Genomic DNA, 54,625 nt, shown 5'->3' on the forward strand with positions numbered 1-54,625 from the left:
ACCAAGACTGGATCCATAGCTACAATCACCACAGACCCCATACCGGCATCGGCGGCAAATCACCCATCAACCGTGCTCACAACGTCAGTGGGAACAACAACTAGCGGTATGCAGCCTGTGTGCGCGGCGCAGCAGACACGCGCCAGACGGAACATGTGATCTCCCACCGGTCCGCGGCTGTCCTGTAGGGACTCCCCACTCTCGCCGGCTGGCCGCCCGAGGTCCACTTCCTCACCGAACGCACCCGCGGCGGCCGCTCAACGCCGGGTATCCGCAAGCATGCATTGGGACTCGACACGCGGGATATCGCCGTGGTGAACGGACTCCTGGTCACCAGCGTCGAACGCACGGTCGTCGACCTCGCCGCCACTCTGGATCTGAAGTCCGCGGTCGCCATGGCCGACCGGGCCATTGCGGTGGATCGCAGGGGGTGCATTCTGCCTCTGACCACCAGAGCCAGGCTGCGTGAGACCTGGGAAGGGTTGCTTCCCTTCCGCGGGCCCGTGCGGGCGCGGGCAGTGATCGACTTCTCTTCGACGCTGTCCGGTTCCCCCAACGAGTCCGGAAGCCGCGTCAACGTGGCGCTGAACGGATTTCCGGAGCCGGTGCTGCAGCATCCGTTCGTCGTCGAAGGCAAGACCGTCTTCACGGACTTCTATTGGATCGACGAGGACTCGGTGGGGGAGGCCGACGGCAAGGGCAAATACTTCGACCCCGTGATGCGAGGCGGTCGCACCACCGCCGAGGTGGTCTACGACGAGAAACGCCGTGAGGATGGCGTGCGGCGCCAGGTGCACGCGTTCACCCGGTGGGACTTCCCGGTCGGGATGAGTCAGAGCCGGCTGCGCACTAGGCTGCTGCAGTTGGGGCTGCCGATCGGGCGCCCGCGACTCCAGTTTCGGTGAGGTGCCGGTGGTGCGCGGGTGTTGCGCCGCTGCGCTGGTGGCGTGCCCCGCGCGGAGCGGCGCAGCACCCGCGCGAGGCGTGAATGGTGGCGGCGACGCGCCCGGGGCGAGAGCCGGCCGAGCCGCGGAACGACGCGGATGTGGCGACACGCCGCCCGCGACACGCCCGGGTTGCACAATGACCCAACCCTGTGGCAGACTCTTCTAGTTCAACACTTTCGACTGCCGCGCTGCACGCGGTGTCGGGATCACTGCCAGGCAGTGCATAGCTTGTGCCGTTCGCCGTAAAAGGCGCCAGGTGCACAGTTAGGCCGCGGGTAGCAGAACATAGCTCAAACCAACAGCCGGGAAAGCTGGGTAAATCCATGCCTTCCCCCACGCGCGAGTGTGGAGAAGCGGGTTGGCTCGGCATGACCGCTCCGCGGCCCTGCCGAAATTGACAGATGAACAGTGGTGCGACAGCAGCAGTGCTACTACGGCGTCCAATGCAGCCCCTCGGGATGTACGAAGCCTTGACAAGAAAGCGAGTTCGACATGGCGGGACAGAAAATCCGCATTCGACTTAAGTCGTATGACCACGAGGTCATCGACATCTCGGCGCGCAAGATCGTCGACACAGTGACCCGCGCGGGTGCGACTGTCGTCGGCCCCGTGCCGCTTCCGACCGAGAAGAACGTGGTGTGTGTCATCCGTTCCCCTCACAAGTACAAGGACAGCCGGGAGCACTTTGAAATGCGCACCCACAAGCGTCTGATCGACATCATTGACCCGACCCCGAAGGCTGTCGACTCGCTCATGCGTCTCGACCTGCCGGCCGACGTCAACATCGAGATCAAGCTCTAGGGCCCGCGATGTCTTACTCAGATACCAAGACCACCAAGGGTCTCCTCGGCAAGAAGCTCGGCATGACGCAGGTGTGGGACGAGAACAACAAGCTCGTTCCCGTCACCGTCATCGAAATCTCGCCCAACGTTGTCACCCAGATCCGCAGCAAGGACATCGACGGTTACGCTGGCGTCCAGATCGCTGCAGGGGCCATCGATCCGCGCAAGGTCAACAAGCCTTCCGCCGGACACTTCGAAAAGGCAGGCGTCACGCCTCGCCGTCACCTCACCGAGCTCCGCACTGCGGATGCCGCTGACTACACCCTGGGCCAGGAACTCACCGTTGACGGTGTGTTCGCTGCCGGTACCAAGGTTGACGTCATGGGCACCAGCAAGGGCAAGGGTTTCGCCGGTGTTATGAAGCGTCACAACTTCAAGGGTGTTTCCTCCTCTCACGGTTCGCACCGCAACCACCGCAAGCCCGGTTCCATCGGTGCTTCCTCGACCCCGAGCCGTGTCTTCAAGGGCATGCGCATGGCCGGTCGTATGGGTGGCGAGCGCGTCACCGTGCTGAACCTCAAGGTTCACGCCGTGGATGCCGAGAAGGGCCTCCTGCTGGTCAAGGGTGCCGTTCCCGGCGCCAAGGGCCGCCTCGTATTCGTCCGCAATGCAGTGAAGGGAGCCTAGTCGTATGACTACCTCACTCGATCTCATCGACGCCAAGGGTAAGAAGGCCGGCTCCGTTGAGTTGCCCGCCGAAATCTTTGACGTTCAGACCAACGTCCCGTTGATCCACCAGGTCGTCGTCGCGCAGCTCGCTGCCGCACGTCAGGGAACTCACAAGACCAAGCGTCGTGGCGAGGTTTCCGGTTCCGGCCGCAAGCCGTTCAAGCAGAAGGGAACCGGTCGCGCTCGTCAGGGCTCGATCCGCGCCCCTCAGATGACCGGTGGTGGAATCGTCCACGGACCGACCCCGCGTAACTACGAACAGCGCACCCCCAAGAAGATGATCGCGGCAGCACTGCGTGGATCCCTTTCCGACCGCGCCCGTGGTGACCGCCTGCACGTCGTGACCGCACTCTTCAGCGCCGAGACGCCCAGCACCAAGGGCGCCATCGAGCTGCTCAGCCAGATCGCCAGCAGCAAGCACGTGCTGGTCGTCCTGGAGCGCACCGACGAACTGACACTGCGCAGCATCCGCAACCTGCCGACGGTGCACGTTCTGCCGTGGGACCAGCTGAATGCCTATGACGTTCTCGTCAGCGACGACATCGTCTTCACCAAGGGCGCGTTCGACGCGTTCGTGGCGAGCAAGACCAAGAAGGAAGAGGTGTCCGCATAATGGCTACCCCGATCAACAAGGATCCCCGCGACGTCATCCTCGCTCCGGTCGTCTCTGAGAAGAGCTATGGCCTGATCGACGAAGGCAAGTACACCTTCATCGTGGACCCGCGCTCGAACAAGACCGAAATCAAGCTCGCGATCGAAAAGATCTTCAAGGTGGAGGTCGCTTCGATCAACACCATGAACCGCATCGGCAAGACGCGTCGCACGAAGTTCGGTCAGGGCAAGCGCAAGGACACCAAGCGTGCCATCGTCACGCTCAAGTCCGGTTCCATTGACATCTTCACGGCCGTCGGCTAAGCGGCGCGGACTAGAGGAATAAGAAATGGCTATTCGTAAGTTCAAGCCCACGACTCCCGGTCGTCGCGGTTCATCTGTTGCAGACTTCGCAGAGATCACCCGCTCCACGCCGGAGAAGTCCCTGCTTCGCCCCCTGTCCAAGACCGGTGGCCGTAACAACCAGGGTCGCATCACCACCCGTCACATCGGTGGTGGACACAAGCGCCAGTACCGTCTGATCGACTTCCGTCGTAACGACAAGGACGGCGTCAACGCCAAGGTTGCTCACATCGAGTACGACCCCAACCGCACGGCGCGCATCGCGCTCCTGCACTTCATGGACGGCTCCAAGCGCTACATCATCGCCCCGAACAAGCTGAACCAGGGCGACATCGTAGAGTCGGGCGCCGGTGCTGACATCAAGCCCGGCAACAACCTGCCGCTGAAGAACATCCCGACCGGTACCATCATCCACGCGGTCGAACTGCGTCCGGGCGGTGGCGCCAAGATGGCCCGCTCCGCCGGATCATCCGTTCGCCTCGTTGCGAAGGATGGCATCTACGCCCAGCTGCGCCTGCCGTCCGGAGAAATCCGCAACGTCGACGCCCGCTGCCGCGCCACGATCGGCGAGGTCGGCAACGCCGAGCAGTCGAACATCAACTGGGGCAAGGCCGGCCGGATGCGCTGGAAAGGCGTTCGCCCGACCGTTCGTGGTGTCGCCATGAACCCGGTCGACCACCCGCACGGTGGTGGTGAGGGTAAGACGTCCGGTGGACGTCACCCCGTCAGCCCTTGGGGCCAGAAAGAAGGGCGTACCCGCCACCCGAACAAGGAAAGCGACAAGCTCATCGTTCGTCGCCGTACCGTCGGCAAGAAGCGTAAGTAGGAGTAGACGATGCCACGCAGTCTCAAGAAAGGCCCGTTCGTTGACGACCACCTGCTTCGCAAGGTTGTCAAGGCGAACGAAGCCAGCAGCAAGAACGTAATCAAGACCTGGTCGCGCCGTTCGATGATCATCCCCGGCATGCTCGGGCACACCATCGCCGTGCACGACGGACGCAAGCACATCCCGGTGTTCGTCACCGAGAGCATGGTCGGGCATAAGCTCGGCGAGTTTGCGCCCACCCGCACCTTCCGTGGACACGTGAAGGACGACAAGAAGGGCCGTCGCCGCTAACGCGGGGACGTGAAGGAGGATAAGAAATGGTGGAGTCGATCGCACGCGTGCGTCACATCCGCGTTACCCCCCAGAAGGCTCGTCGCGTTGTCAACCTGATCCGCGGCAAGCAGGCCTTCGAGGCCCTGGGAATTCTGAAGTTTGCGCCGCAGGGCGCGAGCGACCCGGTGTACAAGCTGGTTGCCTCGGCAATCGCCAACGCGCGAGTCAAGGCTGATGCAGCCAACACCTTCCTCGACGAGCAGGACCTGTTCGTCAGCCAGGCGTTCGTTGACGAGGGTACGACCCTCAAGCGTTTCCAGGCCCGTGCACAGGGTCGCGCATTCCAGATCAAGAAGCGCACGAGCCACATCACGGTTGTGCTCGCCACTCCTGAGGAGGGTACGAAGTAATGGGTCAGAAAGTAAACCCCTATGGCTTCCGTCTGGGAATCACGACCGACCACGTGTCGCGTTGGTTCTCTGACAGCACGAAGCCGGGCCAGCGTTACAGCGACTTCGTCGCTGAAGACGTCAAGATCCGCCGCTTGTTGAGCACCAGTCTCGACCGCGCCGGCGTGTCCCGCATCGAGATCGAGCGCACTCGTGACCGCGTTCGCGTCGACATCCACACCGCCCGTCCGGGCATTGTGATCGGTCGCCGCGGCGCGGAGGCCGAGCGCATTCGCTCCGACCTCGAGAAGCTCACCGCCAAGCAGATCCAGCTGAACATCCTCGAGGTGAAGAACCCCGAGGTCGACGCTCAGCTGGTCGCTCAGGGCATCGCCGAGCAGCTCTCCGCTCGCGTGGCATTCCGCCGCGCGATGCGTAAGGGCCTGCAGGGTGCCCAGCGCGCCGGTGCCAAGGGTGTTCGCATCCAGGTCTCCGGTCGCCTGGGTGGCGCCGAGATGAGCCGTTCGGAGTTCTACCGCGAAGGCCGTGTGCCCCTGCACACTCTGCGCGCGAACATCGACTACGGGTTCTATGAAGCCAAGACCACCTTCGGCCGCATCGGCGTGAAGGTCTGGATCTACAAGGGCGACATCACCAACAAGGAACTCGCTCGCGAGCAGGCCAACGCTAAGTCGACCCGCCCCGAGCGTCGTGACGACCGACCGCGTCGTGCGCCCCGCGCAGAGGCAGCGGCACCGGTTGCAGCAGGAGTTGAGGCATAACCATGTTGATTCCACGCAGAGTCAAGCACCGCAAGCAGCACCACCCGGGCCGTACCGGCCACGCAACCGGTGGTACCGAGCTGTCGTTCGGTGAGTACGGCATCCAGGCCCTCACGCCCGCCTATGTGACCAACCGTCAGATCGAGTCCGCTCGTATCGCGATCACCCGTCACATGAAACGCGGCGGCAAGGTCTGGATCAACATCTACCCGGACCGCCCGCTCACCAAGAAGCCGGCCGAAACCCGCATGGGTTCCGGTAAGGGTTCCGTCGAGTGGTGGGTTGCCAACGTCAAGCCCGGTCGCGTGCTTTTCGAACTCAGCGGTGTCACTGACATCGTCGCAAAGGAAGCGCTGACCCGCGCTATCCACAAACTGCCCTTGAAGGCACGCATCATCAAGCGCGAGGAGGGCGACGCATAATGGCGATCGGATCCAAGGAGCTCGCCTCAGTCGAGCTCGACACTTTTGAAAACGAGCGGTTGTTCGATGAGCTGAAGAAAGCGAAGGAAGAACTCTTCAACCTTCGCTTCCAGTCGGCCACCGGCCAGCTCGAGAGCCACGGCCGCCTCCGCGCGGTCAAGCGCGACATCGCTCGCATCTACACGATTCTCCGTGAGCGCGAGTTGGGCATTCGTCCGACTCCCGCACCAGTCGAGGCTCCGGCCAAGGCTGAGAAGAAGACCAAGAAGGCAAAGCCTGCAGTGGAGTCCGTTGACGACTCCGCTGCGGCCGACGCCGCCCAGACGAAGGAGGCCTAGTCATGGCGAAGACTGACGAAAAGGTCGTCGCTGCCGAGGCTGAGGCTCTCGTTCGCGGCTACCGCAAGACGCTGCGTGGTTACGTGACCAGCGACAAGATGGACAAGACCATCGTTGTCGAGGTCGAAGACCGCGTGAAGCACCCCCTGTACGGCAAGGTCATCCGCCGTACGTCCAAGCTGAAGGCTCACGACGAGGCGAACATCGCCGGCGTCGGCGACCTGGTCCTGATCAGTGAGACCCGTCCGCTCAGCGCCTCCAAGCGCTGGCGCCTGGTCGAGATCCTCGAGAAGGCCAAGTAAGCCTCGCGCTTACTTGATAGAAGGGTATAAAAAGTGCTTCAGCAAGAATCACGACTCAAGGTTGCCGACAACACGGGTGCCAAGGAGCTGTTGACCATTCGCGTGCTCGGCGGCTCCGGCCGTCGCTACGCAGGCCTCGGCGACACCATCGTCGCCACGGTCAAGGACGCGATCCCGGGCGGCAACGTCAAGAAGGGCGACGTCGTCAAGGCCGTCGTCGTTCGCGTCAAAAAGCAGACCCGTCGTTCAGACGGTTCGTACATCAAGTTCGATGAGAACGCCGCAGTGATTTTGAAGAACGAAGGTGACCCCCGCGGCACCCGAATCTTCGGACCGGTCGGTCGCGAGCTTCGCGACAAGAAGTTCATGAAGATCATCTCGCTGGCACCGGAGGTTATCTAAATCATGGCCAGACTCAAAAAGGGTGACCTCGTAGAGGTCATCACCGGCCGCACCCAGGCCCGCGGCGGAGACCGTGGCAAGCAGGGCAAGGTCATTGCCATCCTGGTGGAGAAGAACAGGGTCCTCGTTGAGGGCATCAACTTCGTCACCAAGCACGTTCGCGTGGGCCAGACCCAGCGCGGCACCAAGACCGGCGGCATCGAGACCATGGAGGCGCCGATTCACGTGTCCAACGTGGCCCTCGTCGACCCGGAGACCAAGAAGCCGACTCGCGTCGGATTCCGCCTCGAAGAAGTAACGAAGGACGGCGTCACCAAGACGGTCCGCATCCGTTACGCCAAGAAGTCAGGGAAGGACCTCTGATGACCGACACTTCAGTTGCAGCAGCAGACGCGCCCGTTGAGGCCGTCCTGCCGCGTCTCAAGCAGAAGTACCGCGATGAGATCATGGCCCAGCTCAGCAAGGACCTCGGCTTCACCAACGTTCACCAGATTCCGAACCTGGTCAAGATCGTCGTGAACATGGGTGTTGGCGAGGCAGCACGCGACGGCAAGATCATGGATGGCGCCGTCTCCGACCTCACCAAGATCACCGGTCAGAAGCCGCAGGTCACCAAGGCCCGTAAGTCGATCGCGCAGTTCAAACTGCGTGAAGGACAGCCCATCGGCACGCACGTCACACTTCGTGGCGACCGCATGTGGGAGTTCCTCGACCGGCTCCTGAGCCTGGCGCTTCCGCGCATCCGCGACTTCCGTGGTCTGAGCGACAAGCAGTTCGATGGCAGCGGTAACTACACCTTCGGTCTCACCGAGCAGGTCATGTTCCACGAGATCGACCAGGACCGGATCGACCGTATCCGCGGTATGGATATCACGGTTGTGACGACGGCCAAGAACAACGAAGAAGGCCGCGCGCTGCTCAAGGCGCTGGGCTTCCCGTTCAAGACGGCCGAAAACACAAAGTAAACTAACCCTTTGGCTCTTGTAGTACAAATCCGGGGCTGGACAACCGTCCAGCCCCACCACGACCAAGGTCGTCACCCGTGTAACGGATGAACGAAACCAGGCGAGAAAGGCACCACAAATGACAATGACAGATCCGGTCGCAGACATGCTGACCAGACTGCGCAACGCTAACTCGGCGTTCCACGACACCGTGTCCATGCCGCACAGCAAGCTCAAAGCGAACATCGCAGACATTCTCAAGGCCCAGGGTTACATCTCGGCGTGGGATGTCAAGGATGCAGTGGTCGGCAAGACCCTCACGCTCAACCTCAAGTTCGGTCCGAACCGCGAGCGTTCCATCGTCGGCATCAAGCGGGTTTCCAAGCCCGGCCTGCGCGTGTACGCAAAGTCGACCGAAATCCCCACCGTTCTCGGTGGTCTCGGCGTTGCCATCCTGTCCACCTCCAGCGGTCTGCTCACCGACCGCCAGGCTGAGAAGAAGGGCGTAGGCGGAGAAGTTCTCGCCTACGTGTGGTAGCCGACAATGTCACGTATTGGAAGACTTCCCATCCCGATTCCCGCGGATGTCACGGTCGCCACTGAAGGCCAGCGCGTCAACGTCAAGGGTCCGAAGGGCGAGCTCGCGCTCACCGTCGCGAACCCCATCGAGGTCAAGATCGAGGACGGCCACGTCGTCGTCACACGCCCGAACGACGAGCGCAACTCGCGTTCGCTGCACGGTCTGACTCGCACGCTGATCGCAAACCAGATCATCGGGGTGACGGTGGGTTACACCAAGTCTCTCGAGATCGTCGGTACCGGTTACCGCGTCGCCCAGAAGGGCAGCTCGATCGAGTTCGCCCTCGGCTTCTCGCACCCGGTCCTCGTCGAGGCACCTGCCGGCATCACCCTCACCGTGGAGAGCGTCAACCGCCTCACGGTCGGTGGCATCGACAAGCAGGCTGTCGGCGAGGTCGCCGCCAACATCCGTAAGATTCGCAAGCCGGAGCCCTACAAGGGCAAGGGTGTGCGTTACGCCGGCGAGATTGTTCGCCGCAAGGCCGGAAAGAGTGGTAAATAACCATGGGTCTCGGAACTAGAGGTAAGAGCAAGGCCGCTGCCCGCGGACGCAGGCATACACGTCTTCGCAAAAAGATCGAGGGGACTGCGCTTCGTCCGCGTCTCGTCGTGACCCGTTCGGCTCGCCACGTGTTCGTGCAGGTCGTCGATGACAGCAAGGGTTTCACCCTTGCTTCGGCGTCCACGCTCGAAGACGGTCTGCGCACCTTCGATGGTGACAAGACCGCCAAGGCCCGCAAGGTCGGCGAACTCGTCGCCGAGCGTGCGAAGGCCGCCGGCATCGACGCCGTCGTATTTGACCGTGGCGGAAGCAAGTACGCAGGACGCGTTGCTGCGATCGCCGATGGAGCTCGAGAGGGTGGATTGAACCTGTGAGCACTGAAACCGCTAGCACAGCAACCAAGGGGACCGTGGTGGCCGCAGAGGCACCCGTCGAAACCGCTGCCTCAACGGCACCTGCCCAGAACGAGCCTCGTGAGGCTCGTCGTGGCGGTCGTGAGCGCAACCCGAACAAGGACCGCGGAAGCCGCGATGCCGACAAGAGCCAGTTCCTGGAGCGCGTCGTCACCATCAACCGCGTTTCCAAGGTGGTGAAGGGTGGTCGTCGCTTCAGCTTCACCGCTCTCGTCGTCGTCGGTGACGGAAACGGCCTCGTCGGCGTTGGATACGGCAAGGCCCGCGAGGTGCCGACCGCCATTTCCAAGGGCGTCGAAGAAGCGAAGAAGAACTTCTTCCGCGTTCCCCGCGTCGGTTTGACGATCCCGCACCCCGTGCAGGGTGAAGCCGCAGCCGGCGTCGTCCTGCTGCGTCCCGCCGCCGCCGGTACCGGCGTTATCGCCGGTGGCCCGGTGCGCGCCGTTCTCGAGTGCGCGGGCATCCACGATGTCCTCAGCAAGTCGCTCGGTTCGTCGAACACCATCAACATCGTTCACGCCACGGTCGAGGCCCTGCACCAGCTCGAAGAGCCGCGTGCAGTTGCGGCTCGTCGTGGCCTCGCGTACGAAGACGTCGCTCCGGCGCGCTTCCTGCGTGCCGACGCCGCCGCAGCAGCAGCTGCAGCGGCAGCAAAGGCAGGTGCCTGATGGCTCGCCTCAAAGTGACACAGATCAAGTCCAAAATTAGTGAGAAGCAGAACCAGCGCGACACGCTTCGCAGCCTGGGTCTCAAGCGCATTGGCGCAGTCACGATTCGCGAGGACAACTCGCAGAACCGTGGTTACGTCAACACCGTTGCTCACCTCGTAAAGGTCGAGGAGATTGACTAATGGCTGACGAGAAGGAAGCTGCCACGGCAGCCGCCAAGCCCGCCACTGCACAGAAGGCAGCCCCCAAGAAGGCTGCCTCCGCCAAGGTCGCAGTGAAGGCTGCTCCGACCGAGAAGCGCGAGCAGGTTCTGAAGGTTCACCACCTTCGCCCCGCCCCAGGAGCCAAGAAGTCGCGCATGCGTGTCGGTCGTGGTGAAGGATCCAAGGGTAAGACCGCCGGCCGTGGAACCAAGGGTACGAAGGCGCGCTACAACGTGCGCATCGGGTTCGAGGGTGGCCAGATGCCGCTGCACATGCGTACTCCGAAGCTGCGCGGGTTCAAGAACCCGTTCCGCGTCGAGTACCAGGTCGTCAACCTCGAGAAGCTCGCCGAGCTTTACCCGAACGGCGGCGATGTGACCATCGCCGACCTGGTCGCCAAGGGTGCCGTTCGCGACAACGAGAAGGTCAAGGTTCTCGGCAATGGTGACATTGCGGTTAAGCTGAACATTGCAGTGGATAAGGTCTCCGGCTCAGCAGAGCAGAAGATCGTCGCTGCGGGTGGCTCAATCAAGTAAGTCCGTAGACGCTGAGCGAGCTTGTCGAGGCCACCAATCGAAATCTTTCGATGCTGGTCTCGACAAGCTCGTTTTTCACGTTATTAACTGGAGGCATTGTGTTCAGCGCCATCGCGCGGATATTCCGCACACCCGACCTGCGCAGGAAAATCGGGTTCAGCCTGGGTATCGTTGCCCTGTTCCGACTGGGCTCGTTCATCCCTGCCCCCTTCGTCGACTTCGGAAACGTTCAATCGTGTCTGGCGGCGAACCAGGACGCCAGCGGCCTCTATGAGCTCGTCAACCTCTTCAGCGGCGGCGCCCTGCTGCAACTGTCGGTCTTCGCGCTCGGCATCATGCCGTACATCACGGCCTCGATCATCGTGCAGCTCCTGCGCGTGGTCATCCCACATTTTGAGACACTGCACAAGGAAGGCGCGTCCGGACAGGGCACGCTCACCCAGTACACTCGGTACCTCACCATCGCCCTCGCGATCCTTCAGTCGACGACGCTGATCACGGTGGCCCGCAGCGGAGCGCTCTACGGCACTTCCGCCAGCGCCGAGTGCTCGCAGCTGCTCACCAACGACGCCTGGTACGCCATCATGCTCATGGTCATCACCATGACCGCCGGCACCGGCCTGATCATGTGGATGGGTGAGCTCATCACCGAGCGCGGCATCGGCAACGGCATGTCACTGTTGATCTTCACCTCGATCGCAGCCCTCTTTCCGGGATCGCTCGCCTCCATCGGGCAGCAGAAGGGCCTCGACATCCTGATGATCGTGATCGCGGTCGGTCTGGTCGTGGTCGCCGCCGTGGTCTTCGTCGAGCAGTCCCAGCGTCGCATCCCGGTGCAGTACGCCAAACGGATGGTCGGACGCCGCACCTACGGCGGGAACAACACGTATATCCCGATCAAGGTGAACATGGCCGGCGTCGTGCCCGTCATTTTCGCGTCGTCACTGCTGTACCTTCCGGCCCTGATCGCGCAGTTCAACCAGCCGGCGGCCGGACAGGCGCCGGCAGCGTGGGTCACCTGGGTCACCAACAACCTCACGCAGGGCAACGATCCGCTCTACATGGCGCTGTACTTCCTCCTCATCGTCGGATTCACCTACTTCTATGTCGCGATCACCTTCAACCCCGAAGAGGTCGCCGACAACATGAAGAAGTACGGCGGATTCATCCCGGGCATACGTGCCGGTCGTCCGACCGCCGAGTACCTGGACTTCGTTCTCACCCGGGTGACGCTGCCCGGTGCCCTGTACCTGGGCCTGATCGCCCTGCTGCCGCTGATCGCGTTCTCCGCGATCGGAGCCGACCAGAACTTCCCGTTCGGTGGCGCCAGCATCCTGATCGTGGTCGGTGTCGGACTCGAGACGGTCAAACAGATCGACGCACAACTCCAGCAGCGCCACTACGAAGGGCTTCTCCGATGACCCGTTTGCTGCTGATCGGCCCGCCCGGCGCGGGCAAGGGAACTCAGGCCGAGCGCCTGTCCGAGGCCTTCGACGTTCCGGCCATCTCCACCGGTGACATCTTCCGCTTCAACGTGAAGAACGACACCGAGCTGGGTCTTCAAGTCAAGGCGTTCATGGATGCCGGTGCGTACGTGCCTGATTCCCTCACCAACGCGATCGTGTCCGATAGGTTGCAGCAGCCCGACGCCACCAAGGGATTCCTGCTGGACGGCTACCCGCGCACGCAGGAGCAGGTTCTGGAACTGGACCGGTTGCTGGAGGCCGACGGTGACGCACTCGACGCCGTCGTGCTGATCGTGGCCGACACCGAAGAGGTCGTCGCCCGACTCCTCAAGCGTGCCGCCGAGCAGGGGCGTGCGGACGACACCGCTGACGTCATCCGGCACCGCCTCTCCGTCTACGAGGAGCAGACATCTCCTCTGATCGACGTTTACTCCTCCCGCGGTCTCGTGGTCACGGTCGACGGCCTCGGCGCCGTCGACGAGGTGACCGGGCGCATCCTTGCGGCACTGACCGGGCGCGGACTCTCCGTGCCCGTCACCAGCGTGCCCGTCACCAGCGTGCCCGTCACCAGCGTGCCCGTCACCAGCGGAGACGCAGCCAGCGCCTCCTAACCCGGTCGTGCACGCCCAGCGTGCGCGTCCTCAGCAGTTTGCAGAGATCTTCACCATGAGCCTTCGACGATCCATCTACAAGTCGCCGGCGCAGATGCGGTTGATGATCGTGCCCGGACTGGCCACGGCCGCATCCCTGGATGCGGCCCGGGCGGCCATCCGGGTCGGTGCGACCACCCTCGAGCTCGACGCGGCCGCCGAGGCGGCCATCGTGGCTCGGGGCGGCCTGCCGAACTTCAAGCTGGAGCAGGGCTACCACCACACGGTCTGCGCGTCCGTCAACGAGGATGTCGTGCACGGCATCCCGGGGGCTCGCGTGCTCGCCGCCGGCGACATCGTGTCGATCGACAGCGGTGCCATCATCGACGGCTGGAACGGCGACGCGGCCTTCTCCTTCGTGATTCCGGACCCGGCCCGGCCCGAGGTCGTCGCCGAGCGCGAGAAACTGTCGCACGTCACGGAGCAGTCGCTGTGGCACGGGATCGCCCGGCTCGCGGTGGCGCGTCACCTCAACGAGGTCGGCGATGCCATCGAGGACTACGTCGAGTCTCAGGGGGACTACGGAATCCTCACCGACTATGTCGGTCACGGCATCGGCCGGTCCATGCACGAGGCCCCGCCCGTGTTCAACTATCGCGTGCGCCAGAAGGGTCCGGACGTGAAGCCCGGTCTCGTGATCGCGATCGAGCCCATGGTCGTCATGGGATCCATCGAGACGTTCGTGCGCGACGACGACTGGACCGTCGCCACCAGAGACGGCCTGGCCGCCGCGCACTGGGAGCACAGCGTGGCCGTGCACAAGGACGGCATCTGGGTGCTCACCGCCGCCGACGGCGGCGCTGCGGGGCTGGCCCCGCTCGGCATCACGCCCGTTCCGCTCCCGTAGCCGCACACGGCCCGAACCAGCCGCACTCGGAACGTCGGATCTCACCGCACTGCGTGGACGCCGTTCCGCACGCGAAACGTCGTGCCCGATGCCAAACCAATTCGACGGAGATTTTGGGTCAAACACCCGTTTTCGTGCCCGAAAGCGGTGTTTTGGGCAGAATCTCCGTCGAATTCGTTCGGGGCGAGTTGATCCCGGGCCCCGGACTTGAACGAGACGGCGGTTGCAGCGCGCATCCACCCCGCGCCGCGGTCAACTTCTCGCCTGTCCGAGAAATGGACCTATCGCCACTCACCCGCCACCCGCGATCGCTCCTCACCCGCGGTAATCGGGACCCGCTCGCGGAGCCGCACACGGCCCGAACCAGCCGCGCTCGGGGGAGGGGATCTGGTCTCTCCGGGACTCCGGAGGCGGGAGGATGGAGGAGAGGGCAAACCGTCCGTCGCGGCTCAGGGAAAGAGCGATTCCATGAAGATTCTCATCGTCTGCGGTGCTGGCGCCTCCAGTGCCTTTGTTGCGCATAGGGTTCGGCACACCGCCGCGGCCCGCGGTCTGGATGTCCACGTCTTCGCGGGGAGCGAATCGGATCTGCCGGCCTCCCTCGGCGCGGTCGACGTGCTTCTGGTGGGTCCCCACCTGGCACCCCGGTTTGAGAAGATCCGCCTTCAGGCCGTGCACGCCGGGGTCGGCATCGCCCTGCTGGAGGAGACCGTCTTCGCCTCGCAGAACGGCGACGAAGCGCTCGATGCCGCGATCTATGCGTACAAGACGCGTGACTGGGCTGAAACGAAGAAGTAGCCCGACCGGTGGCCTACTGGTCCATCAGGTGCACGAGCTCGTCGATGAAGGATGCGAAGTCCACCGACCGCTTGACCAGCCGCTGCACGTCGGCCCGGTCTGAGAAGACCTCCACGAACTGGTCGAAGACGGTTTGGAAGCTCTTGCGCCCGGCGGCGCTGAAAGCGACCATCGCCACCACGTTGACGCGGTTCTCGCCCCACGCCATGGGCGTGTCGTTGATCACGACGGCGATCGAGGTACGGATTGCCGTCATCGACATCGAGTGCGGCACCGCCACGTTGTCCGTGAACGCCGTCGACGACATGAGCTCGCGCTCGATCGCGCCGTCGATGTAGCTCTCGTCGATATCGCCGTGTGCGATCATCCGTTCGCCGAGAGCGCGGATCATCGCGGTCTCGTCAGCGGCGTGGAAGTTGTGCGCGAACAGAGACTCGTCGAAGAACTGCAGCAGCTCGTCCTTGAGATCGGCGCGACGGCGAAGACGACGGATGCGGCTGGCGGCCTTCCGCACGCGGTCGATGTCGGCCTCGGTCAGGAACGGCTGGATCACGATGACGGCCTCGGCCGGCGACTGCGGTTCGATGGTGGAGAGCACGAGTTTCGCGTCCAGGGCCTTCCAGTCGACGTCGCTGCGGGTGACCACCGACACAACTTCGAGCTCGTCACCGAGGACCCGCTCGATCCGTTCGCGCAGCAGCACGTGCATGTCGTAATAGTTCGGGCAGATCAGAGCGCACGTGACCAGGTCCTCGCGCCGGGACTGCTGCTGAAGGTGGGCACCGACGTGCATCGCGATGTACGCGATCTCATCGTCGTTGATCACGATCTGCTCCTGCCGCTGCAACTGGCTGGCGATGTAGACGGCGACCTCATAGATCATCGGGTAGGACGTCTTGATCGACCGGGTGAGCGGGTTGTGCGAGTACGAGCGGTCTGTCGCCCGGTTGATCAGGTTGCGCACGTGCAGCGTGAGCCTCACGATGAAGTTCTCCTCCGCGAGGTCCAGCAGGAACTCGTCCCCGGCCTGGCCGACGATCCGGCGCACGGCGTCGAGATCTTCGGGGCGGACGAAGCTCTCGATCAGAACCTGCGCCGGCTGGTCCTGCCCGGGTGTGATCACCCGGGTCTTGAGCAGGAGTGCGATGTAGCCGAGGTCACCGGCACCCAGTTCGACGTGGAAGTGGCGCACGATCAGCCCGGAGAGGGCAAGGGTCATCGCGTCGGGGGAGCCGACGGATGCCGCGGTCTCGGCCACCACGGGGGAGGTGCGCCTCGTGACCCGGTCGATGGCGATGGCGACATGGAGTAGAACGTCGTTGGTGCCGTACTCGTTGACGAAATACCCCTGCGAGTCGAGCATCGCGATCAGATCCGTCTTGAACTCTCCGAGGCTCTCGGAGGCGAACTCGCGCTGGATCGCCTCGAGTTCGAGCAGACCGCGCGAACTCTCCTCGCGGAACAGCCGGCTGAGCAGCCTCCGCCGGTCGGTCTCGGAGCCGGCGAGCGTGACCACGCTGCCGTGGCGGGTGAGCGTGAGCCCGGTGGCGGGCAGTAGCTGCCGCACCTTGGTCAGGTCGGAGTCGATCGTGGAGTCACTGACGAACAGCTCGGCGGACAGAGCGTAGACGTCGAGCCCCTCGTGGGACTCCGTGAGCCGGCGCACCAAAGTGTAAAGGCGATCCGTCGGGGTCTCGGCTTCGTCCGAGTGAATGCGCCCCCTGGCGCGGAACATGGCGAACGCCTCGAGGTCCAGCCGGTACCCGGCCGGCCCCGACTCGATGATCTCGAGCGGCCCGGCGGCCAGTTTCAGGTTCGTGACGTAGCTGCGCACGGTCCGGGGCGTGACGCCCAGGAGGTCGGCAAGCTCGCCGGCGGTAACCCAGGCCGGTGTCTGCGACAGAAAATCCAGCATCCGTGTCTGTTTGTCGCTCATCGCATGAAACTCCCAAGTAAAAAGCAAGTCTCCCACGCCGCTCCCGGCCGGATCTCTGCCACGAGATTTCCGGGGGTGCGGAAAAGTCTCTGGTGGCCCCGCACGACCACCTTGGTCAGACTTGAATAAGTCGCAACGTGACGGGGCAACTCCTCATCGCATCCCTACGAAAGGCAGAGAAATGACGACGACGTCAGCTACCAAGACCAAGAGCGGAGGAACCCGTGTGCACGTTCAGCGCTTCGGAACCTTCCTCAGCGGAATGGTCATGCCCAACATCCCTGCATTCATCGCGTGGGGATTGATCACCGCATTTTTCATTCCGACCGGTTGGACCCCGAACGCGACCTTGGAAACGCTCGTCGGACCGATGATCGTGTACTTGCTGCCGCTCCTGATCGCCAACACCGGTGGCCGGATGGTCTACGGAACGCGTGGTGCGGTCATCGCCTCGATCGCGACCATGGGTGTCATCGTGGGCAGCGAGATCCCGATGTTCATCGGCGCCATGATCGTCGGCCCGGGATCCGCGTACCTCCTGAAGAAGCTTGACAGCCTCTGGGCCGGCAAGATCAAGCCCGGGTTCGAGATGCTGGTCGACAACTTCGCGTCCGGCATCCTCGGCATGATCCTCGCGCTGGGTGCGTTCTTCGGAATCGCCCCGCTCGTGACCGGGATCAGCAATTTCCTCGAGATGATCGTCGACTGGCTCGTCTCCAACAGCCTGCTGCCCATCGCCAGCATCTTCATCGAGCCCGGCAAGATCCTGTTCCTCAACAACGCCATCAACCATGGCGTGCTCACGCCGATCGGTGTGCAGCAGGTTGCTGAAAACGGCCAGTCGGTGCTGTTCCTGCTCGAGGCGAACCCCGGCCCCGGCTTGGGCATCCTGCTCGCCTTCTCCTTCTTCGGAGTCGGCATCGCACGGGCCAGCGCACCGGGCGCCATCATCATCCACTTCTTCGGCGGCATCCACGAGATCTACTTCCCGTACGTGCTGATGAAGCCGGCACTGCTCCTCGCCGCAGTCGGCGGCGGCATGACCGGTGTCGCCATCAACGTGGCCTTCGCAACCGGCCTGCGCGCCCCAGCCTCACCCGGCAGCATCATCGCTATCCTGATCCAGACCGCCCCGGGCAGCTACGTCGGCGTCATCCTCTCCGTCATCGGCGCCGCCACGGTGTCATTCCTGATCGCAGCCGTCATCCTCCGTGCCAGCCGCAAGCGCGACCTGACCGCCGGCGATACCGGTGACATGGCCGAGGCCATCGCCAAGACCGAAGCAAACAAGGGCAAGGCCAGCACCATCCTCGGCGGCCTCGGAGCCTCCGGAACTTCGGCCACCACCGCTCGCCGTGTGAAGAACATCATCTTCGCGTGCGACGCCGGAATGGGCTCCAGCGCCATGGGCGCTTCGGTGCTGCGCAACAAGATCAAGAAGGCCGGTCTCGACGGCATCACCGTGACCAACCAGGCGATCGCGAACCTCGACGGCACGGCCGACCTGGTCATCACGCACCAGGACCTGACCGCCCGGGCCCAGTCGAAGTCTCCTGACTCGACGCATGTCTCGGTCGAGAATTTCATGAACAGCCCGAAATACGATGACGTCGTCGCCCTGATTCAGGGCCAGGCGGCCGAGGAGGTAGCGCGATGACCGACCGCATTCTGGAACTGGGCAACGTCGTGGCCGCGGGGTCGGCCACCACGAAGTTCGACGCAATCCGTGAGGCCGGCGCCCTGCTCGTCACCGCAGGCGCCGTGCGCGAAGACTACGTCGACTCGATGTTCGACCGCGAAGCCAGCGTGTCGACCTACATGGGAAATTTCCTGGCGATCCCGCACGGGACCAACGACGCCAAGGAGTCGATCGTCCGGTCGGCCCTGTCGCTCGTGCGTTACGCCGAACCGATCGATTGGAACGGCCAGCAGGTGCGTTTCGCCGTCGGGATCGCGGGGCTCAACAATGAGCACCTCGAAATCCTGCAGAAGATCGCGATCGTCTTCTCGGACGAGGACGAAGTGCAGAAATTGATTGACGCCGTCACAGCAGAGGACATCTTCATGCTCCTCGAGGAGGTAAACGCAGAATGAAGGCCATTCACTTCGGTGCAGGGAACATCGGCCGCGGATTTGTCGGCCTCCTGCTTCACGATGCCGGATACGAGGTTGTCTTCGCCGATGTGAATGTCTCCCTGATCGACGCTTTGCAGGCTGCCGGCAGCTACGCCGTGCACGAGGCAGGGGAAGTGTCGACCCCCCGCGTGGTCGACACTTTCCGGGCCATCAACAGCGCCACGGATGAGGCCGCACTGATCGACGAGATCGCGACGGCCGATATCGTCACCACCGCGGTCGGCCCCACCGTCCTCCGCTTCGTGGCACCGGTCATCGCGGCCGGACTGGGGCGGCGGTCGGCCGAGTTGCCGCCCCTGGCCGTGATGGCGTGCGAGAACGCCATCAACGCCACGGATGTCCTCGCCGAACAGATCTGGGCCAACGTGCCGGAGCCGGAGCGAGCGGCTGTGGCCGAGCGCGTCGTCTTCGCCAACACGGCAGTCGACCGCATCGTGCCCGGCCAGGCCGAGGACGACGGCATCGACGTAACCGTCGAGGCCTTCTACGAGTGGGTCATCGAGCAGGGCGCCTTCAACGGCGCCGTGCCGGTCATCCCGGGTGCGACTTTCGTCGACAATCTCGCGCCCTACATCGAGCGCAAGCTGTTCACGGTGAATACCGGACACGCGACCGTCGCCTACCTCGGCGGTGTCGCCGGGGCTTCCAAGATCTCCGACGCGCTCCTGGTGCCGGCGGTGCTGGACGGCGTCCGAGCGGTGCTCGAGGAAACCTCGACCCTGCTCGTGGCCAAGCACGGCCTCGACGTGGACGCCCAGCGCGCCTACCGGGAGAAGATCCTGGTGCGCTTCGCCAACCCGTCCCTGCCCGACACGGTAGAGCGCGTCGGCCGCCAGCCGCTGCGCAAGCTCAGCCGCCACGAACGGTTCATCGGCCCTGCCGCCGAGATCGCCGAACACGGCACCCGCCCGGTCGCGCTGCTCGCAGCCGTCGAAGCCGCACTCCGGTTCGACGTCGCCGACGATGAGCAGAGCGCCCTGCTGCAACGGATGCTGCGCGCCGAGACGGCCGAATCGTTCACCGCGTCGGTGTGCGGCCTGGACGCCGCGCATCCGCTGTTCGCCGACGTGGTCCTGGTCGTGGCCGCGGTGCAGAAGGCCCTCTGAGCGGAGAATCCCGCGAGGGATTATAGGGAAGAATTGCCAAAAGGCAACTCCGTACCATAGAGTTAATCCTTGGTGTCTTGTGCGCACGTATGCGGCGTATCAGTGCACCACAATCCACGCACGACCAGCAATCAATACCCTAGCGATAGTGAGTTATGGCCAAAAAAGACGGTGTCATCGAAATCGAGGGCGCGGTAGTCGAAGCTCTTCCCAACGCGATGTTTCGCGTCGAGTTGAGCAACGGCCACAAAGTTCTTGCCCACATTTCAGGCAAGATGCGTCAGCACTACATCCGTATCCTCCCGGAGGATCGTGTGATCGTGGAGCTGAGCCCGTACGACCTGACTCGCGGCCGGATCGTTTACCGCTACAAGTAGAGAGTGCTGTAAGTAACGGCCCGAGGCGTTCCTGGGGTACGAAGACAGCGAATACAAGGACACACCATGAAGGTCAAGCCCAGCGTCAAGAAGATCTGCGACAAGTGCAAGGTCATCCGCCGTAATGGCAACGTGATGGTCATCTGCGAGAACCCTCGTCACAAGCAGCGTCAGGGCTGATCTCGACAGGCTCGATCACGGTCGAGTCGGTCGAGATGCAACTGAATACAGAAAATAGCAGTGCCGGGAACCCTTCGGGGGGACACCATCGGTTGGAGGCCGATGAACAGGCACTGTCACAGACCTCCACTCATATACAGGAGAAGCCACAATGGCACGTCTAGCCGGCGTTGATATTCCCCGCGATAAGCGCGTGGAAGTTGCACTGACTTACATCTTTGGTGTTGGCCGCACGAGGGCACTCAAGACCCTCGCCGACACTGAAATCGATGGAAACATCCGAGTCAAGGACCTGAGTGACGAGCAGCTCGTCGCACTCCGTGACTACATCGAAGGAACCTTCAAGGTTGAGGGTGACCTCCGCCGTGAGGTTGCCGCTGACATCCGCCGCAAGGTCGAGATCGGCAGCTACGAGGGCATCCGCCACCGCAAGGGCCTGCCCGTTCGTGGCCAGCGCACCAAGACCAACGCTCGCACCCGCAAGGGCCCGAAGCGCACCGTAGCCGGCAAGAAGAAGGCGCGCTAGGCCTCGGCCTGGCCCGTCTCGCCTTTAGGATTCAGGAGAAATTCATGGCAGCACCAAAGTCGGCCGTTCGGAAGCCGCGCAAGAAAGAAAAGAAGAACGTCGCTGTGGGCCAGGCCCACATCAAGAGCACCTTCAACAACACCATCGTCTCGATCACTGACACCACCGGTGCGGTCATCAGCTGGGCGTCCTCGGGTGGAGTCGGCTTCAAGGGTTCGCGCAAGTCGACCCCGTTCGCCGCGCAGCTGGCTGCCGAGTCGGCTGCCCGCCAGGCGCAGGAGCACGGCATGAAGAAGGTTGACGTCTTCGTCAAAGGTCCGGGATCGGGCCGCGAGACCGCGATCCGTTCGCTCCAGGCCGCCGGCCTCGAGGTCGGTTCGATCAACGACGTCACCCCCCAGGCGCACAACGGATGCCGTCCGCCCAAGCGTCGTCGCGTCTAACCAACCGGCATCTCGCCATCGGCCGGGCCCGTCACAAGACGGGCCCGGCTGTGGCGGGTCGTGGGGCATCACCCCTCCCTCGTTCGACGATGTGCTCGATTGTCGGGCTTGTCGAGAGACACACAACTCAAAACCTCGCCACGCAAGTGTCATATAGCGGACACTTAGCCGAAAGGAATCAACAGTGCTTATTGCACAGCGCCCCACGCTCACCGAAGAGAACATCTCGGAGTTCCGATCCAGGTTCGTCATCGAACCTCTTGAGCCTGGTTTCGGTTACACCCTCGGCAACTCGATGCGCCGCACCCTCCTGTCATCGATCCCCGGAGCCGCTGTCACCAGCATCCGGATCGACGGTGTGCTGCACGAGTTCAGCACCGTTCCCGGTGTCAAGGAAGACGTCACCGAGATCATCCTCAACATCAAGGGCCTCGTCATCTCCAGCGAGCACGACGAGCCCATCACCGCGTACCTGCGCAAGCAGGGTGCCGGCCAGGTCACGGCCGCCGACATCTCGGCTCCGGCCGGTGTCGAGGTGCACAACCCCGAGCTGGTCATCGCCACGCTGAACGACAAGGCCAAGTTCGAACTCGAACTGACCATCGAACGCGGCCGCGGCTACGTGTCGGCCACCCAGAACCGCAACGAGTACTCTGAGGCCGGCCAGATTCCGGTCGACTCGATCTACTCGCCCGTGCTCAAGGTGACCTACCGCGTCGAGGCAACTCGTGCCGGTGAGCGCACCGACTTCGACCGCCTCGTCGTTGACGTGGAGACCAAGTCGGCGATTTCGCCTCGCGACGCCATCGCATCCGCCGGTCGTACGCTGACCGAGTTGTTCGGTCTGGCCCGTGAGCTGAACACCGCCGCCGAGGGCATCGAAATCGGCCCCGCGCCGGTCGATGCCGTGCTGTCGACCGAGCTGTCGATTCCGATCGAAGACCTCGATCTGTCGGTTCGCTCGTACAACTGCCTCAAGCGCGAGGGCATCAACAACATCAGCGAACTGGTCGCCCTCTCGGAGACCCAGCTGATGAACATCCGCAACTTCGGACAGAAGTCGGTGGATGAGGTCAAGGACAAGCTCGTTGAGCTCGGCCTGTCCCTGAAGGACTCGGTGCCCGGATTCGACGGCGCCCACTTCTACAGCGGCTACGACGAAGAAACCATCTAAAGCAGTCGTTCAGACTGACTTTCGACTTTGATACTGGAGATAACCAATGCCTACGCCCACTAAGGGAGCCCGCCTCGGAGGCGGACCGGCCCACGAGCGCCTCATGCTCGCCAACCTGGCCGCATCCCTATTCACCCACAAGTCCATCAAGACGACCGAGACGCGCGCCAAGCGCCTGCGTCCGGTCGCCGAGCGACTGATCACCTTCGCAAAGAAGGGTGACCTGCACGCCCGTCGTCGCGTGCTCGCCACCATCGGCGACAAGACCGTCGTGCACGAGCTCTTCACCGAGATCGCACCTCAGGTTGCCCTTCGTGAGGGCGGTTACACCCGCATTACGAAGCTCGGCTTCCGCAAGGGCGACAACGCTTCGATGGTGCAGATGGAGCTCGTTCTCGAGCCCGTCACCCCGAAGGTCAAGCGCTCCTCCGCCAAGGCTGCTTCCAAGCCCGCCGCGGCAGCGCCCGTTGCCGAGGCTCCGGCCGAGGTCGTCGTCCAGGATGCTGACGTCGTCGAAGATGATGTCGCTGCCGCTGAGGAATCCAAGTAAGCACCCTGCGCTGTATCGGCTCAACTGAATCGCTGTGTTGAATTGAGAGGGGCCCGACTTCGGTCGGGCCCCTCTCTTTGTGCCCCGGCGACGGGCTAGCGCCCTCGCGGGGCCCCGGCTACGATATTGGCCATGGAACGCCTGACCGGAACCCAGAATCAGGACCCGCGTCGGCGTGCAGCCCTGCCGCCCGACGCGCCGGGGCCCGCCCACCCTGAGATCGCCCGGTGGCGTCCGGCAACGGTGTCGGACGCCGACGACCTGTGGCAGTTCACCCGAGCGGTCGGCAAGGCGGACCATCCGTACCACCTGACGACGCGGGAGGGAATCGAGCGGGACTTCGGTCTGTCGTACTTCCATCCGGAGCGGGATTCCCTGATCGGGTTCGCCGCCGACGGCACCCTCGTGGCGATGGGGATGGTGATGGGGCCGCCGCGCGAGACGCTGGCCCGCGCGATCCTGGTCGGTGGGGTGCACCCCGACTACCGCGGACGCGGAATCGGCCGCGAGCTGCTCGCGTGGCAGCTGGGCCGGGCCGAGCAGCAGCTCGCCACCGACGATCCCTCGGTTCCACGCTGGATCCTCGCCTACACCGACGAGACCGCGTACCGCAGCACCCGTCTGTTCCGGCGCCTCGGCATGGAATGCGCCCGGTACTTCCAGTCCCTCGAGCGGCGCCTCGACGAGCCGATCCCCGAGATCGACCTTCCGGTTGACATCCGCGTCATCCGGTTTACCTCGGAGCTCTCTGCGGCCGTTCACGAAGCGCGCGACTCGTCGTTCCGGGATCACTGGGCCAGCCAACCGATGAGCGACGATGCTTGGGACTCCTTCGTGACGAGTCGCAAATTCCGCCCCGACCTCTCATACCTGGCCCTCGCGGCCGGCCCCGACGGCACCCCGAAGGTCGTGGGCTTCACCCTGGCCACGGTCAACGAGGACGACTGGCTGAACCAGGGCTACACCGGCAGCCACGTCGACCTCGTCGGCGTCATCGACGGATGGCGGGGCAAACACATCGCGCGGACCCTGCTCGGCACGCATCTGCATGCCGCACGCACCGAGGGTCTGGCCCGGGCGACCCTGGTCGTCGACTCCGAAAGTCCGACCGGCGCGCTGAACCTGTACCTCGGCATGGGTTTCACGCCCACCACCCGCAGTCTCGCCTTCACCATTGAGGTCTAGTCCCACCCGGGATCCGCACCCGCCGACCCGCCGACCCGGCCTTGGTCACGGCAGCAGCGGCGGCTGGAAAGAGGGTGACCCGGCAGGGTCGGGCAGGCGATACGCCTCGAGGCCCGGCTGCGGCGGCGGCTCGGCCAGCCGCTCCAGAGCGGCCCGGATGACGTCGGCATAGATCCGACCGCCGGCCGGACCGGGATGGATGTTGTCGTTTGCGAGCACATCCGTGTGCGAGGCGATCGCCGTGCTCCAATCGGCCAGCTCGACCGTGCGGTGCCGGGCCGCGTACTCGGCCAGGCTGGCGTTGACCCCGGCCGTCCAGTCACGTTCGGCGAAGGCAGTGACCAGGATCAGCTCCCGGTCCGGGCCGATCACCGCGCGGATGGCCGCCAGCTGACTCGAACGGATCGGCCCGTTGGTGCCGAGGCCCACGACGACCACCGGCCGGAGCGTGCCGGCCTCGGCTTGGGTGGCCAGGATGTCGGGGGCAGCCCCCATGCCCCGTGAGACGGTGGCATCGATCGCGATCCCCGGGAAGCCGGCCTGCAGCTCGGGGGCCGAGGCGAGCATCACCGAGTCGCCCACGGCCGTGATCAGGTCCCCGGGCGCCGCGCGTTCAATGGCGCTGACGGCCGGCCGGGACGCGCGCCGTGCGTTCTGCACGGCCTGCCGCTGCGCAGCATCCAGTGCCTTCTGGCCGCGTTCGATCTCGCTCTGGGCGCTCGTCTGGGCGGGAGCGGTGAGCAGCGCCGCGGTCGTGCCGGTCGCCAGAAACAGCGCGGCGGCGCCGAACAGGCCGAACCAGACGAGCCTGCCGGGCATGCGGATCGTGCGCGCGCCGCTCGTGCTCTGCCGCAGGCGACGGATGCTGCCGCGCACCCCCTTCGTGCGCACGGGAAGTTCCAGCCAGCGGTACGATCCACCGGCCGCCAGCAGCGTCAGCGCGCCCGCCAGCACCCCGACTCCGATGCTCGTCAGCACGGTCGGCGACGCGGCGGCCGCCGGCCACGCCCCCTGGGCGAGCACGAGCACCGGCCAGTGCCACAGATAGATGCCGTAGGAGCGTTCACCCAGGTAGCGCAGCGGCGCGGTGTCCAGCGCCTGGCCGAAGCCTGGCCCGCGCACGGCCGCCCAGATCACGACCGCGGTCAGCAGGCTCACCAGCATCAGTCCGCCTCGATAGGTCGCCAGGCCGGTGTCGGGCAGGGCGAACGCCGCCGCCAGAACCCCGGCCAGGGCGAGCCGACCCAGCCACGGCCGCCAGCGGTCGCGCAGGGCGGCGAGGCGGGGTGCCGTGCCGCCCGGAAGGCCCGAACGGCGCAGCAGCAGCGCGAGCGCGGCACCGGTGAAGAGCCCGAAGCTGTGCGTGTCCGAGCCGTAGTACACCCGGGTGGGGTCGGCGGGGTCGTACAGTAGCCCCATCCAGACGGCAGAGGCCAAGGCCAGGCCGGCGACGAGTGCCAGGCGAAGCCGGCCGCTCCTCACCAGCAGCAGGCCGAGGAGAGCGAACGGCCAGACCAGGTAGAACTGCTCCTCCACCGCCAGCGACCACAGGTTGCGGAACAGTTCCGGCGCCGTGGCGCTGAAGTAACTCGCCGACCCGGCGATCGACACCCAGTTGTAGCCGAAGGTGATCGCGCCGAGCAGCTGCCAGCCGAGGCCCACCAGCACGTCGCCGCCGATCAGCCAGGCGGCAGTGCACAGGATCAGCACCAGCGGGACCAGTGGCGGCACCAGGCGCAGCGCCCGCCGTTTCCAGAATCGACCGAGCGCGATCCGCGAGGTTTCGTCCCGTTCGGTGATGAGGAGGCCCGTGATCAGGAACCCGCTGATCACGAAGAAGACGTCGACCCCGATGAATCCGCCGGGAAGGACCGCGGGGAAGAAGTGGAACACCACGACCAGAACGACGGCGATGCCACGCAGGCCGTCGAGACCGGCCAGGCGTTTGGTGGGCACGTTCACGGAGTCCGGATGAGCGTCAGAGGGCGGGGGCGGCAGATTTTCATGACAGGTGGGGACCGAAGTCCGGGTTCTACGATAACCCGGACCGGACCGTACACTTACCCCCGTGATTCTTCCCCCGGCGCCCGACGAGACCCAAGCAGCGGGTACCACCCGGATCAGGCTCGACATCGCCTATGACGGCACCGGCATGAGCGGCTGGGCGACGCAGCCGGGCCTCCGCACCGTGCAGGGTCAGATCGAGGCCGGGCTGGCCGGCATCCTGCACAGCCACCCGCCGACCCCGATCCTGACCGTGGCCGGGAGAACGGATGCCGGTGTGCACGCGACCGGGCAGGTCGCCCACTTCGATCTGAACCCCGACCAGGCCGACGGCCTCGTGCGCATCTCCCGCGGCAAGGGGCGGCCCCCGACGCCCCTGGCGGTCATGGTGCAGCGGCGGCTCAGCGGCATCCTCGTCACCCAGCCCGAAATCGTGATCACATCCTCCGTGCTCGCCCCGCCCGGGTTCGACGCCCGGTTCTCCGCGCTTTACCGGCGCTACGAGTACCGGATCGCCGACTCCGTCGTCGGGCACGACCCGCTGCAGCGGTTCCGCACCACCTGGCACGGCTTCGCCCTCGACGTGGACGCCATGGACGCGGCTGCCGCGACGCTGATCGGCCTGCACGACTTCGCCACCTACTGCAAGCCGCGGCCCGGGGCGACCACGATCCGCACCCTGCAGGAGTTCCGCTGGTACCGCGATCCGGATGGTGTGCTCGTCGCATCCGTTCAGGCTGACGCCTTCTGCCACAGCATGGTGCGCGCGCTGGTCGGGGCCTGCGTCGCGGTGGGGGAGGGGCGGCTGTCCGGGGACCGCCTGGTCGACCTCCGGATCGAGCGGGCCCGCACCAGCGAGTTCAAGGTGATGCCCGCCCAGGGTCTCACGCTGCTTCAGGTCGGCTATCCGGCCGACGAACTGCTCGCCCTGCGGGCCCGCGAAACGCGCGCGCGCCGGGAGCTCATCGACGACACCGAGTAATGGTTGAATTGCGCTGCCGGGCCGACGGCGTTAGTGTTATTCCTTGGTGTCTGTGCGTTGCAGCCAGACACACGAACGTGAGCCCTCCATCGATCGTGTTCCCTCTCTGGGAACACACCCGGAGCGGGATTCACGAACACCTCCGTTCGAACAAGAAAGCAGCTCAATAGTGACGCGCACTTACACTCCCAAGGCAAGCGAAGTCCAGCACGACTGGGTCGTCATCGACGCCACAGATATCGTGCTCGGTCGTCTTGCCAGCCACGCCGCCATTCTCCTTCGCGGGAAGCACAAGGCAACGTTCTCTCCCCACATGGATATGGGCGACTTCGTCATCATCATCAACGCCGAGAAGATTGCCCTTACCGGCAAGAAGCTCGACCTGAAGATGGCCTACCGCCACTCCGGTTACCCGGGCGGCCTCACGGCCACCAACTACTCGGAGATGCTCGAGAAGCACCCGACCCGCGCGGTTGAGAAGGCCATCCGTGGCATGCTGCCGAAAAACACGCTCGGCCGCGCCCAGCTGGCCAAGCTCAAGGTCTACGCCGGCCCGGAGCACCCGCACGCTGCGCAGCAGCCGAAGCCGTACACCCTCGCCCAGGTCGCTCAGTAGCGCCGGCCTCCAGACTTTTCGATTCTAAGAAAAAAGGATTCACACCATCGTGGCGAAAATCGCAGATCAGATTGACCAGGCTCCGGAGAGCTACTCGACCGAGACTCCGACCGAGACTGTAACCAAGGCGCCCCGCGCCATCCTCAATGTTCCCGGCGCAGCCGTCGGACGTCGCAAGCAGGCCATCGCCCGCGTGCGCATCGTCCCCGGCTCCGGCACGATCACCGTCAACGGCCGCGAATTCGGGGACTACTTCCCGAACAAGCTGCACCAGCAGCTCATCAACGACCCGTTCAAGGTGCTCGACCTCATCGGCAGCTACGACGTCATCGCCCGCATCACCGGTGGTGGCCCCTCCGGCCAGGCCGGTGCCCTGCGTCTCGGTATCGCGCGTTCGCTGAACCAGATCGACGAAGAGAACAACCGCGCCATCCTCAAGAAGGCCGGCTTCCTCAACCGTGACGCTCGCGTCAAGGAGCGTAAGAAGGCCGGACTCAAGAAGGCCCGTAAGGCTCCTCAGTTCTCCAAGCGTTAAGTCGATTGGCACCGTAGAAAAATGCCTCGACTATTTGGCACGGACGGCGTCCGGGGTCTGGCCAACCGTGATCTCACGGCTGGCCTGGCTCTGGCCCTCGCCCAGGCCAGTGCGGCGGTCCTCACTCAGGGCCGCCGCGCGGAGTTGCGCCGCGCAGAGGGCCGTCGGCCCGTTGCGGTGCTCGCCCGGGATCCTCGGATCTCCGGTGAATTCATTTCGGCCGCGGTCGCGGCCGGACTGGCGAGCTCCGGTGTGGACGTGCTCGACGCGGGCGTCATTCCGACTCCCGCCGCGGCTTTCTTGATCGCCGATATCGGCGCAGATTTCGGCGTGATGATTTCCGCCTCGCACAACCCCGCTCCCGACAACGGCATCAAGTTCTTTGCCTTCGGGGGAACCAAACTTCCCGACGACGTTGAGGACCGCATCGAAGAGCACCTGTCGCTCGACATGCTCACGCCGATCGGCGGAGACGTCGGTCGCATCAGCCGCTTCGCGGACGCCGAGGACCGCTATGTCGTGCACCTGCTCGGAACGCTGCCGCACCGCCTGGACGGCATCCACGTCGTGCTCGACTGCGCGCACGGCGCCGCCGCCGGCGTATCGCCGCAGGTCTTCACGGATGCCGGTGCCACGCTCACGGTCATCGGAGCCGACCCCGACGGCAACAACATCAACGACGGGGTGGGCTCCACCCACCTCGACAACCTCTCCCGTGCCGTCCTCGAGGCCGGTGCCGACGTCGGAATCGCCCACGACGGCGACGCGGACCGGTGCCTGGCCGTCGACCGCGACGGCAACATCATCGACGGTGACCAGATCATGGCGATCCTCGCTGTCTCCATGGCCGAGCGCGGGGTTCTGAAGGACCGCACGCTCGTGGCCACGGTGATGAGCAATCTCGGTTTGCGTAAGGCCATGGCGGCCAACGACATCCGCATGATCGAGGCCAAGGTCGGCGACCGGTACGTGCTCGAAGAGCTCAACGTCGACGGGCTGTCCCTCGGCGGTGAACAATCCGGTCATGTGATCATGACCAAGTTCGCCACGACCGGTGACGGCATCCTGACCGGGCTGCACCTGGTCGCCGAAATGGCACGCACCGGCAAGACCCTCGCAGAGCTCGCCTCGGTGATGACGGTCTACCCGCAGATCTTGGTCAACGTGCGCGGCATCGACCATCACGGGCTGAAATCGAACGAGGTCATCGCGGAGGCTATCCGCGCCGCTGAGGCCGAGCTCGGGGACACCGGACGGGTGCTGCTGCGACCGTCGGGCACCGAGCCCATGGTGCGCGTCATGGTCGAAGCGGCCGATCAGGGCACCGCCGACCGGCTCGCGAACGAGCTGGCCGACATCGTGCGCCTGCAGCTCGCCCTCTAGAGAGTTCTCGCCGCGGCCGCACCCTCGGCCGCACCCTCGTTCTCGGCCGCGGGCCCCGCGCCCTCGTTTTCGGCCGCGCCCCGCGCGCCCGCTCCGCCCCGCGCCCCTGACGAATTCGACGGAGAGATTTTGCCCGAATCGTTCCGAAACAGCCAGAGAAACCGGCTTTTCGCCAAAATCTCCGTCGAATTGGTTCACGGCCGGAGTGCCCGGACGTCGAGGGTGCCCGGACGTCGAGGGTGCCTGTGCGGTGACACACGGCGGAGCACACTGTGCGGTGACACACGGCGGGTCACACCTTGCGCAGCAGCACCTTGGAGACGGAGTGGTTCGGATCCTTGCGCAGCACGAGGGTCGCCCGAGAGCGGGTCGGACGGATGTTGCGCAGCAGGTTCGGTTCGTTGATCTCGGTCCAGATTTCCCGGGCCCGGCTCCGCGCCGCGGCCTCGGTCAAACTCGCGTACCGGTGGAAGTACGACTTCGGATTGCTGAACGCGCCGCGCTGCAGCTTGAGAAAGCGCTCCTCGTACCAGCGGGCGATGTCCTGCGTGCGGGCGTCCACGTATACGGTGAAGTCGAAGAGGTCGCTGACGGCGAGGCCGTGGCCCGGTCCGGGCGGCTGCAGCACGTTGAGACCCTCGACGATCAGGATGTCCGGCTGCCGCACCACGATCTGGGCGTCGGGCACGATGTCATAGCTGAGGTGTGAGTAGAACGGCGACCGCACCTCGGCGGCACCGCTCTTGACCGCGGCCACGAAGCGTAGCAGGGCCCGCCGGTCGTAGGACTCGGGGAACCCTTTTCGGTCCATCAGGCCCCGGCGGGTGAGTTCGGCGTTGGGCAGCAGGAAACCGTCGGTGGTCACCAACTCGACCCGCGGGGTGTCCTCCCAGCGGGCCAGCAGCTCCCTCAGCAAGCGGCCGATGGTGGACTTGCCCACCGCGACCGATCCGGCGACCCCGATCACGAACGGCGTGCGCTGGGCGCGCTCCCCGAGGAAGTCGCTCGTGGCGCGGTGCAGCTGCCGTGCACCGGCGGCGTAGAGGTTGAGCAGGCGGCTGAGCGGCAAGTAGACATCCGTCACCTCATTGAGGTCGAGCGGCTCACCCAGCCCCCGCAACTGCACGATCTCCGTCTCCCGCAGCGGAAGCCGGGTGGTTGGCGCGAGGGCGGCCCAGTCAGCCCGGTCCAGTTCGACGAAAGGAGTGCTGTGGCCGTTGTTCCAGGGACTCGCAACCGGATCGGACATTTCACCGAGCTTACTCGGACTAATATCGCAGTCATGTGTGGAATCGTTGGTTACGTCGGAGATAACAAGAGCGTTCAGGTCCTGATGGGAGGTCTGCGGCGACTCGAGTACCGGGGGTACGACTCCGCGGGGATCGCTGTCATCGACAGCGAGGGTGCTCTCAATACCGCTAAGCGAGCGGGCAAACTGGCCGTTCTGGCCGCCGAGCTCGAGGCGAACCCGATTAATAATGGGAACACCGGGATCGGACACACTCGGTGGGCCACCCACGGGGCGCCGAATGACGTGAATGCGCACCCGCACCTGGGTGACAACGGCAAGCTGGCCCTTATTCACAACGGAATTATTGAAAACTTCTCCGTGCTCAAGGACGAACTCCTCGCCGAGGGATTCACCTTCGAGAGTGAGACCGACACCGAGGTCGCCGCGATCCTGCTTGGCCGGGAATACCAGCGCGTCGGCGACCTGGGCGAAGCGTTCCGCGCTGTCGTCTCCCGCCTCGACGGTGCCTTCACCCTGCTCGCCGTCCACCAAGACCAGCCCGGCATCGTCGTCGGCGCCCGCCGCAACTCCCCGCTCGTGATCGGCCTGGGCGACGGAGAGAACTTCCTCGGCTCCGACGTCGCCGCTTTCGTCGAGTACACCCGCCGCGCGGTCGCCATCGGCCAGGACCAGATCGTCACGATCACGCCGGACCTCGTCACCGTGACCGACTTCGACGGCAACGCCGTCGAAGTGGAAGAGTTCGACATCGCCTGGGATGCCTCCGCGTCCGAGAAGGGCGGCTGGTCCAGCTTCATGGCCAAGGAGGTCTCCGAGCAGCCGGATGCCGTGCGCAACACCCTGCGCGGGCGCATCCATGAGGGCCAGGCCGTCGTTCCCGAGCTGACCGAATTCGGAGACGACGTGCTCGCCGGCATCCGTCGCATCGTGGTCGTCGCCTGCGGCACCGCGGCGAACGCCGGCTACGTCGCCAAGTACGCCATCGAGAAGTGGACCCGGGTTCCGGTCGACATCGAACTCAGCCACGAGTTCCGTTACCGCGACCCGGTGCTGAACCCCGAGACCCTGGTCATCTCGATCAGCCAGTCCGGCGAAACCATGGACACGCTGATGGCGGTCAAGTTCGCCCGGGAAGCGGGCGCGAAGGCCATCTCGATCTGCAACACGCAGGGTGCCACCATCCCCCGCGAGTCGGACGCCGTCATCTACACCCATGCCGGCCCGGAGGTCGCCGTGGCCTCAACGAAGGGCTTCACCGCCCAGATCGCCGCCCTCTACCTCTTCGGCCTGCACCTGGCCCGGGTGCGCGGCAGCCTCAGCGAAGCCGAGTGCGCCGTGCAGATCGCCGAGCTCCAGGCCATCCCGGACAAGCTGGCGACCACGCTGCTGCAGGAGTCGACCGTGCACGAGCTGGCCACCTGGATGGCCGACACGCGTGCCGTGCTCTTCCTCGGCCGCCACGTGGGCTTCCCGATCGCGCTCGAGGGTGCGCTCAAGCTCAAGGAGCTCGCGTACATCCACGCGGAGGGCTTCGCCGCCGGTGAGCTCAAGCACGGCCCGATCGCGCTGATCGAGCCCGGCCAGCCGGTCTTCGTCGTCGTGCCGAGCCCACGCGGCTCCGCGCACCTGCACCCCAAGGTGGTCTCGAACATCCAGGAGATCCGGGCCCGCGGCGCGCGCATCATCGCGATCGCCGAAGAAGGGGATGTCGCGGTGCTGCCGTTCGCGGACACCGTCATCCGCATCCCGCTGGCCTCGCCGCTGTTCGAACCGATCCTCGCGGTCGTACCGCTGCAGATTTTCGCCATGGAACTCGCCACGGTGAAGGGCCTCGACGTCGACCAGCCGCGCAACCTGGCGAAGTCCGTCACGGTCGAGTAGCGCCAGTCCTCGAGTCGGAGTAGCCGGAGGGTGCAGCACAGGGTGCAAGGGTTGACCGGATGATCCGGGGCATCGGGGTCGACATCGTCGACCTCGCTCGCTTCGAACGGCAGGTCTTGCGCACGCCTGGGCTTATTCCCCGGCTCTTCACGAAAGCCGAGCGCGGGTTGCCGATGCACTCCTTGGCCGCGCGCTTCGCGGCCAAGGAGGCACTGATCAAAGCGCTCGGCGACAGTGCCGGCGCCAGCTGGCAGGAGATGGACGTCGTGACCGACGCGCACGGCAACCCGGGATTCGTGCTTCACGGGGCTACCGCGGCGGCACTGACGGCCCGCGGCATCGACACAGTGCACTTGACCATGACTCACGACGCCGGGGTGGCCTGTGCGTTCGTGGTCGCGGAGGGCGGGGCATGACCGGATACCGCGAGGCCGTCGTCGACCTGGGCGCGGTCTACGCCAACGTCGCGCACCTCAGGCAGGTGGCCGGCACCCCGCACCTGATGGCCGTCGTCAAGGCGAACGCCTACGGCCATGGGGCAGTGCCGGTCGCCCGCACCGCGCTCGCCGCGGGCGCTGACTGGCTCGGGGTGGCCGACGTCGACGAGGCGCTCGAGCTGCGGGCCGCCGGCATCGACGCGCCCGTCCTGGCCTGGCTGCACGATCCGGATGCCGATTTCACCGTCGCCATCACCCGGAACATCACCCTCGGGCTGTCCTCGGCGCGGCAGCTGCGCCAGGTCGCCGAGGCCGCCGCCGCTCTTGGTCGCGTGGCCGACGTGCACCTCAAACTCGAGACCGGGCTCAACCGCAACGGCGTGAACGAACCGGACTGGGCCGAGACGTTCGCTCTGGCGGCCCAGCTCGAGCAGGCCGGCCGCCTGACCGTGACCGGCATTTTCAGCCACCTGTCGAATGCGTCCCCGGTCGACGACGCCGAGGCGATCGAGCGCTTCGAACGCGGTGTCGCTCTCGCCGCCGACACCGGGCTGGCCCCGTCTCTGATCCACCTGGCGTCCACCGCGGCGGCGCTGCGCGTGCCGGCCGCCCGCTTCTCGATGGTGCGGGTGGGCATCGGCATCTACGGTCTGTCGCCGTTCGCGGACCAGACGTCGCAGGATTTGGGCCTCACCCCGGCGATGACGCTGCGGGGGCGCGTCGCCGCCGTGCGCCGCGTGGCTGCGGGGGCCGGGGTGTCCTACGACTACCTGTGGCGGGCACCGGTCGACGGCTACCTCGCCCTCGTGCCACTCGGCTACGCGGACGGCGTGCCCCGCCAGGCCTCCGGAACCGCGTGGGTCGACATCTCTGGACACTCGCATCCGCTGGTCGGGCGCATCGCGATGGATCAGTTCGTCGTCAGCGTCGGCCAGGAACGCGTGACGGTCGGCGACGAGGTCGTACTGTTCGGCAACCCGGAGACCGGTGTGCCGAGCGCGACCGACTGGGCCGACGCCGCCGGCACCATCAACTACGAGATCGTTACCCGGATCGGCCGCCGGGTTACCCGCAGCTACCGGAACGCGGTCGACGGCGCGGCGGGCGGCACGCGGCCCGGCGGCGGCGTTCGGCCCGGGGGCGGTTCGCGCTGATGCGCGCCGTCATCCCTGACGCCGACAGCATGCACGAGTTCGGCCGCACGGTCGCGGGGCTGCTTCAGGCCGGCGACCTGATCGTGCTGACCGGGCCCCTCGGCGCCGGAAAGACGACCTTCACCCGCGGCCTTGGGGAGGGTCTGCAGGTGCGCGGCTCGGTCACCAGCCCCACCTTCGTGCTGGCCCGCACCCACCCCAGCACGATCGGCGGACCCCCGCTCGTGCACGTCGACGCCTACCGGCTCGGAAGCGCCCTCGAGCTGGATGACCTCGACATCGATTTCGTTCGGTCGATCGTCGTGGTCGAGTGGGGTCGCGGGATGCTCAACGGTATCGCCGACTCCTGGCTCGATATCGAGATCGAACGGCCCGTCGGGGCCTCGCAGGCGGCCGCATCCGTCGTCGCCGACGAGGCCGAGGTGCTCGACCTCGACGAGCCGCGCACGGTCACGGTCACCCCGCACGGCCCCCGCTGGCCGAACGAATTCGACGGAGATTTTGCTCCTACAGGCCCATAGTGGGCCCGATCCGGCTCCAGAGCCCAAAATCTCCGTCGAATTCGTTCAGGGCGGCCGACGAGCAGGCTTGGCGGAGCAGGATCGGCGGCACAGCGCATCGGCGGCACAGCGCATCGGCGGCACAGCGCATCGGACACAGCGAATAGGCTGGTGAGGTGCTTCTCGCCATCGATACTTCCGCCGGAACGAGCGTCGCGGTCGTGGATCTCGCCCGAGGCGTCATCGCCGAACACGCCACCGACGACACTATGCGCCACGCCGAGGTGGTCGGCCGCCTGATCGCCGACTGCCTCAGCGACGCGGCCGTGCCGATCAGCGGCCTCTCCGCGGTGGTCGGCGGCATGGGTCCCGGCCCCTTCACCGGTCTCCGTGTGGGCATCGCCGCCGCGCGGGTCTTCGCGCTGGGCGCCGGGGTGCCCTTCGTGCCCGTCGTCAGCCACGATGCGCTCGCCTTCGCCCGCTACCAGGACGGCCACACCGGCCCGCTCGTCGTCGTCACCGACGCCCGTCGCCGCGAGGTGAACTGGTCCGTGTACAGCAGGGCGGATGCCGTGGGTCTCCCGATCCGGGTCGACGGTCCTGGCGTGGCCCGGCCGGCCGTGCTGCGGGAGCCCGACTGGGCGCACGCTGGGGTGCCCCGCTTCGACGCGGTCGCCGTGTCCGCCGGGGAGCTGGGGCAGGTTGCCGAGCTGATGTGGGCCCACCAGCGCCCGTTCGCCGCCGACACGGCGCTCTACCTGCGCTCGCCGGATGTCACCGTGTCCAACGGCCCGAAACGGGTGAGTTGATGATGTGGCAGCTGCGGCGCGCCCGAGCCGCCGATGTGGACGCCATCATGGCGCTCGAGACCCGTATCTTCGTCAACGACGCGTGGTCCGCCGAGGCGATGGCCCAGGACGTGGTCAACCCGAACTGCTACTACCTGGTGGCCTTCCCCCCCGATGAGCCCGACCGGATCGAGGGCTACGCCGGGCTGCAGGCCCTGCAGGGAGCGAGCGAGGGCGACATTCAGACCATCGCGGTCATCGAAGAGGCCCGCGGCCACGGCCTCGGCCGAACCCTGATGCTCAGCCTGATCGCCGAGGCCCGGAAGCGGGGCGTGCGCGAGGTGTTCCTCGAGGTGCGCGCCGACAACCCGCCGGCCCAGGAACTCTACCGCCGACTCGGCTTCGAGGAGTTGGGCATCCGCCCTGGCTACTACCAGCCCGACAACGTCGACGCGATCGTGATGCGACTGCACGTGCCTGACGCCGAGATGCAGATGACACCGGCAGAGGCCGCACTGGAGGCCACCGAATGACCGCCCTGAACGCGCAGACCACCCTGAACGCGATGACCGCGCAGAACCGCGCCAACCCGCTCGTGCTCGGCATCGAGACCTCCTGCGACGAGACCGGAATCGGAATCGTGCGCGGAACCACCCTGCTCTCCAACACGATCGCGTCGTCGATGGACGAACACGCCCGCTACGGCGGAGTCGTGCCGGAGGTGGCCGCGCGCGCACACCTTGAGGAGCTCGTTCCGGCGATCCGGGCGGCCGCGCTGGAGGCCGGCATCCGTTTGGAGGACATCGATGCGGTGGCCGTGACCTGCGGCCCCGGTCTGGCCGGCGCGCTCATGGTCGGGGTCGGCGCGGCCAAGGCACTCGCCATCTCGCTCGGCAAACCGATCTACGCGGTCAACCACCTCGTCGGTCACGTCGGGGCCGATGTGCTTCGACTCGGCGCAGACGACTCCACGAAGCCGCTGGAATACCCCACCGTTGCGCTCCTCGTCAGCGGCGGTCACACCTCACTGCTGCTGGTGCGCGATCTGGTCTCCGACGTCGAACTGCTCGGCGAGACCATCGACGACGCGGCCGGCGAGGCCTTCGACAAGGTGGCCCGCCTGCTCGGCCTGCCCTACCCGGGCGGACCCCAGATCGACCGGGCCGCGCGGGAAGGCAATCCCGCCGCCATCCGTTTCCCCCGCGGTCTCAGCCAGACCAAGGACATGGCGAAACACCGGTACGACTTCTCGTTCTCCGGGCTCAAGACCTCGGTCGCGCGCTGGGTCGAGCAGAGACGCGACGCGGATGAGCCGGTGCCGCTGGCCGACGTGGCCGCCAGTTTCCGAGAGGCGGTCGTCGACATCCTCCTGACCAAGGCCGTCGCGGCCTGCGTCGACCTCGATGTGCCGAGGCTCCTGCTCGGGGGCGGCGTGATCGCCAACGCCCGGCTGCGTCAGGTGGCCCAGGAGCGCACGGATGCAGCCGGCATCGCCCTGCGCATCCCGCCTTTGTCGCTCTGCACCGACAACGGCGCCATGATCGCGGCCCTCGGGGCGCAGCTGATCATGGCCGGGCATGCGCCTTCGTCACTGGAGTTCGGGGCGGACTCCACCCTTCCGGTCTCCGAGATCCAGGTCTGAAACCCCCTCCCACCGGTATTTCGCCACCGGACGGGTATTCTGGCTTCGGCAGGCGACGTTTGTTCGTGCGATCAACACCTTGTCCGACTGGGAGCCAGATCGGCAGCCCAGATGCACCATTCCCGAAGGAGCAATCGACATGACCGACCCCAACGAGCCGCCGGTTAACCCGCCCATGTTCCAGCCGCCGGCGGCGCAGGCCGCTCCGGCCTACGCCCAGCCGGGCTACCCCCAGTCCTACGCGCCGCAGGGCCCGTCCGAGAAGTACAACGTGCTGTCCATCGTGTCGCTCGTGACCTCGGTGCTCGGGATCTCCCTGGTCGGCATCATCACCGGCCACATCGGTCTGAGCCAGATCGGGAAGACCGGAGAAAAGGGACGGGGACTCGCGATTGCCGGCCTCATTGTCGGCTACGCCGGCCTGGCGGCTCAGCTCCTGGCCGTCGTCCTGCTGATCCCGTTGATGATCGCGATCGCGAACGACCCGACCCTGCTCAATACCAACTGACCCGATGGCCACGGGCAGAAACCCTGCGCGTCGATGACCCGTGACCCGATATGCAACCAGCGACGCCACCCCGTCGTCCGGAAAGGAATGAATTCGCATGAGCGATTCCAACAACCCCAGCAACCCTGACGTGCCCCGCGTGCCTGACGTGCCCCAGGTGCCCGGCGTACCGCAGGTGCCTGACGTGCCGCACGTCCCCGATATCCCGCGCGACGAGCAGGGGGCGTCCGCCGCCCCGCCGGCGTACAACGGCCCGACCCCGCCGGCCTCCGTCCCGCCCGCCTACGGCGCCGCGACCCCGCCGCCCGGCTACGGCGCCCCAACGATGACCCAGGCGCCTGCCTATGGCGACGCGTATTCGTCGCCCAACGGTGCGGTCGCCGCGAAGCAGCCGATTCTCAGCATCTTGGCGCTGGTCGCCGGCGTTATCGGCGTGCTCGGCTCGCCGATCGTGTTCCTCCCGATTGTGGGTGGCATCCTCGGACTGTTCATCCCCGCCGCCGCGGTCGTCCTGGGCTTCCTCGGTAAGTCGAAGGAGCCGCAGGCGAGGGGTTTCTGGCTGACCGGGCTGATCACGGGGTTCATCGGCGTCGGTCTGGCACTGGTCAGTATCGTGATCTGGTCTGTCTTCTTCGCCACCATCCCCACCTCGTCGTACTGAGCGGAAGATAGCAGCAGGGATGGTTGGGGAGGAACGGGACTGGTCCCGCAACGATGACTTCCGGGTCGACCTCACCCGGCCTCCGGCGCCCGCTCCGGGGGAGCTGGACTACGCGTCGACCATCACAGCCCCCACCGACTGGGTGCCGTACGTCTACACCGACAGCGAGCTGACCGCGCAGGCAGGCCGGAGCGGGCTGTCCATCGCATCACTCGTCTTCGGGCTGCTGGGGCTGCTGATCGCGGTCTTCGGCGTCTGGGGTGCGGCGCTCTCCCTGGCCGCGGTCGTGCTGGCCGTGATGGCCCGCGTGACCGAGCGCCGTGCTGGCACCGCGTGGGCCTACGGGCTGTGGACCGGGCTGGCCGGGCTGGTCCTCGCGGTCGGGTGGGTGTTGATCGTCACGCAGGTGCTGACGGTCGTGCCCGGCTGAGCCGCGCTGTCCTCCGCCGCTGGCCTCAGTCGAGTGGCGGAATCCGCTCCACCAGCAGAGCCACCCGGTGGCCGACGGCCCGGGTGAGCACGAGCGTCGCCGACTCGGGGCCCTTGAGCTTCAGTCGGGTGCGCAGGGTGGCCGGGTCGACGTCCACGCCGCGTTTCTTGATCTCGAGAGTGCCGATGCGGCGTTCCTGTAGGGCCAGCCGCAGCTTCTTCTCGTCGACCGGCAGCACCTCGAGCACCCGGAATGCGGTGGCGAAGGGCGTGCGTTGCAGGGTCTCGGAGGTGAGGTACGCGATCCCCTCGCTCAGCATCGACGCGTCGAGCGACCGGGCCAGGTCCCCGATCAGACGGGCACGGATGATCGCGCCGTCCGGCTCGTACAGGTAGTCGCCCAGCGCTCCCACCGGGGCATCCGTGCTGTCGTGGGGCGCGGTCAGTTCGTGGATCCCGGTCCGGCCGAGCAGCAGGGCGGAACGACGGATGCCGGCGCGCGCCAGTGCTCCGAACCACAGCCCCATCTCCACGAGCTTGCCGTCCACGGAGACCCACTGCGACTCGGCCTCCGCGGGGATCAGCTCGCGGTCGTGGCCCGGCCCGAGCTTGACGCCGACGGGCATCCGCTCACTGAGACCGAAGACAAAATCGAGGTGCGGGGAGTAGTCCTCCGGCCGGGTCAGGCGCGAGGTGTTGGAGTGCCCGGCGGTGCGCCGGGCCGGGTCGAGCCAGGCGGCGTCGAAGCCGGCCAGGTCGACGTCTTCCGCGGACGAGTGCAGCACGCTCGCGTTCTCGAACGGAGCCAGGTTGTAGCTGGCGACGGTCGCGGTCACCTCGTCGGCGTCCACCCCCGTCACCGTGAGGTCCATGGCGGCCAGTGCCATGGCGTCGCCTCCGATGCCGCAGCCGAGGTCGACGACCCGGTTCAGGGACGCGCCCGCGAAGCGGCCGGCGTGCAGCGCCGCCACCCGCAGCCGGGTGGCCTGCTCGAGGCCGGCCTCCGTAAACAGCATGCGGCCTGCGAACTCGCCGAACTTGGGCACGGCCCTGGCTCGGAGCCGGGACTGGCTGAGCACCGCGGTGACCAGGTCGGGGCTGTGTCCGGCCTTGCGGAGTTCGCTCACCGCCCGCACGACGTCGGCGGCCGCGTCGTACGGCGGCAACGAGTCCAGCAGGCGCAAACCGCCCGGCGATAACAGCTCGACGAGCTCTGAGCGTTCCATCGTGCAAACCTATCAACACGACGCATCTGGCACTCACGTTGCGTGAGTGCCAGATGCGCCCTAAACTCGTCTTGGCACTCTCGCTGTGAGTCTGCTAACTATGTCTTAGCTAAGAAAGAGGTCAACCGTGTCGGTCTCCATCAAGCCGCTCGAGGATCGCATCGTCATCAAGCAGGTCGACGCAGAGCAGACCACCGCATCAGGTCTGGTCATTCCTGACACCGCCAAGGAAAAGCCCCAGGAGGGCGAAGTTGTCGCAGTCGGCCCCGGCCGCATTGACGACAACGGCAACCGCATTCCACTCGACGTCGCCGTCGGCGACAAGGTGATCTACTCCAAGTACGGTGGAACCGAAGTCAAGTTCGGTGGTGAGGACCTCCTCGTCCTGTCGGCCCGCGACGTGCTCGCAGTCGTCGTTCGCTAGCCACACCCACCTAACGGTAGAATCCCGGATGGCCCTGGCCATCCGGGATTCGTCGTTAAGAAAGGTCCGCTGTGGCGCAAGACCCTCTTTCACGCGGGAGAATCCGCGCGGCCCGCCCGGCGCGGTCGGAGCAGAGCAAGGGACTGATCTACGCGGTCCTCGCCTACGCCCTCTGGGGCGCGCTGCCGCTCTACTTTCTGCTCCTCGCGCCCAGTGGTGCCTTCGAGATCGTGGCCTGGCGGGTTCTCTTCTCCCTGGTGTTCTGCGCATTGCTGATCACGGTCACGCGCAAGTGGAAGTCCCTCCTCGCGCTGCTGCGGAGGCCCCGCATCGTGTTCACCATGGGTCTGGCCGGCCTCCTGATCTTCGTCAACTGGCAGACCTACGTCTTCGCCGCCCTCAGCGGCCACGTGGTCGAGGCAGCCCTCGGCTACTTCATCAACCCGATCGTGACCGTGTTCCTCGGCGTCATTCTGCTGCGCGAGCGGCTGCGCCCGCTGCAGTGGGTAGCCGTGGGAATCAGCCTCGGGGCCGTCGTCGTGCTCACCGTCGGCTACGGCTCGCTGCCGTGGGTGTCACTCATCCTCGCGTTCTCGTTCGGATTCTACGGATTGATCAAGAAAAGGGTCGGCCGTGACGTCGATGCTGTCGCCGGACTCACCCTGGAAACGGTCTGGCTCGCACCCATCGCCGTGGTGCAGCTGATGGTGGTGGCCGCCGTCTCCGGTCTCACCTTCGGAAGCGTGTCCACCTGGCATACCGTGGGGCTGCTGGCAGCAGGTGTTGTGACCGCCGTGCCGCTGTTGTTCTTCGCCGCCGCGGCCCGGCGCCTGCCTCTGACCTACATGGGTCTGATCCAGTACTTCGCTCCGATCCTGCAGTTCCTGGTCGGCGTCTTCGTGCTGCTCGAGCCCATGCCGCCCGAGCGCTGGGTCGGTTTCGCACTGGTCTGGGTGGCGCTGGTCCTTCTCACGACCGACATGGTCCTCACCGGACGCGCGCCCCGGCGTGCGTCCCTTGAACCGGTCTGAGCCCCGCTACGCTCAGGGACGCACCTCGTACGTGAAAGGACACCGGATGCGCACTGCGTCGACTTCCCTGCCCGTCCTCCTCGTCGGGGCGCTCGCCTGCGTACTCCTGCTGTCCGGATGTAGGGCTGAGGTCGCGCCGCCCGTAGTCGAGCCCGCTGCCGCCGCGTCCGTCGTGCTGGCTCCGTCCGGTGACGGGACCGTGCGCCTCGGAACCCTGTTCCCCATGACGGGCCCGTCGGCGGCCAGTGGTGCGGCACAGGTGGCCGGCTCCGAACTGGCCGCCCGCGAGATCACCGAGCAGGGCCGCATTCTCGGCACTCCGATCGAGATCATCCACCGCGACTCCGCCGTCGACCCGGCGACGTCGCTGACCGACTTGTTGGCCCGTGGCGTCGACGTCGTGCTGTGGGACGCCTCCGTTCCGATGCCGGGCGATCTGGCCGCCACCGTCGCGGCGGCGCCGGTGGTACTGCTGTGGCTCGGCGACTTCGCGAACGGGGGCACGCCGCTGGCCGCCAGTGACGGCTTCGCTGCGCGCCTGCGCACCCTCGATCCAGGGCTGGTCGACACTGCCGGCGGCGGTGAAGCCTATGACGGAGTCGTCCTGAGCGCCCTGGCCGCAGCACGGGCCGGAGACGACGGTGCGGCGTCGATCAGGCCCGCTCTCGACCAGGTCAGTACCGGGGCGTTCGCCTGCGCATCCTGGGGAGAATGTGCGGCCGCGCTGGCCGATGCGCAACAGATCGCGTATCAGGGCGTCACCGGCCGCCGATCGTAACGATTTGGTCTGCGTTACACGGATGTAACACGGTTTTCTTGTTTCGCGCGATTCCTGTCAATAATGTGACAGAACGGCAGTCAATCGACCGCTGTCATTTCTCATTCCTAGTCCCAAGGAGCAACATGAGCGTATTCGCGAAGGCCTCGGCCTCCCGTTCAGTTCGGGCAGTCGTCACTGGAGTCGCCCTGGTGGGCGTCAGTGCACTTCTGCTCACCGGCTGCAGCAGCAACACCGCTGAGCCGGCTGCATCGGAAGCCCCCGCCGCGAGCGGAGACGCCCAGGCCATCACGGCCGGCGACCGCGACCTGACCCTGAAGATCGGCACCATCCTTCCCCAGAGTGGTGCCCTGGCCTTCCTCGGCCCGCCCGAAGAAGCCGGCGTCGCCCTGGCCGTCAAGGACATCAATGACGCGAACCTCGGCTTGACCGTTGAGGCCATCTTCCGTGACTCCGGCGACACCACGACGGACACCGCGACCGGTTCGGTGACCGACCTTCTCTCGCAGAAGGTTTCCGCCATCATCGGCGCGGCATCCTCCGGCGTCTCCAAGACCGTGATCGACCAGATCACCGGCGCGGGCGTCGTGCAGTTCTCCCCGGCCAACACCTCGGCGGACTTCACGAAGTACGCCGACAAGGACCTCTACTGGCGCACCGCCCCGTCCGACCTGCTGCAGGGTGAAGTCCTGGGCACCCAGATCGCCGACGACGGCAACAGCACCCTCGGCCTGATCGTGCTCAACGACTCGTACGGCACCGGCCTGGCCGAGTCCACCACGACCGCCTTTGAGGCTGCGGGCGGCGAGGTCGTCGCCACGTCCCTGTTCAACGAGGGTGACTCCAACTTCGCCGCTCAGATCTCCGAAGTGACTGCCGCCAACCCCGACGCGATCGCCCTGATCACGTTCGACCAGGCCAAGGTCATCACCCCCGCACTGGTCGGCTCCGGCTACCCCGGTGGCAACCTGTACTTCGTGGACGGCAACCTGTCCGACTACAGCAAGGACTTCGACGCCGGCATCATCACCGGTGCCAAGGGCACGCTGCCCGGCCTCGACGTGGGAACCCTCGGCGACTTCACCGATCGTCTCAAGGAGATCGACCCCACCCTGACCGACTTCAGCTACGCGGCAGAGTCTTACGACGCCGTCATGCTCGTCGCGCTGGCTGCCTACGCGGCCAACGACGTCTCGGGTGAGGCCATCTCCAAGCACCTCCGCCAGGTCTCTGGGGGAACCGGCGACGGCACCACGGTCTCCGACTTCACCGCGGCGGCTAAGGCCCTCGCGGCCGGCGACCAGGTCGACTACGACGGCTTCTCCGGCCCGGTCACGTTCGATGAGAACGGCGACCCGACCGAGGCAACCATCGGCGTCTACGAGTACCTCGAAGACAACACGTACAAGCGCATCAACTAGTCACGATTCGTCGCTGACCAGCATCCGATCTGGAAGGGCCCCGACTTCGGTCGGGGCCCTTCTTCGTGCGCCCGGTGACGGACGTCACCCGGTGACGCCCCTCCCGGACACGAGCGGCGTCACCGGACACGGAGCACCGGACACACGGAAGCGGCGCCCGAAGATCTCGGGCGCCGCTTCGTCGTGCGGGGCGTGCAGTCGGTGCGGGCGGCTCCGGCTAGTCGTCCTGGCCGAGGGTGCCGAGGTAGAGGCCGATCACCTTGGGATCGTTCAGCAGCTCGCGGCCGGTGCCCGTGTAGGCGTCACGGCCCTGGTCGAGCACGTAACCGCGGTCGCAGATCTGCAGGCACCGGCGCGCATTCTGCTCCACCATGATCGTGGTCACGCCGGCCTTGTTGATCTCCTTGACACGCAGGAACGCCTCATCCTGGCGCACGGGGGAGAGGCCTGCGCTCGGCTCGTCGAGCAGCAGTACGTGCGGGCCCATCATCAGCGCCCGCGACATGGCCACCATCTGGCGTTCCCCGCCGGACAGCGATCCGGCGCGCTGCTGCAGACGCTTCCCGAGCTCCGGGAAGATCTCCGTGACGAACTCGAGGCGTTCGGTCAGGCCTTTCGGCTTCAGGAACATGCCCATCTCCAGGTTCTCCTGGATCGTGAGCGTGGGAAAGACGTTGTTCGTCTGCGGCACGAAACCGACACCCTTGGCCACGAGCTTGTTCGCCTTGAGGTTGGTGATGTTCTCGCCGCGAAGCAGGATCTCACCCTCCCGAACCTTGACCTGGCCGAAGATCGACTTGAGCAGCGTGGACTTGCCGGCGCCGTTCGGGCCGATGATCCCGATCAGCTCGCCGTCGTAGGCGGTCAGGGAGCAGGCGTTGAGGATGTTGACGCCCGGCAGGTAGCCGGCCGTCACCGTCTTGACCTCGACGACGGGCTGCCCGGTGGGCGTGTAAGCCGGCGCGGCGGCAGGGCTGGTGTTCGTCAATCGAGCAACTCCTTAATGGCTTCCACATGTTCTGTTTCGGCGGCCGGATCCTCGCCGAGGTCCTCGTCGTGGTGCTGACCCAGGTAGGCGTCGATCACGGCGGGGTTACGCATCACCTCGTGCGGGTCGCCCTCGGCGACCACGCGGCCTTCGGCCATCACGATGACCCAGTCGGCGATGTGGCGCACCATATGCATGTCGTGTTCGACGAACAGAACCGTCATGCCCTCCGCCTTCAGGTTGAGGATGTGGTCCAGTAGCGACTGCGTCAGTGCCGGGTTCACCCCGGCCATCGGTTCGTCGAGCATCACCAGGCTCGGCTCGCTCATCAGCGCCCGTGCCATCTCGAGCAGCTTGCGCTGCCCGCCGGAGAGGCTGGCGGCGTAGTCGTCCTTCTTGGTGTCGAGCTTGAACCGTTCGAGGATATCGAGGGCCTGCACCCTGTTCGCCTCCTCCTGCTTGGCCCAGAAGAAGGGGAAGATCGCCCGGAACAGGTTCTCGCCGGCCTGGCCCTTGGCGCCGAGCAGCATGTTGTCCATGACGGTCAGCAGGCCGAGCGCCTTGGTGAGCTGGAAAGTGCGCACCTGGCCCATCCGGGCCACCTTGAACGCGGGCATCCCCGACAGGGGGCGACCCTCGAAGGTCCACGACCCGGTGTCAGGCTTGTCGAAGCCCGTCAGCAGGTTGAACAGGGTGGTCTTGCCGGCTCCGTTGGGCCCGATCAGCGCCGTGATGGCGCCGCGCGGGATCTCGACGTGGTCGACGTCGACGGCCTTGAGCCCGCCGAAGGTTCGACTCACGCCGTCGGCAACCAGGATCGGGTCGCGCTTCTTGCAGCCCGGTTCGGCCTCGCCGATGTGCAGGTCGGTCGACTTGACCGGCTTGTTGCTGGGAACGGTGTTATTTGACAAAGGCCAACTCCTTCTTGTTTCCGAAGATGCCTTGCGGTCTGAAGATGACTATAAGCATGATCGCCACTCCGACCAGGATGAAGCGCAGCTGGCCGGCCTGGATGCTGGTGATGAACGGGATCCAGCCTGCCTCCACCGCTCGGGCGATGAACCCGGAGAAGAAGGAGAGCAGAACCCAGAAGACCATCGAGCCGATGACCGGCCCGAGAATCGTCGACGCGCCGCCGAGCAGGAGGATCGCGTAGATGAAGAACGTCAGGGACGTCTGATAATTCGAGGGCACCACCGCACGGGGAAGCACGAAGATCATTCCGGCGATCGTGCCGAACACGCCACCGAGAATCAGAGACTGCATCTTGTAGGAGTAGACGTTCTTGCCGAGCGCGCGCACAGCATCCTCGTCTTCACGGATTCCCTTGATCACGCGACCCCACGGGCTGCGCATGATCTGCCAGGTGAACAGGCAGGCGAGGGCCACGATCGACCAGGCCACGATGCGCAGCCACCAGTCGTACTCGTTGTACTCGAAGGGGCCGAAGCCGTAGCGCCCCTCCGGGATCGGGTTGAGGCCGGCGAAACCGCCCTTGTAGCCGCTCAGGCCGTTCGCGGAACCCGTGATGGACTGGAACGTGTTCGTCGTGAACAGGAGGCGCACGATCTCGGCCGCCGCGATCGTCACGATCGCGAGGTAGTCCGCGCGCAGGCGGAGCGTCGGGATGCCCAGGACCAGGGCGAAAACGACGGATGCGCCGACCCCCACCAGCACGGCACCCCAGACGGGGAAACCGAAGCTTAGGGTGGAGATGGCGAACCCGTAGGCTCCGAGGGCCATGAAGCCGGCCTGGCCGAAGTTCAGGAGGCCGGTGTATCCGAAGTGGATCGCCAGCCCGAGAGCCGCGAGGGCGTAGGCGGCGGTGGTCGGGCTGATCAGCTCGACGGCTGCGTTGCTAAAGATTGCTCCCCAGTCGATCATCGGATGCCCTTCTAGCCAATTCTCTCTTTGCGACCCAGGATGCCTTGCGGCCGAAGCAGCAGCACCAGGATCAACACGACAAGTGCACCGACGTATTTAAGGTCGGAGGGAAGCAACAGCGTCGACAGTTCGACGAACAGGCCGACGATGATCGAACCGATCAGGGCGCCGAAAGCGGTGCCGAGACCGCCGAGGGTCACGGCCGCGAAGACGAGCAGCAGGATCTGGAAACCCATATCCCAGCTGACGCCCGGGCGGAAGTAGGCCCACAGAATTCCGCTGAGGCCGGCGAGGGCCCCACCGAGCACCCAGACGATCCGGATGACGCCGTCGACGTCGATCCCGCTGGCCGAGGCCAGGCTGGGATTGTCGGAGACCGCGCGGGTGGCCTTGCCGATGCGGGTGCGCAACAGGAAGTAGGAAACGGCCAACAGCACCACGATGCTGATGCCCATGCTGGCCACGTCGATCATCGAGAGCCGGATCGGACCCAGCTGCATGTCGGCGAGGCCGGATCCCGGAAGCTGGCTCGTTCCGCCGCCGACGAAGATCTGGAACAGGTAGCGCAGGGCGAGCGAGAGGCCGATGCTCACGATCATCAGTGGGATCAGACCGACGCCCTTGCGGCGCAGCGGCTTCCAGATCACCGCGTCCAGACTCCAGCCGAAGCCCGCGCTCAGCGCGACGGCGATGATGATCGCCAGCCAGATCGGCAGGCCGAGCGTGACCGAGAAGAGGAGGGACATCAGCGCGCCGAAGGTGATCATCTCCGCATGCGCGAAGTTGCTCAGCCCGGTGGTGCCGAAGATCAGGGACAGTCCGATCGCGGCGAGGGCCAGGAGCAGACCGAAGTTCAGCCCGTTGACGAACCGATTGATGAACTGGTCGAAGAAGCTCACCGTCGTGCGCGTGCCCTCACCGAGGAAGAAGTTGACCGACTTCACCTTCGTGAGCGCGAATTCCGCCTCGATCACGCTGCCGCCCTTGGCGACGACGACGCCCTCGGGGAGGGTCTCCTCATCGAGGGTGACGGTGTAGGCGGCCTTCTCGGGCACGCCGACCTTCCACTTGCCGTCGGCACCCGTTTCCACGGATGCTTCATAGCCGGCCCCCTCGACGGTGATCAGCACATTGTCGAGCGGTTTCTGGTCGAACTGCACATTGCCGGTGAGTACGAACTCGTACTCGTCGGTTCCGACCTCGTCGGCATGAGCCGGACTGGCCGAGACGGTGGCGAATGTGGACATAGTCAGGGCTGCGAAGAGCAGGCCGAGAAAGATCACCAGCATTCTGGGTGAGAATCTGCGAACAGCTTCAGGGGAATTCACTGCACCTCCATGGCGGCACCGTTGGGTCTGTGACCGAGCGTGCCCCGGGTCTCACCTACCAACATCTTTGTTGACAGTAAGTGAAGATTATGTCGCATATGTTCCGACGACGGCCGACACTCCCTAGATTCTCTGCTGAGGAATGCGCAGAGCGCAACGTCGCTTAACATTGAGAAGCCGGTAATCGAGTTGGATGGCCGCGTTTTCTCCACTTTCCTGCGTTGTTAAAAGGGGTTTCATGGATCAGCCAGATCCGTTCGGTTTCACCGGGCTTACGTACGACGACGTCCTTCTTCTTCCGGGGCACACCGACGTCATTCCCAGTGAAGCCGAGACAATGTCTCGGTTGACGCGCCGGATCAGCGTGGCCACGCCGCTGCTGTCCAGCGCGATGGACACCGTCACCGAGACCCGGATGGCCATCGCGATGGCCCGTGAGGGTGGCCTCGGCGTGCTGCACCGCAACCTCTCGATCGCGGACCAGGCCGAGCAGGTCGACCTCGTCAAACGCAGCGAATCCGGCATGATTACCAATCCGGTAACAACTTCGCCCGACGCCACCGTTGCGGAGGTCGACGCCCTCTGCGGGCAGTACCGGATCAGCGGTCTTCCCGTCGTCGACGCCGACGGCGTGCTCGTGGGCATCATCACAAACCGGGACATGCGGTTCGTCTCCACCACCAAAAAGCACACGACCCGGGTGCGCGAGGTGATGACGACGGCACCGCTGATCACGGGCAAGGTCGGCATGGCCCCGATGGACGCCGTCGCCATCTTCGCCACCCACAAGATCGAGAAGCTTCCCCTCGTCGACGACCACGGCCGCCTGACGGGCCTGATCACGGTCAAGGACTTCGACAAGAGCGAGGAATACCCCTTCGCCACCAAGGACGATGCCGGACGACTGCGCGTCGGCGCGGCCATCGGCTTCTTCGGCGACGCCTGGCAGCGCGCCACCGCACTTCTCGAGGCAGGCGTCGACGTGCTCGTGGTCGACACCGCCAACGGCGACAGCGCCGGGGTGCTCGAGATCATCCGTCGCCTGAAGTCCGACCCTGCCTTCGAGGGGGTCGACGTGATCGGCGGCAACGTGGCCACCCGCTCCGGCGCCCAGGCCCTCATCGACGCCGGCGCCGACGCGATCAAGGTCGGGGTCGGCCCCGGCTCGATCTGCACCACCCGCATCGTCGCCGGCGTCGGCGTGCCGCAGATCACCGCCGTCTACCAGGCGTCGCTCGCGGCCCGGGAGACCGGCATCCCGGTCATCGCCGACGGCGGGCTGCAGTATTCCGGCGACATCGCCAAGGCGCTGGTCGCCGGCGCGGACACCGTCATGCTCGGCTCCCTGCTCGCCGGCTGTGACGAGAGCCCCGGCGAGCTCGTCTTCGTCAACGGCAAGCAGTTCAAGACCTACCGCGGCATGGGCTCGCTCGGCGCGCTGCAGAGCCGCGGCACGAAGACCTCCTACTCCAAGGACCGCTACTTCCAGTCGGATGTCCCCTCCGACGACAAACTCATCCCGGAAGGCATCGAGGGCCAGGTCCCGTATCGCGGACCGGTGTCCGCCGTGGCCTACCAGCTGATCGGCGGCCTGCGCCAGTCCATGTTCTACGTGGGCGCGCGCACGATCGACGAGCTCAAACAGAAGGGTAAGTTCGTTCGGATCACGTCCGCCGGGCTCAAGGAGTCGCACCCGCACGACGTGCAGATCGTGGTCGAGGCGCCCAACTACCGCCGCTGACCGTACTCGAGGGCGACTAGGCGGCCGCGGCCAGCCGGGAGACCGCTTCCGCGAGCACCTCAGGTGAACACCCGAAGTTGAGACGCGCGAAGCCCCGGCCCGGTTCGCCGAACATCGGGCCGGGGCTGAGCGCGACCCGGGCCTGCTCGAGTGCGACCAGCGCCGGGTCGTCACCCCAGCCGAGGCTCCGCAGGTCAAGCCAGGCCAGGTAGCCGGCCCCTGGCTGCCGGTAGCCGACCCCGGGCAGTTGCGCGTCGAGCAGCGCGGCGAGCTCGCGCCGATTGTCGTCGAGGGCCGCGATCACCCCGTCCAGCCACGGCTCCCCGTCGCGGAACGCCGCGATGCCGGCGATCAGCCCGAACTGGCTTGTGCGCCAAGACACCTCCTGGGGCAGGGCGGCGAGCTCGGCGCGCATCCGTTCGCCGGCGGTGACGAGAAGCGCGCATTTGAGGCCGGCCAGGTTCCAGGCCTTGCTCGCGCTCGTCACGCAGACGCCGTGGTCGGCGGCCTCGGTGGAGACGGTGAGGTAGGGCGTGAAAGCGGCGTCGGTGTAGGTCAGCGGGGCGTGGACCTCGTCGCTGACGACCGTGACGCCGTAGTGGGCGGCGAGCCCGGACAGCGCCGTGAGGTCCTGGACGGTGTGCGGATGCCCGATCGGGTTGTGCGGGTTGCAGAGCAGCACGCAGCGCACGCCCGATTGGAAGGCGCGCTCGAGGCCGTTCAGGTCGAGGGTCCAGCCGGTCTGACCGGCGAGGAGTGGCACGGCGTGCGGCACCCCGCCGGCCTCGGGCACGAGGTCGAAGAACGGCGGGTAGACCGGGGGAGTGATCACAACCCGGTCGCCGGGCCTGATCAGCATTCGCAGGGTCTCCACGATGGCCACGCTGACATCCGTCGTGGTGGTCACCTGCTCCGGGTCGACCTGCCAGCCCCAGCGGCGACCGGCGAATCCCGCGAAGGCCGCGCCAAGCCCGTTGACCGGTGCGACATACCCGGTGTCGCTGCGCCGCACCGCCGCTGTCAACGCGTCCCGGATGGGTTCGGCGAGCGGAAAGTCGGACTCGGCGACGAAGAGCGGCAGCACATCGGCGGGAAAACTGCGCCATTTCATGCTGGTGCGCTCGCGCAGGAGGGAGAGAGGGTCGGCGGTGACGTCCATCACCTCAGGATGCACCCCGCGGCATCCGTCGTCGAGGAGCGCCGCGGCACCTAAACTAAAACCATGGAAATCGAGATCGGCCGCTCCAAGCGCGCCCGCCGCGTGTACGCCTTCGACGACATCGCGATTGTGCCCAGCCGGCGCACCCGCGACCCGGAGGATGTGTCGGTCGACTGGACCATCGACGCGTATCAATTCTCGATCCCGTTCCTCGCGGCGCCGATGGACTCCGTGGTGTCCCCGCAGACGGCCATCATGATGGGTCAGCTCGGCGGCGTGGGCGTGCTCGACCTCGAGGGCCTCTGGACCCGCTATGACAACCCCGAGCCGCTCCTCGCCGAGATCCGCGAGTTGCCCGCCGACCGGGCCACCGCGCGCATGCAGGAGATGTACTCCGAGCCGATCAAGCCCGAGCTCGTCACCGCCCGCCTCGCGGAGATCCGCGCGGCCGGCGTGACTGTGGCCGGCGCCCTGTCGCCGCAGCGCACGCAGGAATTGTACGAGACCGTCGTCGCCGCCGGCGTCGACCTGTTCGTCATCCGCGGAACCACCGTTTCTGCCGAGCACGTCTCGCAGAACCAGGAACCCCTCAACCTCAAGAAGTTCATCTACGAACTCGACGTACCCGTGATCGTGGGCGGGGCGGCGACCTACACCGCGGCCCTGCACCTCATGCGCACGGGTGCGGCCGGCGTGCTCGTCGGCTTCGGCGGCGGCGCGGCCTCGACCACGCGCGCCTCCCTCGGCATCCACGCGCCCATGGCCACGGCCGTGGCCGATGTCGCCGGTGCCCGCCGGGACTACATGGACGAGTCCGGTGGACGCTACGTGCACGTCATCGCTGACGGCGGCCTCAACACCTCCGGCGACATCGTCAAGGCCATCGCCTGCGGCGCCGACGCCGTCATGCTCGGCACCGCGCTGGCCCGGGCGACGGATGCCCCCGGCGGCGGCTTCCACTGGGGTGCCGAGGTGCACCACTCGAAGCTGCCCCGCGGCAAGCGGGTCGAGGTGGGCGCCCTGGCGCCGCTCGAGACCATCCTGTACGGCCCGACGCCGATCGCCGACGGCACCGCGAACCTCGTCGGCGCGCTGCGCCGGTCGATGGCGACCACCGGTTACTCCGACCTGAAGGAATTCCAGCGCGTCGATGTGGTCGTCGCCCCGTACCGGGGGAATTAGACGGTTGTCGCGCCGCACCGAGTGAACTAGCGTCGGTATGAATTAGCGTCAGGTAAGCACCACACCATCTGGAATGGGAGTGAGCACATGGCATCAGGTAATTCGGCGTCGCGATCCACGAAACTGGGTCCGGAGGAACGAGCTGCGGCCCTCGAACGGCTGAAGGGCAAAGAGCTCGACATCCTCGTGGTCGGCGGCGGCATCGTCGGCACCGGAGCCGCCCTGGACGCGGTCACCCGCGGCCTGAGCGTGGGAATCCTCGAGGCCAGGGACTGGGCGTCGGGAACGTCGAGCCGGTCGTCCAAGCTGGTGCACGGCGGCATCCGCTACCTGGAACAGGCCGACTTCCGGTTGGTGCGCGAGGCTCTGACGGAGCGTGGCCTGCTCCTGCAGCGCATCGCCCCGCACCTGGTGAAGCCGGTGCGGTTCCTGTACCCGCTCAGGAAGCGCGTCACCGAGCGCTTCTACGTGGGCGCCGGCATGCTCCTCTACGACCTGTTTTCGTATACCGGCGGGCGCGCCCCCGGTGTGCCGCACCACCGCCACCTGTCCAAGCGGCAGGTAAAGGGGCTTCTGCCCAGCCTGAACACCGACACGATCGTCGGCGGCATCACGTACTACGACGGGCAGGTCGACGACGCGCTCTACGTGGCCTCGCTCGTGCGCACCGCGTCGTTCTACGGGGCGCACGCGGCCAGCCGGGTGCGGGTCGAAGGATTCATCAAGGTGGGTGAGCGGGTGGTCGGCGTGCACGCCCACGACCTGCAGACCGATGAACGGTTCGAGGTGCGGGCCCGGCAGGTCGTGAACGCCACCGGGGTCTGGACCGACGACACGCAGCGCATGGTCGGCGAACGCGGCACGTTCAAGGTGCGCGCATCGAAAGGCATCCACCTGGTCGTGCCCCGGGACCGGTTCCAGTCGGCCATGGGGCTTCTGCTGCGCACCGAGAAGAGCGTCCTGTTCGTGATCCCCTGGGGACGACACTGGCTGATCGGCACGACCGACACGGACTGGCATCTGGACAAGGCGCACCCGGCCGCCACCGCCGCTGACATTGACTACCTGCTCGAACACGTGAACGCCGTGCTCCGGGTGCCGCTGACCCGGGAGGACGTCGAAGGAGTCTACGCCGGCCTGCGGCCGCTCCTGGCCGGGGAGTCGGAGAGCACCTCGAAGCTGTCCCGCGAACACCTCGTCGGACACTCCGTGCCCGGCCTGGTGGTGATCGCGGGCGGAAAGTGGACCACGTACCGGGTGATGGCGAAGGATGCGATCGATGCGGCCGTCGACGCCTTCGACGAACGGGTCCCGGCCTCCACCACGGCGGAGATCCCGCTGCTCGGCGCCGAGGGCTACCAGGCCGCCTGGAACAAGCGCGGCCGGATCGCGCGGGCGTTCGGCCTGCACACCGTCCGCGTCGAGCACCTGCTGAACCGCTACGGCACCCTGACCGACGAGCTTCTCGATCTGATCCGCAAGACCCCGTCACTGGCGGACCCGCTGCCGGGGGCCGACGACTACATCGAGGCGGAGGTCGTGTACGCGGCCACGCATATGGGCGCCCTGCATCTCGAGGACGTGCTGGCTCGCCGCACTCGCATCTCGATCGAGGCCTGGGACCGCGGCGTCTCGGCGGCGCCCGTGGCCGCGCGGCTGATGGCCGGGGTGCTCGGCTGGGACGAAGCCCGGGAGACGCGCGAAGTGGGCACCTACCTCAAGCGGGTGGCGGCGGAACGCGCGTCGCAGCAGCAGCCCGACGACGAGTCCGCCGACCGCGTGCGGCTCGAGGCTCCGGACATCGCCGCTACGAAATAGGAGCCGCCCGCCGGCACCCTCGCCCGGCACCCTCGCCCGGCGTCCACTCCCTGCCTCCGCTTGTCCGCCCGCACCCCGCCGGTGCGTGAACGAATTCGACGGAGATTCTGCCCTGTGGGGCCTGAAAAATGCCCGACAGCGCCGTTCAGAGCCAAATCTCCGTCGAATTGGTTGGGCCGTCCGAGCGCACGCGTGTGGCCAACTCAGGACATCCGTCGCCTGGGCTGCCCGCCCGACACGGACCAGAGCGGAACTCGTGCGGGTGCCCGGGCCCGGCCGGACGGATCTCCTGCGTTAGCCGCAACACCGAGCGGATGTGCCGCAGCGCCTTTGTGGTTCGGGCATCCGCCAGACACTCAGCCCCAGCCCGTACCAATTCGACGGAGATTTTGGCCCGTGCGGGGCAGAAAGCGCCCGACAGCGCCTTCGAGAGCAAAATCTCCGTCGAGTTGGTGAGAGCAGTGGGCGGCGCGGCGGCGCGGCGGCGGGCCGCGGGGCCGCGGGGCTG

66 protein-coding genes are annotated in these 54,625 nt (G+C 66.0%); 57 read left to right on the forward strand and 9 right to left on the reverse strand.

All coding sequences use genetic code 11. From position 1 onward, the window contains the following. From E3T40_RS04710 to E3T40_RS04835, 26 genes are all read left to right on the forward strand, one after another. Positions 1–104, forward strand: a 104-nt coding sequence (locus E3T40_RS04710; protein ID WP_134542808.1) for an integrase core domain-containing protein, incomplete at its 5' end; no start/stop codon positions are given. A gap of 207 nt (positions 105–311) precedes the next feature. Further along, on the forward strand, positions 312–905 hold the full coding sequence (locus tag E3T40_RS04715) for a hypothetical protein (protein ID WP_134542809.1): 594 nt from the start codon (positions 312–314) through the stop codon (positions 903–905). Between the two features lie 534 nt (positions 906–1,439). Further along, the gene (gene rpsJ, locus E3T40_RS04720; protein ID WP_035834607.1) at positions 1,440–1,748 is read left to right on the forward strand and encodes a 30S ribosomal protein S10; all 309 of its coding nucleotides are present in this window, start codon (positions 1,440–1,442) and stop codon (positions 1,746–1,748) included. 8 nt (positions 1,749–1,756) lie between these two features. After that, a complete protein-coding gene (gene rplC, locus E3T40_RS04725) occupies positions 1,757–2,416 on the forward strand; it encodes a 50S ribosomal protein L3 (RefSeq protein ID WP_104100970.1) in 660 nt (219 codons plus the stop codon). Between the two features lie 4 nt (positions 2,417–2,420). Further along, positions 2,421–3,071 carry a 50S ribosomal protein L4 gene (gene rplD / locus E3T40_RS04730; protein WP_104100969.1) on the forward strand — a complete coding sequence of 217 codons (651 nt, stop codon included), beginning with the start codon at positions 2,421–2,423 and terminating at the stop codon, positions 3,069–3,071. Beyond that, a complete protein-coding gene (gene rplW / locus E3T40_RS04735; protein WP_104171757.1) occupies positions 3,071–3,373 on the forward strand; it encodes a 50S ribosomal protein L23 in 303 nt (100 codons plus the stop codon). The genes rplD and rplW overlap by 1 nt, the downstream gene beginning before the upstream one ends. Positions 3,374–3,398: 25 nt before the next feature. Continuing rightward, complete coding sequence (gene rplB / locus E3T40_RS04740) at positions 3,399–4,238, forward strand: 50S ribosomal protein L2 (RefSeq protein WP_104100967.1); 840 nt, start codon at positions 3,399–3,401, stop codon at positions 4,236–4,238. A 9-nt stretch (positions 4,239–4,247) separates the two neighbouring features. After that, complete coding sequence (rpsS, locus tag E3T40_RS04745) at positions 4,248–4,529, forward strand: 30S ribosomal protein S19 (RefSeq protein WP_104100966.1); 282 nt, start codon at positions 4,248–4,250, stop codon at positions 4,527–4,529. Positions 4,530–4,555: 26 nt separating this feature from the next. Next, entirely contained in the window at positions 4,556–4,921 is a 366-nt protein-coding gene (gene rplV / locus E3T40_RS04750; protein ID WP_104100965.1) for a 50S ribosomal protein L22, read from the forward strand. After that, on the forward strand, positions 4,921–5,682 hold the full coding sequence (rpsC, locus tag E3T40_RS04755; protein ID WP_104100964.1) for a 30S ribosomal protein S3: 762 nt from the start codon (positions 4,921–4,923) through the stop codon (positions 5,680–5,682). The genes rplV and rpsC overlap by 1 nt, the downstream gene beginning before the upstream one ends. Before the next feature lie 2 nt (positions 5,683–5,684). Further along, positions 5,685–6,104, forward strand: a complete 420-nt coding sequence (gene rplP / locus E3T40_RS04760; RefSeq protein WP_104100963.1) for a 50S ribosomal protein L16 — start codon at positions 5,685–5,687, stop codon at positions 6,102–6,104. Further along, positions 6,104–6,442, forward strand: coding sequence for a 50S ribosomal protein L29 (rpmC, locus tag E3T40_RS04765; RefSeq protein ID WP_104171758.1), 339 nt, complete (start codon positions 6,104–6,106; stop codon positions 6,440–6,442). The genes rplP and rpmC overlap by 1 nt, the downstream gene beginning before the upstream one ends. Before the next feature lie 2 nt (positions 6,443–6,444). Beyond that, a complete protein-coding gene (gene rpsQ, locus E3T40_RS04770) occupies positions 6,445–6,744 on the forward strand; it encodes a 30S ribosomal protein S17 (protein ID WP_104100961.1) in 300 nt (99 codons plus the stop codon). 33 nt (positions 6,745–6,777) lie between these two features. Beyond that, entirely contained in the window at positions 6,778–7,146 is a 369-nt protein-coding gene (gene rplN / locus E3T40_RS04775) for a 50S ribosomal protein L14 (protein WP_104100960.1), read from the forward strand. Between the two features lie 3 nt (positions 7,147–7,149). Next, positions 7,150–7,509, forward strand: a complete 360-nt coding sequence (gene rplX, locus E3T40_RS04780) for a 50S ribosomal protein L24 (protein WP_104171759.1) — start codon at positions 7,150–7,152, stop codon at positions 7,507–7,509. Further along, a complete protein-coding gene (gene rplE, locus E3T40_RS04785) occupies positions 7,509–8,111 on the forward strand; it encodes a 50S ribosomal protein L5 (RefSeq protein ID WP_134542810.1) in 603 nt (200 codons plus the stop codon). The genes rplX and rplE overlap by 1 nt, the downstream gene beginning before the upstream one ends. A gap of 118 nt (positions 8,112–8,229) precedes the next feature. Next, the gene (gene rpsH / locus E3T40_RS04790) at positions 8,230–8,628 is read left to right on the forward strand and encodes a 30S ribosomal protein S8 (RefSeq protein ID WP_104100957.1); all 399 of its coding nucleotides are present in this window, start codon (positions 8,230–8,232) and stop codon (positions 8,626–8,628) included. A gap of 6 nt (positions 8,629–8,634) precedes the next feature. Beyond that, entirely contained in the window at positions 8,635–9,171 is a 537-nt protein-coding gene (gene rplF, locus E3T40_RS04795) for a 50S ribosomal protein L6 (protein WP_104100956.1), read from the forward strand. 2 nt (positions 9,172–9,173) lie between these two features. Continuing rightward, positions 9,174–9,545 (forward strand): 50S ribosomal protein L18, encoded by a 372-nt coding sequence (gene rplR / locus E3T40_RS04800; RefSeq protein ID WP_104171761.1) that lies wholly within the window; start codon positions 9,174–9,176, stop codon positions 9,543–9,545. A gap of 35 nt (positions 9,546–9,580) precedes the next feature. Continuing rightward, positions 9,581–10,252, forward strand: a complete 672-nt coding sequence (gene rpsE, locus E3T40_RS04805) for a 30S ribosomal protein S5 (RefSeq protein WP_104101028.1) — start codon at positions 9,581–9,583, stop codon at positions 10,250–10,252. After that, positions 10,252–10,434 (forward strand): 50S ribosomal protein L30, encoded by a 183-nt coding sequence (gene rpmD, locus E3T40_RS04810; protein WP_174235710.1) that lies wholly within the window; start codon positions 10,252–10,254, stop codon positions 10,432–10,434. The genes rpsE and rpmD overlap by 1 nt, the downstream gene beginning before the upstream one ends. Beyond that, positions 10,434–10,991 (forward strand): 50S ribosomal protein L15, encoded by a 558-nt coding sequence (gene rplO / locus E3T40_RS04815; RefSeq protein ID WP_104100954.1) that lies wholly within the window; start codon positions 10,434–10,436, stop codon positions 10,989–10,991. Before rpmD ends, rplO begins: the two co-directional genes overlap by 1 nt. A 98-nt stretch (positions 10,992–11,089) precedes the next feature. Then, complete coding sequence (gene secY, locus E3T40_RS04820) at positions 11,090–12,412, forward strand: preprotein translocase subunit SecY (RefSeq protein WP_104171762.1); 1,323 nt, start codon at positions 11,090–11,092, stop codon at positions 12,410–12,412. Further along, positions 12,409–13,068 carry an adenylate kinase gene (locus tag E3T40_RS04825; RefSeq protein ID WP_134542811.1) on the forward strand — a complete coding sequence of 220 codons (660 nt, stop codon included), beginning with the start codon at positions 12,409–12,411 and terminating at the stop codon, positions 13,066–13,068. Before secY ends, E3T40_RS04825 begins: the two co-directional genes overlap by 4 nt. Before the next feature lie 55 nt (positions 13,069–13,123). Beyond that, on the forward strand, positions 13,124–13,954 hold the full coding sequence (map, locus tag E3T40_RS04830; RefSeq protein WP_104195087.1) for a type I methionyl aminopeptidase: 831 nt from the start codon (positions 13,124–13,126) through the stop codon (positions 13,952–13,954). Positions 13,955–14,422: 468 nt separating this feature from the next. Then, a complete protein-coding gene (locus tag E3T40_RS04835) occupies positions 14,423–14,752 on the forward strand; it encodes a PTS sugar transporter subunit IIB (RefSeq protein ID WP_104194965.1) in 330 nt (109 codons plus the stop codon). Positions 14,753–14,765: 13 nt separating this feature from the next. Here E3T40_RS04835 and E3T40_RS04840 read toward each other — a convergent pair whose 3' ends face one another. Further along, on the reverse strand, positions 14,766–16,688 hold the full coding sequence (locus tag E3T40_RS04840) for a transcription antiterminator (protein ID WP_104194964.1): 1,923 nt from the start codon (positions 16,686–16,688) through the stop codon (positions 14,766–14,768). Between the two features lie 181 nt (positions 16,689–16,869). Here E3T40_RS04840 and E3T40_RS04845 point away from each other — a divergent pair, with 181 nt between their 5' ends. The 10 genes from E3T40_RS04845 to E3T40_RS04890 all read left to right on the forward strand — a co-directional run bounded on the left by E3T40_RS04845 (position 16,870) and on the right by E3T40_RS04890 (position 24,365). Continuing rightward, positions 16,870–18,345: a PTS mannitol transporter subunit IICB gene (locus tag E3T40_RS04845; protein WP_104171766.1), complete on the forward strand. Its 1,476-nt coding sequence runs from the start codon at positions 16,870–16,872 to the stop codon at positions 18,343–18,345. Then, a complete protein-coding gene (locus tag E3T40_RS04850) occupies positions 18,342–18,782 on the forward strand; it encodes a PTS sugar transporter subunit IIA (protein WP_104194963.1) in 441 nt (146 codons plus the stop codon). Before E3T40_RS04845 ends, E3T40_RS04850 begins: the two co-directional genes overlap by 4 nt. After that, positions 18,779–19,930 (forward strand): mannitol-1-phosphate 5-dehydrogenase, encoded by a 1,152-nt coding sequence (locus E3T40_RS04855; RefSeq protein ID WP_134542812.1) that lies wholly within the window; start codon positions 18,779–18,781, stop codon positions 19,928–19,930. Before E3T40_RS04850 ends, E3T40_RS04855 begins: the two co-directional genes overlap by 4 nt. Before the next feature lie 155 nt (positions 19,931–20,085). Next, the gene (gene infA / locus E3T40_RS04860) at positions 20,086–20,307 is read left to right on the forward strand and encodes a translation initiation factor IF-1 (protein ID WP_055965022.1); all 222 of its coding nucleotides are present in this window, start codon (positions 20,086–20,088) and stop codon (positions 20,305–20,307) included. A 66-nt stretch (positions 20,308–20,373) separates the two neighbouring features. Continuing rightward, positions 20,374–20,487, forward strand: a complete 114-nt coding sequence (gene rpmJ, locus E3T40_RS04865) for a 50S ribosomal protein L36 (protein WP_035834639.1) — start codon at positions 20,374–20,376, stop codon at positions 20,485–20,487. 151 nt (positions 20,488–20,638) lie between these two features. Beyond that, positions 20,639–21,013 carry a 30S ribosomal protein S13 gene (gene rpsM / locus E3T40_RS04870; protein WP_104100946.1) on the forward strand — a complete coding sequence of 125 codons (375 nt, stop codon included), beginning with the start codon at positions 20,639–20,641 and terminating at the stop codon, positions 21,011–21,013. A 44-nt stretch (positions 21,014–21,057) separates the two neighbouring features. Continuing rightward, positions 21,058–21,456, forward strand: a complete 399-nt coding sequence (gene rpsK, locus E3T40_RS04875) for a 30S ribosomal protein S11 (protein WP_022883249.1) — start codon at positions 21,058–21,060, stop codon at positions 21,454–21,456. Between the two features lie 184 nt (positions 21,457–21,640). Further along, positions 21,641–22,630, forward strand: coding sequence for a DNA-directed RNA polymerase subunit alpha (locus E3T40_RS04880; protein ID WP_104171769.1), 990 nt, complete (start codon positions 21,641–21,643; stop codon positions 22,628–22,630). 46 nt (positions 22,631–22,676) lie between these two features. Further along, entirely contained in the window at positions 22,677–23,180 is a 504-nt protein-coding gene (gene rplQ / locus E3T40_RS04885; protein ID WP_134542813.1) for a 50S ribosomal protein L17, read from the forward strand. Between the two features lie 132 nt (positions 23,181–23,312). Then, complete coding sequence (locus tag E3T40_RS04890) at positions 23,313–24,365, forward strand: GNAT family N-acetyltransferase (protein ID WP_134542814.1); 1,053 nt, start codon at positions 23,313–23,315, stop codon at positions 24,363–24,365. Between the two features lie 45 nt (positions 24,366–24,410). On the opposite strand, the gene E3T40_RS04895 is transcribed toward E3T40_RS04890, so the two are convergent. Beyond that, positions 24,411–26,327 (reverse strand): acyltransferase family protein, encoded by a 1,917-nt coding sequence (locus tag E3T40_RS04895; protein ID WP_233194146.1) that lies wholly within the window; start codon positions 26,325–26,327, stop codon positions 24,411–24,413. Positions 26,328–26,517: 190 nt separating this feature from the next. Between E3T40_RS04895 and E3T40_RS04900 the strand changes: the two genes are divergently transcribed. The 4 genes from E3T40_RS04900 (at position 26,518) to glmM (ending at position 29,885) form a co-directional block, all read left to right on the forward strand. After that, positions 26,518–27,351, forward strand: a complete 834-nt coding sequence (locus tag E3T40_RS04900) for a tRNA pseudouridine(38-40) synthase TruA (protein WP_104171773.1) — start codon at positions 26,518–26,520, stop codon at positions 27,349–27,351. Positions 27,352–27,520: 169 nt separating this feature from the next. After that, positions 27,521–27,967 carry a 50S ribosomal protein L13 gene (rplM, locus tag E3T40_RS04905; protein WP_104100940.1) on the forward strand — a complete coding sequence of 149 codons (447 nt, stop codon included), beginning with the start codon at positions 27,521–27,523 and terminating at the stop codon, positions 27,965–27,967. Between the two features lie 49 nt (positions 27,968–28,016). Continuing rightward, positions 28,017–28,502: a 30S ribosomal protein S9 gene (rpsI, locus tag E3T40_RS04910; RefSeq protein ID WP_104100939.1), complete on the forward strand. Its 486-nt coding sequence runs from the start codon at positions 28,017–28,019 to the stop codon at positions 28,500–28,502. 21 nt (positions 28,503–28,523) lie between these two features. Next, entirely contained in the window at positions 28,524–29,885 is a 1,362-nt protein-coding gene (glmM, locus tag E3T40_RS04915; protein WP_104100938.1) for a phosphoglucosamine mutase, read from the forward strand. A 292-nt stretch (positions 29,886–30,177) separates the two neighbouring features. Here glmM and coaA read toward each other — a convergent pair whose 3' ends face one another. After that, on the reverse strand, positions 30,178–31,134 hold the full coding sequence (gene coaA / locus E3T40_RS04920) for a type I pantothenate kinase (RefSeq protein WP_134542815.1): 957 nt from the start codon (positions 31,132–31,134) through the stop codon (positions 30,178–30,180). A gap of 33 nt (positions 31,135–31,167) precedes the next feature. Between coaA and glmS the strand changes: the two genes are divergently transcribed. The 10 genes from glmS (at position 31,168) to E3T40_RS04970 (ending at position 39,138) form a co-directional block, all read left to right on the forward strand. After that, positions 31,168–33,018, forward strand: coding sequence for a glutamine--fructose-6-phosphate transaminase (isomerizing) (glmS, locus tag E3T40_RS04925; protein ID WP_134542816.1), 1,851 nt, complete (start codon positions 31,168–31,170; stop codon positions 33,016–33,018). Between the two features lie 59 nt (positions 33,019–33,077). Beyond that, positions 33,078–33,434, forward strand: coding sequence for a holo-ACP synthase (locus E3T40_RS04930; protein WP_104194960.1), 357 nt, complete (start codon positions 33,078–33,080; stop codon positions 33,432–33,434). After that, complete coding sequence (gene alr / locus E3T40_RS04935) at positions 33,431–34,609, forward strand: alanine racemase (protein WP_134542817.1); 1,179 nt, start codon at positions 33,431–33,433, stop codon at positions 34,607–34,609. Before E3T40_RS04930 ends, alr begins: the two co-directional genes overlap by 4 nt. Further along, positions 34,609–35,130, forward strand: a complete 522-nt coding sequence (gene tsaE / locus E3T40_RS04940) for a tRNA (adenosine(37)-N6)-threonylcarbamoyltransferase complex ATPase subunit type 1 TsaE (protein ID WP_104100933.1) — start codon at positions 34,609–34,611, stop codon at positions 35,128–35,130. Before alr ends, tsaE begins: the two co-directional genes overlap by 1 nt. A 155-nt stretch (positions 35,131–35,285) precedes the next feature. After that, positions 35,286–35,918 carry a tRNA (adenosine(37)-N6)-threonylcarbamoyltransferase complex dimerization subunit type 1 TsaB gene (gene tsaB / locus E3T40_RS04945; RefSeq protein WP_134542818.1) on the forward strand — a complete coding sequence of 211 codons (633 nt, stop codon included), beginning with the start codon at positions 35,286–35,288 and terminating at the stop codon, positions 35,916–35,918. Next, positions 35,918–36,430: a ribosomal protein S18-alanine N-acetyltransferase gene (gene rimI, locus E3T40_RS04950; RefSeq protein WP_104193998.1), complete on the forward strand. Its 513-nt coding sequence runs from the start codon at positions 35,918–35,920 to the stop codon at positions 36,428–36,430. Before tsaB ends, rimI begins: the two co-directional genes overlap by 1 nt. Further along, positions 36,427–37,539, forward strand: a complete 1,113-nt coding sequence (gene tsaD / locus E3T40_RS04955; protein ID WP_134542819.1) for a tRNA (adenosine(37)-N6)-threonylcarbamoyltransferase complex transferase subunit TsaD — start codon at positions 36,427–36,429, stop codon at positions 37,537–37,539. The genes rimI and tsaD overlap by 4 nt, the downstream gene beginning before the upstream one ends. A 139-nt stretch (positions 37,540–37,678) precedes the next feature. Next, positions 37,679–38,047: a DUF4190 domain-containing protein gene (locus E3T40_RS16305; RefSeq protein WP_158251994.1), complete on the forward strand. Its 369-nt coding sequence runs from the start codon at positions 37,679–37,681 to the stop codon at positions 38,045–38,047. Positions 38,048–38,144: 97 nt separating this feature from the next. Continuing rightward, positions 38,145–38,708: a DUF4190 domain-containing protein gene (locus E3T40_RS04965; RefSeq protein ID WP_134542821.1), complete on the forward strand. Its 564-nt coding sequence runs from the start codon at positions 38,145–38,147 to the stop codon at positions 38,706–38,708. A 19-nt stretch (positions 38,709–38,727) separates the two neighbouring features. Further along, positions 38,728–39,138 carry a DUF4190 domain-containing protein gene (locus E3T40_RS04970; RefSeq protein WP_104171783.1) on the forward strand — a complete coding sequence of 137 codons (411 nt, stop codon included), beginning with the start codon at positions 38,728–38,730 and terminating at the stop codon, positions 39,136–39,138. 25 nt (positions 39,139–39,163) lie between these two features. On the opposite strand, the gene E3T40_RS04975 is transcribed toward E3T40_RS04970, so the two are convergent. Then, positions 39,164–40,363 (reverse strand): methyltransferase domain-containing protein, encoded by a 1,200-nt coding sequence (locus tag E3T40_RS04975; protein ID WP_134542822.1) that lies wholly within the window; start codon positions 40,361–40,363, stop codon positions 39,164–39,166. Between the two features lie 127 nt (positions 40,364–40,490). Between E3T40_RS04975 and groES the strand changes: the two genes are divergently transcribed. From groES to E3T40_RS04995, 4 genes are all read left to right on the forward strand, one after another. Further along, a complete protein-coding gene (gene groES, locus E3T40_RS04980) occupies positions 40,491–40,787 on the forward strand; it encodes a co-chaperone GroES (RefSeq protein ID WP_066597535.1) in 297 nt (98 codons plus the stop codon). Positions 40,788–40,888: 101 nt separating this feature from the next. Then, a complete protein-coding gene (gene rarD, locus E3T40_RS04985; protein ID WP_104194023.1) occupies positions 40,889–41,818 on the forward strand; it encodes an EamA family transporter RarD in 930 nt (309 codons plus the stop codon). 46 nt (positions 41,819–41,864) lie between these two features. Next, the gene (locus tag E3T40_RS04990) at positions 41,865–42,596 is read left to right on the forward strand and encodes an ABC transporter substrate-binding protein (protein ID WP_104171785.1); all 732 of its coding nucleotides are present in this window, start codon (positions 41,865–41,867) and stop codon (positions 42,594–42,596) included. Positions 42,597–42,721: 125 nt separating this feature from the next. Continuing rightward, positions 42,722–44,017, forward strand: coding sequence for an ABC transporter substrate-binding protein (locus E3T40_RS04995; RefSeq protein WP_104194002.1), 1,296 nt, complete (start codon positions 42,722–42,724; stop codon positions 44,015–44,017). A gap of 217 nt (positions 44,018–44,234) precedes the next feature. Here E3T40_RS04995 and E3T40_RS05000 read toward each other — a convergent pair whose 3' ends face one another. From E3T40_RS05000 to E3T40_RS05015, 4 genes are read right to left on the reverse strand one after another with little or no spacing between them, the layout of a single operon-like run. After that, positions 44,235–45,005: an ABC transporter ATP-binding protein gene (locus E3T40_RS05000; RefSeq protein WP_104171787.1), complete on the reverse strand. Its 771-nt coding sequence runs from the start codon at positions 45,003–45,005 to the stop codon at positions 44,235–44,237. Beyond that, on the reverse strand, positions 45,002–45,916 hold the full coding sequence (locus E3T40_RS05005; RefSeq protein WP_104194003.1) for an ABC transporter ATP-binding protein: 915 nt from the start codon (positions 45,914–45,916) through the stop codon (positions 45,002–45,004). The genes E3T40_RS05000 and E3T40_RS05005 overlap by 4 nt, the downstream gene beginning before the upstream one ends. Further along, positions 45,906–46,886, reverse strand: a complete 981-nt coding sequence (locus E3T40_RS05010; RefSeq protein WP_104101024.1) for a branched-chain amino acid ABC transporter permease — start codon at positions 46,884–46,886, stop codon at positions 45,906–45,908. Before E3T40_RS05010 ends, E3T40_RS05005 begins: the two co-directional genes overlap by 11 nt. A gap of 14 nt (positions 46,887–46,900) precedes the next feature. Continuing rightward, positions 46,901–48,178: a branched-chain amino acid ABC transporter permease gene (locus E3T40_RS05015; RefSeq protein WP_104194004.1), complete on the reverse strand. Its 1,278-nt coding sequence runs from the start codon at positions 48,176–48,178 to the stop codon at positions 46,901–46,903. A gap of 277 nt (positions 48,179–48,455) precedes the next feature. Between E3T40_RS05015 and guaB the strand changes: the two genes are divergently transcribed. Continuing rightward, positions 48,456–49,958, forward strand: a complete 1,503-nt coding sequence (gene guaB, locus E3T40_RS05020; RefSeq protein ID WP_104194005.1) for an IMP dehydrogenase — start codon at positions 48,456–48,458, stop codon at positions 49,956–49,958. A gap of 16 nt (positions 49,959–49,974) precedes the next feature. Here guaB and E3T40_RS05025 read toward each other — a convergent pair whose 3' ends face one another. Then, positions 49,975–51,117, reverse strand: coding sequence for a MalY/PatB family protein (locus E3T40_RS05025; RefSeq protein ID WP_104194006.1), 1,143 nt, complete (start codon positions 51,115–51,117; stop codon positions 49,975–49,977). Positions 51,118–51,180: 63 nt separating this feature from the next. Here E3T40_RS05025 and E3T40_RS05030 point away from each other — a divergent pair, with 63 nt between their 5' ends. Both E3T40_RS05030 and E3T40_RS05035 read left to right on the forward strand, forming a co-directional pair. Next, a complete protein-coding gene (locus tag E3T40_RS05030; protein ID WP_104194007.1) occupies positions 51,181–52,299 on the forward strand; it encodes a GuaB3 family IMP dehydrogenase-related protein in 1,119 nt (372 codons plus the stop codon). A gap of 87 nt (positions 52,300–52,386) precedes the next feature. Continuing rightward, a complete protein-coding gene (locus E3T40_RS05035) occupies positions 52,387–54,117 on the forward strand; it encodes a glycerol-3-phosphate dehydrogenase/oxidase (RefSeq protein WP_104171793.1) in 1,731 nt (576 codons plus the stop codon). Positions 54,118–54,625 lie beyond the last annotated feature (508 nt).

Source organism: Cryobacterium sp. TMT1-19, from assembly GCF_004403055.1.
GTDB classification, from domain to species: domain Bacteria; phylum Actinomycetota; class Actinomycetes; order Actinomycetales; family Microbacteriaceae; genus Cryobacterium; species Cryobacterium sandaracinum.

Bases quoted from the DNA above. Each gene is read 5' to 3' on its own strand.
- E3T40_RS04855 (WP_134542812.1), top strand. From the start codon at position 18,779: ATGAAGGCCATTCACTTCGGTGCAGGGAACATCGGCCGCGGATTTGTC.
- E3T40_RS04970 (WP_104171783.1), top strand. From the start codon at position 38,728: ATGGTTGGGGAGGAACGGGACTGGTCCCGCAACGATGACTTCCGGGTC.
- rplF (WP_104100956.1), top strand. From the start codon at position 8,635: ATGTCACGTATTGGAAGACTTCCCATCCCGATTCCCGCGGATGTCACG.
- rpsK (WP_022883249.1), top strand. From the start codon at position 21,058: ATGGCAGCACCAAAGTCGGCCGTTCGGAAGCCGCGCAAGAAAGAAAAG.
- alr (WP_134542817.1), top strand. From the start codon at position 33,431: ATGACCGGATACCGCGAGGCCGTCGTCGACCTGGGCGCGGTCTACGCC.
- E3T40_RS04845 (WP_104171766.1), top strand. From the start codon at position 16,870: ATGACGACGACGTCAGCTACCAAGACCAAGAGCGGAGGAACCCGTGTG.
- glmM (WP_104100938.1), top strand. From the start codon at position 28,524: ATGCCTCGACTATTTGGCACGGACGGCGTCCGGGGTCTGGCCAACCGT.
- rplP (WP_104100963.1), top strand. From the start codon at position 5,685: ATGTTGATTCCACGCAGAGTCAAGCACCGCAAGCAGCACCACCCGGGC.
- rpmD (WP_174235710.1), top strand. From the start codon at position 10,252: ATGGCTCGCCTCAAAGTGACACAGATCAAGTCCAAAATTAGTGAGAAG.
- E3T40_RS04825 (WP_134542811.1), top strand. From the start codon at position 12,409: ATGACCCGTTTGCTGCTGATCGGCCCGCCCGGCGCGGGCAAGGGAACT.
- E3T40_RS05030 (WP_104194007.1), top strand. From the start codon at position 51,181: ATGGAAATCGAGATCGGCCGCTCCAAGCGCGCCCGCCGCGTGTACGCC.
- E3T40_RS04850 (WP_104194963.1), top strand. From the start codon at position 18,342: ATGACCGACCGCATTCTGGAACTGGGCAACGTCGTGGCCGCGGGGTCG.
- E3T40_RS04930 (WP_104194960.1), top strand. From the start codon at position 33,078: ATGATCCGGGGCATCGGGGTCGACATCGTCGACCTCGCTCGCTTCGAA.
- rpsH (WP_104100957.1), top strand. From the start codon at position 8,230: ATGACAATGACAGATCCGGTCGCAGACATGCTGACCAGACTGCGCAAC.
- E3T40_RS04975 (WP_134542822.1), bottom strand. From the start codon at position 40,363: ATGGAACGCTCAGAGCTCGTCGAGCTGTTATCGCCGGGCGGTTTGCGC.
- E3T40_RS04840 (WP_104194964.1), bottom strand. From the start codon at position 16,688: ATGAGCGACAAACAGACACGGATGCTGGATTTTCTGTCGCAGACACCG.
- E3T40_RS04995 (WP_104194002.1), top strand. From the start codon at position 42,722: ATGAGCGTATTCGCGAAGGCCTCGGCCTCCCGTTCAGTTCGGGCAGTC.
- rpsQ (WP_104100961.1), top strand. From the start codon at position 6,445: ATGGCGAAGACTGACGAAAAGGTCGTCGCTGCCGAGGCTGAGGCTCTC.
- E3T40_RS04900 (WP_104171773.1), top strand. From the start codon at position 26,518: ATGAGCGGCTGGGCGACGCAGCCGGGCCTCCGCACCGTGCAGGGTCAG.
- tsaD (WP_134542819.1), top strand. From the start codon at position 36,427: ATGACCGCCCTGAACGCGCAGACCACCCTGAACGCGATGACCGCGCAG.
- rplX (WP_104171759.1), top strand. From the start codon at position 7,150: ATGGCCAGACTCAAAAAGGGTGACCTCGTAGAGGTCATCACCGGCCGC.
- rplB (WP_104100967.1), top strand. From the start codon at position 3,399: ATGGCTATTCGTAAGTTCAAGCCCACGACTCCCGGTCGTCGCGGTTCA.
- rpsJ (WP_035834607.1), top strand. From the start codon at position 1,440: ATGGCGGGACAGAAAATCCGCATTCGACTTAAGTCGTATGACCACGAG.
- E3T40_RS05035 (WP_104171793.1), top strand. From the start codon at position 52,387: ATGGCATCAGGTAATTCGGCGTCGCGATCCACGAAACTGGGTCCGGAG.
- E3T40_RS05025 (WP_104194006.1), bottom strand. From the start codon at position 51,117: ATGGACGTCACCGCCGACCCTCTCTCCCTCCTGCGCGAGCGCACCAGC.
- rplC (WP_104100970.1), top strand. From the start codon at position 1,757: ATGTCTTACTCAGATACCAAGACCACCAAGGGTCTCCTCGGCAAGAAG.
- E3T40_RS05015 (WP_104194004.1), bottom strand. From the start codon at position 48,178: ATGCTGGTGATCTTTCTCGGCCTGCTCTTCGCAGCCCTGACTATGTCC.
- E3T40_RS04890 (WP_134542814.1), top strand. From the start codon at position 23,313: ATGGAACGCCTGACCGGAACCCAGAATCAGGACCCGCGTCGGCGTGCA.
- infA (WP_055965022.1), top strand. From the start codon at position 20,086: ATGGCCAAAAAAGACGGTGTCATCGAAATCGAGGGCGCGGTAGTCGAA.
- rpsS (WP_104100966.1), top strand. From the start codon at position 4,248: ATGCCACGCAGTCTCAAGAAAGGCCCGTTCGTTGACGACCACCTGCTT.
- rplO (WP_104100954.1), top strand. From the start codon at position 10,434: ATGGCTGACGAGAAGGAAGCTGCCACGGCAGCCGCCAAGCCCGCCACT.
- rplD (WP_104100969.1), top strand. From the start codon at position 2,421: ATGACTACCTCACTCGATCTCATCGACGCCAAGGGTAAGAAGGCCGGC.
- coaA (WP_134542815.1), bottom strand. From the start codon at position 31,134: ATGTCCGATCCGGTTGCGAGTCCCTGGAACAACGGCCACAGCACTCCT.
- rplQ (WP_134542813.1), top strand. From the start codon at position 22,677: ATGCCTACGCCCACTAAGGGAGCCCGCCTCGGAGGCGGACCGGCCCAC.
- E3T40_RS04990 (WP_104171785.1), top strand. From the start codon at position 41,865: ATGCGCACTGCGTCGACTTCCCTGCCCGTCCTCCTCGTCGGGGCGCTC.
- rpmJ (WP_035834639.1), top strand. From the start codon at position 20,374: ATGAAGGTCAAGCCCAGCGTCAAGAAGATCTGCGACAAGTGCAAGGTC.
- rpmC (WP_104171758.1), top strand. From the start codon at position 6,104: ATGGCGATCGGATCCAAGGAGCTCGCCTCAGTCGAGCTCGACACTTTT.
- rpsC (WP_104100964.1), top strand. From the start codon at position 4,921: ATGGGTCAGAAAGTAAACCCCTATGGCTTCCGTCTGGGAATCACGACC.
- rimI (WP_104193998.1), top strand. From the start codon at position 35,918: ATGATGTGGCAGCTGCGGCGCGCCCGAGCCGCCGATGTGGACGCCATC.
- rplR (WP_104171761.1), top strand. From the start codon at position 9,174: ATGGGTCTCGGAACTAGAGGTAAGAGCAAGGCCGCTGCCCGCGGACGC.
- glmS (WP_134542816.1), top strand. From the start codon at position 31,168: ATGTGTGGAATCGTTGGTTACGTCGGAGATAACAAGAGCGTTCAGGTC.
- rplW (WP_104171757.1), top strand. From the start codon at position 3,071: ATGGCTACCCCGATCAACAAGGATCCCCGCGACGTCATCCTCGCTCCG.
- rpsM (WP_104100946.1), top strand. From the start codon at position 20,639: ATGGCACGTCTAGCCGGCGTTGATATTCCCCGCGATAAGCGCGTGGAA.
- rplV (WP_104100965.1), top strand. From the start codon at position 4,556: ATGGTGGAGTCGATCGCACGCGTGCGTCACATCCGCGTTACCCCCCAG.
- E3T40_RS16305 (WP_158251994.1), top strand. From the start codon at position 37,679: ATGACCGACCCCAACGAGCCGCCGGTTAACCCGCCCATGTTCCAGCCG.
- guaB (WP_104194005.1), top strand. From the start codon at position 48,456: ATGGATCAGCCAGATCCGTTCGGTTTCACCGGGCTTACGTACGACGAC.
- E3T40_RS04835 (WP_104194965.1), top strand. From the start codon at position 14,423: ATGAAGATTCTCATCGTCTGCGGTGCTGGCGCCTCCAGTGCCTTTGTT.
- map (WP_104195087.1), top strand. From the start codon at position 13,124: ATGAGCCTTCGACGATCCATCTACAAGTCGCCGGCGCAGATGCGGTTG.
- rplE (WP_134542810.1), top strand. From the start codon at position 7,509: ATGACCGACACTTCAGTTGCAGCAGCAGACGCGCCCGTTGAGGCCGTC.
- E3T40_RS04965 (WP_134542821.1), top strand. From the start codon at position 38,145: ATGAGCGATTCCAACAACCCCAGCAACCCTGACGTGCCCCGCGTGCCT.
- tsaE (WP_104100933.1), top strand. From the start codon at position 34,609: ATGCGCGCCGTCATCCCTGACGCCGACAGCATGCACGAGTTCGGCCGC.